This window comes from Kineosporia sp. NBRC 101677, assembly GCF_030269265.1.
In the GTDB taxonomy this organism is placed as follows: domain Bacteria; phylum Actinomycetota; class Actinomycetes; order Actinomycetales; family Kineosporiaceae; genus Kineosporia; species Kineosporia rhizophila.
Genome location: NZ_BSTA01000001.1, coordinates 803,043 through 858,843 on the forward strand (window position 1 = coordinate 803,043; position 55,801 = coordinate 858,843).

Annotated in this window: 54 protein-coding genes (2 of these 54 only partly in view); 29 read left to right on the forward strand and 25 right to left on the reverse strand. The window is 70.6% G+C overall.

Annotated elements, in window-relative coordinates; all coding sequences use genetic code 11:
* The 6 genes in view from QSK18_RS03645 to QSK18_RS03670 are tightly spaced (at most 57 nt apart) and all read right to left on the reverse strand, a layout consistent with a single transcriptional unit that may run on beyond the window.
* On the reverse strand, positions 1-267 hold the 5' end (the start) of the coding sequence (locus QSK18_RS03645; protein ID WP_285616559.1) for a DUF7010 family protein. The gene continues 276 nt to the left of window position 1, outside the view; only the first 267 of its 543 coding nucleotides appear in the window; it begins with the start codon at positions 265-267; its stop codon lies off the left edge, out of view.
* A gap of 57 nt (positions 268-324) precedes the next feature.
* Positions 325-1,308 carry an ABC transporter ATP-binding protein gene (locus QSK18_RS03650; protein WP_232808477.1) on the reverse strand — a complete coding sequence of 328 codons (984 nt, stop codon included), beginning with the start codon at positions 1,306-1,308 and terminating at the stop codon, positions 325-327.
* 2 nt (positions 1,309-1,310) lie between these two features.
* Positions 1,311-2,276 carry an ABC transporter ATP-binding protein gene (locus QSK18_RS03655; protein ID WP_285616560.1) on the reverse strand — a complete coding sequence of 322 codons (966 nt, stop codon included), beginning with the start codon at positions 2,274-2,276 and terminating at the stop codon, positions 1,311-1,313.
* Complete coding sequence (locus QSK18_RS03660) at positions 2,276-3,220, reverse strand: ABC transporter permease (protein WP_232808479.1); 945 nt, start codon at positions 3,218-3,220, stop codon at positions 2,276-2,278. The genes QSK18_RS03655 and QSK18_RS03660 overlap by 1 nt, the downstream gene beginning before the upstream one ends.
* Positions 3,217-4,146 (reverse strand): ABC transporter permease, encoded by a 930-nt coding sequence (locus tag QSK18_RS03665; protein ID WP_232808480.1) that lies wholly within the window; start codon positions 4,144-4,146, stop codon positions 3,217-3,219. The genes QSK18_RS03660 and QSK18_RS03665 overlap by 4 nt, the downstream gene beginning before the upstream one ends.
* A complete protein-coding gene (locus QSK18_RS03670; protein WP_352396432.1) occupies positions 4,143-5,708 on the reverse strand; it encodes an ABC transporter substrate-binding protein in 1,566 nt (521 codons plus the stop codon). Before QSK18_RS03670 ends, QSK18_RS03665 begins: the two co-directional genes overlap by 4 nt.
* Positions 5,709-5,901: 193 nt before the next feature.
* Here QSK18_RS03670 and kdgD point away from each other — a divergent pair, with 193 nt between their 5' ends.
* The 6 genes from kdgD to QSK18_RS03700 are packed head-to-tail and all read left to right on the forward strand — an operon-like array spanning position 5,902 to position 11,803.
* On the forward strand, positions 5,902-6,813 hold the full coding sequence (kdgD, locus tag QSK18_RS03675) for a 5-dehydro-4-deoxyglucarate dehydratase (RefSeq protein WP_232808482.1): 912 nt from the start codon (positions 5,902-5,904) through the stop codon (positions 6,811-6,813).
* 3 nt (positions 6,814-6,816) lie between these two features.
* Entirely contained in the window at positions 6,817-8,409 is a 1,593-nt protein-coding gene (locus tag QSK18_RS03680) for an aldehyde dehydrogenase (NADP(+)) (protein ID WP_232808483.1), read from the forward strand.
* Between the two features lie 13 nt (positions 8,410-8,422).
* Positions 8,423-9,751 (forward strand): enolase C-terminal domain-like protein, encoded by a 1,329-nt coding sequence (locus tag QSK18_RS03685; RefSeq protein WP_232808484.1) that lies wholly within the window; start codon positions 8,423-8,425, stop codon positions 9,749-9,751.
* A gap of 14 nt (positions 9,752-9,765) precedes the next feature.
* A complete protein-coding gene (locus QSK18_RS03690; RefSeq protein WP_232808485.1) occupies positions 9,766-10,701 on the forward strand; it encodes a 2-hydroxyacid dehydrogenase in 936 nt (311 codons plus the stop codon).
* 14 nt (positions 10,702-10,715) lie between these two features.
* Positions 10,716-11,090, forward strand: coding sequence for a universal stress protein (locus QSK18_RS03695; protein WP_232808486.1), 375 nt, complete (start codon positions 10,716-10,718; stop codon positions 11,088-11,090).
* Between the two features lie 44 nt (positions 11,091-11,134).
* Entirely contained in the window at positions 11,135-11,803 is a 669-nt protein-coding gene (locus QSK18_RS03700; RefSeq protein ID WP_285616562.1) for a phosphate-starvation-inducible PsiE family protein, read from the forward strand.
* Here QSK18_RS03700 and QSK18_RS03705 read toward each other — a convergent pair whose 3' ends face one another.
* Complete coding sequence (locus QSK18_RS03705; RefSeq protein ID WP_232808488.1) at positions 11,804-12,292, reverse strand: GNAT family N-acetyltransferase; 489 nt, start codon at positions 12,290-12,292, stop codon at positions 11,804-11,806. It lies immediately after the preceding gene.
* A 76-nt stretch (positions 12,293-12,368) separates the two neighbouring features.
* The gene (locus QSK18_RS03710) at positions 12,369-13,010 is read right to left on the reverse strand and encodes a response regulator (protein ID WP_232808489.1); all 642 of its coding nucleotides are present in this window, start codon (positions 13,008-13,010) and stop codon (positions 12,369-12,371) included.
* Between the two features lie 219 nt (positions 13,011-13,229).
* Here QSK18_RS03710 and QSK18_RS03715 point away from each other — a divergent pair, with 219 nt between their 5' ends.
* Positions 13,230-14,111: a universal stress protein gene (locus tag QSK18_RS03715; protein ID WP_285616563.1), complete on the forward strand. Its 882-nt coding sequence runs from the start codon at positions 13,230-13,232 to the stop codon at positions 14,109-14,111.
* A 51-nt stretch (positions 14,112-14,162) separates the two neighbouring features.
* A complete protein-coding gene (locus QSK18_RS03720; protein ID WP_285616564.1) occupies positions 14,163-16,040 on the forward strand; it encodes a metallophosphoesterase in 1,878 nt (625 codons plus the stop codon).
* A gap of 3 nt (positions 16,041-16,043) precedes the next feature.
* Here QSK18_RS03720 and QSK18_RS03725 read toward each other — a convergent pair whose 3' ends face one another.
* From QSK18_RS03725 to QSK18_RS03735, 3 genes are all read right to left on the reverse strand, one after another.
* Positions 16,044-18,191, reverse strand: a complete 2,148-nt coding sequence (locus QSK18_RS03725) for an acyltransferase family protein (RefSeq protein WP_285616565.1) — start codon at positions 18,189-18,191, stop codon at positions 16,044-16,046.
* A gap of 415 nt (positions 18,192-18,606) precedes the next feature.
* Positions 18,607-18,915, reverse strand: a complete 309-nt coding sequence (locus QSK18_RS03730; RefSeq protein WP_285616566.1) for an AzlD domain-containing protein — start codon at positions 18,913-18,915, stop codon at positions 18,607-18,609.
* On the reverse strand, positions 18,915-20,285 hold the full coding sequence (locus tag QSK18_RS03735; RefSeq protein ID WP_285616567.1) for an AzlC family ABC transporter permease: 1,371 nt from the start codon (positions 20,283-20,285) through the stop codon (positions 18,915-18,917). Before QSK18_RS03735 ends, QSK18_RS03730 begins: the two co-directional genes overlap by 1 nt.
* A 66-nt stretch (positions 20,286-20,351) precedes the next feature.
* On the opposite strand from QSK18_RS03735, the gene QSK18_RS03740 reads away from it, so the two are divergent.
* Positions 20,352-20,921 carry a helix-turn-helix domain-containing protein gene (locus QSK18_RS03740; protein WP_232808495.1) on the forward strand — a complete coding sequence of 190 codons (570 nt, stop codon included), beginning with the start codon at positions 20,352-20,354 and terminating at the stop codon, positions 20,919-20,921.
* 93 nt (positions 20,922-21,014) lie between these two features.
* Complete coding sequence (locus tag QSK18_RS03745) at positions 21,015-21,464, forward strand: DUF1810 domain-containing protein (protein ID WP_232808496.1); 450 nt, start codon at positions 21,015-21,017, stop codon at positions 21,462-21,464.
* Here QSK18_RS03745 and QSK18_RS03750 read toward each other — a convergent pair.
* The 4 genes from QSK18_RS03750 to QSK18_RS03765 form a co-directional block, all read right to left on the reverse strand.
* A complete protein-coding gene (locus QSK18_RS03750; RefSeq protein WP_232808497.1) occupies positions 21,448-22,206 on the reverse strand; it encodes an alpha/beta fold hydrolase in 759 nt (252 codons plus the stop codon). The two genes, QSK18_RS03745 and QSK18_RS03750, sit on opposite strands and share 17 nt — an antisense overlap.
* A 119-nt stretch (positions 22,207-22,325) precedes the next feature.
* Entirely contained in the window at positions 22,326-23,093 is a 768-nt protein-coding gene (locus QSK18_RS03755; RefSeq protein ID WP_232808498.1) for an SDR family oxidoreductase, read from the reverse strand.
* Between the two features lie 84 nt (positions 23,094-23,177).
* A complete protein-coding gene (locus tag QSK18_RS03760) occupies positions 23,178-24,065 on the reverse strand; it encodes an aspartate/glutamate racemase family protein (RefSeq protein WP_232808499.1) in 888 nt (295 codons plus the stop codon).
* Positions 24,066-24,298: 233 nt separating this feature from the next.
* Positions 24,299-25,321: an ABC transporter substrate-binding protein gene (locus QSK18_RS03765; RefSeq protein ID WP_285616568.1), complete on the reverse strand. Its 1,023-nt coding sequence runs from the start codon at positions 25,319-25,321 to the stop codon at positions 24,299-24,301.
* Between the two features lie 274 nt (positions 25,322-25,595).
* On the opposite strand from QSK18_RS03765, the gene QSK18_RS03770 reads away from it, so the two are divergent.
* Entirely contained in the window at positions 25,596-26,963 is a 1,368-nt protein-coding gene (locus QSK18_RS03770) for an FAD-dependent oxidoreductase (protein WP_232808501.1), read from the forward strand.
* Between the two features lie 60 nt (positions 26,964-27,023).
* On the opposite strand, the gene QSK18_RS03775 is transcribed toward QSK18_RS03770, so the two are convergent.
* The gene (locus QSK18_RS03775; protein WP_285616569.1) at positions 27,024-28,187 is read right to left on the reverse strand and encodes an NAD(P)/FAD-dependent oxidoreductase; all 1,164 of its coding nucleotides are present in this window, start codon (positions 28,185-28,187) and stop codon (positions 27,024-27,026) included.
* Positions 28,188-28,302: 115 nt separating this feature from the next.
* On the opposite strand from QSK18_RS03775, the gene QSK18_RS03780 reads away from it, so the two are divergent.
* The 4 genes from QSK18_RS03780 (at position 28,303) to QSK18_RS03795 (ending at position 31,401) form a co-directional block, all read left to right on the forward strand.
* Positions 28,303-28,848 (forward strand): type 1 glutamine amidotransferase domain-containing protein, encoded by a 546-nt coding sequence (locus tag QSK18_RS03780; protein ID WP_232808503.1) that lies wholly within the window; start codon positions 28,303-28,305, stop codon positions 28,846-28,848.
* 291 nt (positions 28,849-29,139) lie between these two features.
* Positions 29,140-29,385: a DUF1272 domain-containing protein gene (locus tag QSK18_RS03785; protein ID WP_232808504.1), complete on the forward strand. Its 246-nt coding sequence runs from the start codon at positions 29,140-29,142 to the stop codon at positions 29,383-29,385.
* A gap of 88 nt (positions 29,386-29,473) precedes the next feature.
* A complete protein-coding gene (locus tag QSK18_RS03790; RefSeq protein WP_232808505.1) occupies positions 29,474-30,646 on the forward strand; it encodes an acyl-CoA dehydrogenase family protein in 1,173 nt (390 codons plus the stop codon).
* A complete protein-coding gene (locus QSK18_RS03795; protein ID WP_285616570.1) occupies positions 30,646-31,401 on the forward strand; it encodes an SDR family oxidoreductase in 756 nt (251 codons plus the stop codon). Before QSK18_RS03790 ends, QSK18_RS03795 begins: the two co-directional genes overlap by 1 nt.
* 66 nt (positions 31,402-31,467) lie before the next feature.
* On the opposite strand, the gene QSK18_RS03800 is transcribed toward QSK18_RS03795, so the two are convergent.
* Positions 31,468-32,076 carry an FMN reductase gene (locus QSK18_RS03800; RefSeq protein WP_232808507.1) on the reverse strand — a complete coding sequence of 203 codons (609 nt, stop codon included), beginning with the start codon at positions 32,074-32,076 and terminating at the stop codon, positions 31,468-31,470.
* Positions 32,077-32,079: 3 nt separating this feature from the next.
* Positions 32,080-33,180, reverse strand: a complete 1,101-nt coding sequence (locus QSK18_RS03805) for an LLM class flavin-dependent oxidoreductase (RefSeq protein ID WP_232808508.1) — start codon at positions 33,178-33,180, stop codon at positions 32,080-32,082.
* Between the two features lie 210 nt (positions 33,181-33,390).
* Between QSK18_RS03805 and QSK18_RS03810 the strand changes: the two genes are divergently transcribed.
* A complete protein-coding gene (locus QSK18_RS03810; protein ID WP_232808509.1) occupies positions 33,391-34,113 on the forward strand; it encodes a hypothetical protein in 723 nt (240 codons plus the stop codon).
* A 25-nt stretch (positions 34,114-34,138) separates the two neighbouring features.
* On the opposite strand, the gene QSK18_RS03815 is transcribed toward QSK18_RS03810, so the two are convergent.
* Both QSK18_RS03815 and QSK18_RS03820 read right to left on the reverse strand, forming a co-directional pair.
* Positions 34,139-34,882 (reverse strand): serine/threonine-protein kinase, encoded by a 744-nt coding sequence (locus QSK18_RS03815; RefSeq protein ID WP_285616571.1) that lies wholly within the window; start codon positions 34,880-34,882, stop codon positions 34,139-34,141.
* A gap of 9 nt (positions 34,883-34,891) precedes the next feature.
* Entirely contained in the window at positions 34,892-35,776 is an 885-nt protein-coding gene (locus tag QSK18_RS03820) for an SDR family oxidoreductase (RefSeq protein ID WP_232808511.1), read from the reverse strand.
* A gap of 80 nt (positions 35,777-35,856) precedes the next feature.
* Here QSK18_RS03820 and QSK18_RS03825 point away from each other — a divergent pair, with 80 nt between their 5' ends.
* Positions 35,857-36,435 carry a TetR/AcrR family transcriptional regulator gene (locus QSK18_RS03825; protein WP_285616572.1) on the forward strand — a complete coding sequence of 193 codons (579 nt, stop codon included), beginning with the start codon at positions 35,857-35,859 and terminating at the stop codon, positions 36,433-36,435.
* Positions 36,436-36,444: 9 nt separating this feature from the next.
* Positions 36,445-36,777, forward strand: a complete 333-nt coding sequence (locus tag QSK18_RS03830) for a YnfA family protein (protein ID WP_232808513.1) — start codon at positions 36,445-36,447, stop codon at positions 36,775-36,777.
* A gap of 3 nt (positions 36,778-36,780) precedes the next feature.
* Here QSK18_RS03830 and QSK18_RS03835 read toward each other — a convergent pair whose 3' ends face one another.
* The 4 genes from QSK18_RS03835 to QSK18_RS03850 all read right to left on the reverse strand — a co-directional run bounded on the left by QSK18_RS03835 (position 36,781) and on the right by QSK18_RS03850 (position 41,496).
* A complete protein-coding gene (locus tag QSK18_RS03835) occupies positions 36,781-37,731 on the reverse strand; it encodes a DMT family transporter (RefSeq protein ID WP_285616573.1) in 951 nt (316 codons plus the stop codon).
* 7 nt (positions 37,732-37,738) lie between these two features.
* Positions 37,739-38,911 (reverse strand): fatty acid desaturase family protein, encoded by a 1,173-nt coding sequence (locus QSK18_RS03840; RefSeq protein WP_232808515.1) that lies wholly within the window; start codon positions 38,909-38,911, stop codon positions 37,739-37,741.
* A gap of 285 nt (positions 38,912-39,196) precedes the next feature.
* Complete coding sequence (gene glpK, locus QSK18_RS03845) at positions 39,197-40,726, reverse strand: glycerol kinase GlpK (protein WP_232808516.1); 1,530 nt, start codon at positions 40,724-40,726, stop codon at positions 39,197-39,199.
* On the reverse strand, positions 40,723-41,496 hold the full coding sequence (locus tag QSK18_RS03850; protein WP_232808517.1) for an IclR family transcriptional regulator: 774 nt from the start codon (positions 41,494-41,496) through the stop codon (positions 40,723-40,725). The genes glpK (QSK18_RS03845) and QSK18_RS03850 overlap by 4 nt, the downstream gene beginning before the upstream one ends.
* A 132-nt stretch (positions 41,497-41,628) precedes the next feature.
* Between QSK18_RS03850 and QSK18_RS03855 the strand changes: the two genes are divergently transcribed.
* From QSK18_RS03855 to QSK18_RS03885, 7 genes are all read left to right on the forward strand, one after another.
* Positions 41,629-42,501, forward strand: coding sequence for an MIP/aquaporin family protein (locus tag QSK18_RS03855; protein ID WP_232808518.1), 873 nt, complete (start codon positions 41,629-41,631; stop codon positions 42,499-42,501).
* Positions 42,502-42,504: 3 nt separating this feature from the next.
* A complete protein-coding gene (gene glpK / locus QSK18_RS03860; protein ID WP_232808519.1) occupies positions 42,505-44,019 on the forward strand; it encodes a glycerol kinase GlpK in 1,515 nt (504 codons plus the stop codon).
* On the forward strand, positions 44,016-45,728 hold the full coding sequence (locus QSK18_RS03865) for a glycerol-3-phosphate dehydrogenase/oxidase (RefSeq protein ID WP_232808520.1): 1,713 nt from the start codon (positions 44,016-44,018) through the stop codon (positions 45,726-45,728). Before glpK (QSK18_RS03860) ends, QSK18_RS03865 begins: the two co-directional genes overlap by 4 nt.
* Positions 45,729-45,890: 162 nt before the next feature.
* Positions 45,891-46,544, forward strand: a complete 654-nt coding sequence (locus tag QSK18_RS03870) for a hypothetical protein (RefSeq protein ID WP_232808521.1) — start codon at positions 45,891-45,893, stop codon at positions 46,542-46,544.
* A gap of 115 nt (positions 46,545-46,659) precedes the next feature.
* Positions 46,660-47,334, forward strand: a complete 675-nt coding sequence (locus QSK18_RS03875) for a hypothetical protein (protein ID WP_232808522.1) — start codon at positions 46,660-46,662, stop codon at positions 47,332-47,334.
* 69 nt (positions 47,335-47,403) lie between these two features.
* Positions 47,404-48,108 carry a hypothetical protein gene (locus QSK18_RS03880; RefSeq protein ID WP_232808523.1) on the forward strand — a complete coding sequence of 235 codons (705 nt, stop codon included), beginning with the start codon at positions 47,404-47,406 and terminating at the stop codon, positions 48,106-48,108.
* 75 nt (positions 48,109-48,183) lie between these two features.
* Entirely contained in the window at positions 48,184-50,238 is a 2,055-nt protein-coding gene (locus tag QSK18_RS03885; RefSeq protein WP_285616574.1) for an amylo-alpha-1,6-glucosidase, read from the forward strand.
* On the opposite strand, the gene QSK18_RS03890 is transcribed toward QSK18_RS03885, so the two are convergent.
* Complete coding sequence (locus tag QSK18_RS03890) at positions 50,213-50,737, reverse strand: PASTA domain-containing protein (protein ID WP_285616575.1); 525 nt, start codon at positions 50,735-50,737, stop codon at positions 50,213-50,215. The genes QSK18_RS03885 and QSK18_RS03890 overlap by 26 nt on opposite strands.
* 208 nt (positions 50,738-50,945) lie before the next feature.
* Between QSK18_RS03890 and QSK18_RS03895 the strand changes: the two genes are divergently transcribed.
* From QSK18_RS03895 to QSK18_RS03910, 4 genes are all read left to right on the forward strand, one after another.
* Positions 50,946-51,926, forward strand: a complete 981-nt coding sequence (locus tag QSK18_RS03895; protein WP_285616576.1) for a hypothetical protein — start codon at positions 50,946-50,948, stop codon at positions 51,924-51,926.
* On the forward strand, positions 51,923-52,165 hold the full coding sequence (locus QSK18_RS03900) for a hypothetical protein (protein ID WP_285616577.1): 243 nt from the start codon (positions 51,923-51,925) through the stop codon (positions 52,163-52,165). The genes QSK18_RS03895 and QSK18_RS03900 overlap by 4 nt, the downstream gene beginning before the upstream one ends.
* Before the next feature lie 58 nt (positions 52,166-52,223).
* Positions 52,224-53,225, forward strand: coding sequence for an NAD-dependent epimerase/dehydratase family protein (locus QSK18_RS03905; protein ID WP_285616578.1), 1,002 nt, complete (start codon positions 52,224-52,226; stop codon positions 53,223-53,225).
* A 134-nt stretch (positions 53,226-53,359) separates the two neighbouring features.
* Positions 53,360-55,801, forward strand: partial view of a carboxylate--amine ligase/circularly permuted type 2 ATP-grasp protein gene (locus QSK18_RS03910; protein ID WP_232808528.1) — the 5' portion only. The gene runs 117 nt beyond the window's last position; the window shows 2,442 of its 2,559 coding nt (coding positions 1-2,442); the start codon lies at positions 53,360-53,362; its stop codon lies beyond the right edge, outside the window.

The window sequence follows — 55,801 nt, forward strand, 5'->3', positions numbered from 1 at the left end:
CAGGCCCAGGAGCTGGCCGGTGGCCAGGACGACGGACAGGTCGTCGAGAACCGGGTGGTCGGGCCGATCAGGGCCAGCCGCAGTGAGGACGAGGGCGGCCGGCAAGGCGACCATCCCCTGGAACAGGGTGGCCAGGGCCGCGGTGCGCGGGTTCGCCCGGGTCCAGACCCAGGCGCAGAGCAGCCAGGTGGCGCCGTAGGCGGCGAGGAAGGCCCAGCCGTGCCCAGTGGCCCGCGCCAGAGCGTCCAGGTGACTACCGACGTCCACCTACCGAACCATAAAGGACGGCGGTGGTGACCACCGCCGTCCTCTGGTCGTTCTGTTCTAGGCGAGCGCCAGTTGCTTGGGCGTCTCCATCGGGTGGTGGCACTCGGCGCCGTGGTCCGGTGATTCCGGGTCCTTCACCAGCGGGGGCGCGGTGGAGGCGCAGATGTCGGTCGCCTTCCAGCAGCGGGTGCGGAAGCGGCAGCCCGAGGGCGGGTTCAGCGGTGAGGGGATCTCGCCCTTGAGCAGGATCCGCTCGCCCCGGTCGGACTCGTGCAGCTTCGGGGCCGCCGACATCAGCGCGGCCGTGTACGGGTGCCGGGGGCGCTCGAAGACCGCCTCGGTCGGGCCCTGTTCGACGATCCGGCCCAGGTACATCACCGCCACCCGGTCGGCCACGTGCCGCACCACCGAGAGGTCGTGCGAGATGAACACGTAGCTGACCCCGAGCTGGCGCTGCAGGTCGTTGAGCAGGTTCAGCACCTGCGCCTGCACCGACAGGTCGAGCGCCGACACCGGCTCGTCACAGATGATCACGTCCGGCTGCAGGGCCAGGGCCCGGGCGATGCCCAGACGCTGCCGCTGACCGCCGGAGAACTCCTGCGGGTAGCGGTCGGCGTCGCTCGGGCGAAGACCCACCAGGTGCAACAGCTCTCGCACCCGGGCGGCCCGGTCGCGGGAGTTGGCGTACATGTGCTTGTGGGTCTTCCACGGCTCGGCGATGATCTGGCCGGCCGTCATCCGGGAGTTCAGCGAACCGTACGGGTCCTGGAACACCATCTGCACCCGGCGCCGCCAGGCCAGCAGTTCCTTGCCGCGCAGGCCGAACGGGTCGGTGCCGTCGAACCGCACGGTGCCGCCGTCCGGCTTCTCCAGCATCAGCAGGGTGCGGGCGAGAGTCGACTTGCCGCAACCGGACTCGCCGACCAGGCCCAGGGTCTCGCCCTTGCCCAGCTTCAGGCTGATCCCGTCGAGCGCCTTCAGCCGCCCGTCCCGCACGTCGAACGTCTTGGTCAGGCCGTTCACCTCGAGCAGGTCGCTCATGATCAGACCTCCTCGGTGAAGTGGCAGGCGGCCTTGCGGCCGTCGGCGACGGGTTTCAATGAAGGACGTTCGTCCCGGCACTTCTGTCGGGCCAGGGGGCAGCGGGCCTGGTAGACGCAGCCGCTCGGGATCGAGGCCAGGTCCGGGGGCGTGCCGCCGATCGAGGACAGCTCCTCCCCCCGGGCCACGTGCACCGGCACCGAGTCCAGAAGGCCCTTGGTGTAGGGGTGTTTCGGCTTACCGAAGACCTCGGACACCGGGCCGGTCTCGACCACGTGCCCGGCGTACATCACCGCCACCTTGTCGGCCTCCTCGGCGACCAGGGCCAGGTCGTGGGTGATCAGCACGACGGCCATCTCCCGCTCGGCCCGTAGGTCCTTCAGCAGCGCCATGATCTGGGCCTGCACGGTGACGTCGAGCGCGGTGGTGGGCTCGTCGGCCAGCAGCACGCTCGGGTTCAGCGCCACCGCCATGGCGATCAGCAGGCGCTGGCGCATGCCGCCGGAGAACTGGTGCGGGTAGGCGTCGACCCGGTTCTCCGGGTGCGGGATGCCGACCCGGCGCATCAGCTCGACGGCCTCGGCCCGGGCCGCCCGGGCCGACATCTTCCGGTGGATCCGGAACGGCTCGGCCAGCTGGGTGCCCACCGTGTAGACCGGGTTCAGCGCGGTCAGCGCGTCCTGGAACACGATCGCCAGCTCCTGGCCGGCCACCGCCCGGCGCTGCCGGCGCGAGGCCTTGACCAGGTCGGTGCCGTTGAGGTTGACCGAGCCCCGGGTGACCGAGGCGACCGGCTCGAGCAGCCCGACGATGGCCTGGGCGGTCATCGACTTGCCGCAGCCGGACTCCCCGAGCAGGGCCAGGGTCTCGCCCTGCTCGGCCTCGAACCCGACCCCGTCGACGGCCCGCAGGGTGCCGTTGGGGGTCTCGATGTCGACGGTCAGATCGGTGACGCTGAGGACGGACATCAGTTGGCCTCCGGGGCGACGGCCTTGCGGCCGCGCTTTCCTCTGGGAAGGGTCAGGCGCCAGCGTTGGGCCGGGTCGGTGGCCAGCCGGGCCCAGGAGGCCAGGACCGTGGCCGACACGGTGGTGATCACGATGGCCAGACCGGGGAAGAACGAGAGCCACCAGGCGGTCTGGAGGTAGGTGCGACCCTGCGAGACCATCAGGCCCCAGCTCACCGAGGGCGGCTGGATGCCGATGCCGAGGAAGCTCAGCGACGACTCCGAGAGCATCACGAAGCAGAAGTCCAGGGTGGCCACGGTGAGCAGGGTGGGCAGGATGATCGGCAGGACGTGCCGGAAGATGATCGCCGACGGCTTCGTGCCGAAGGTCCGGGCGGCGTCGACGAACAGCCGGCTCTGCAGCTCGGCCGACTCGGCCCGGGCGGTGCGCAGGTAGATCGGGATCCGGGTGATCGCCAGCACCAGCACCAGGTTGGCCGAGCTGGGCGAGAAGATGTACAGCACCACCACGGCCATCAGCAGCGAGGGGAAGCTGAGGATGATGTCGGCGATCCGCATCACCACGGTCTCCCGCCAGCCCCGGTGGTAGCCGGCCCACATGCCCACCAGCGAGCCGATGACCAGCGAGAGCAGCACCGCCGGCACGGCCACCGAGAGGGTGGTGCGACTGGCCACGATCAGCCGGGCCAGCACACTGCGCCCCAGCGGGTCGGTGCCCAGGAAGTTCAGCCAGCCGTCGTCGAGACTGAACGGGGCCGCGTTGGCGTTGAGCAGGTTCTGCTCGCGGGCCTCGTCGCCGACCAGCATCGGGCCGAACACGGCGACCAGGACGACGAAGGCCAGGACCAGGGCGGCCAGGGTGGCCACCCGGTCGCGCAGCAGCATGCGCCACAGCTTCGGCGCCTGGGGCCGGGCCTCGACCGGGGCCTCCACAGTGGCGGTCATGCCGAAACCTTCTCTCGCACGCGGGCATCGAGCAGGGCGTAACCGATGTCGATGACGATGTTGAGGACGAAGATCGAGACCGCGGTGAGCAGCACGCAGGCCTGCAGCACGGCGAAGTCCCGGCCGAGGATGGAGTCGATCATCAGCTTGCCGATCCCCGGCCAGCCGAAGATGGTCTCGACCACCACGGCGCCGTTGATCAGGCCGACCATCAGGTCACCGGCCACGGTCAGGGCCGGGGCGGCGGCGTTGCGCAGGGCGTGGTGGGTGACCACCCGCAGGTCGCCGGCGCCCTTGCTGCGAGCCAGCCGCACGTAGGGGGCGCTCAGGGCGCTCACCATCGCCCCTCGCACCACCTGGGTCAGCACCCCCAGGGGCCGGATCACCAGGGTGGCCACCGGCAGCACCCAGGAGGCCATGCCCCCGGTCACACCCGAGGTAGGCAGCCAGCCCAGGCTCACGGCGAAGATCCAGACCCCGACGATGGCGAACCAGAAGTCCGGCACGCTGGCCGCGGTCATCGACAGGAAGCTGGAGATCCGGTCGGCCACCGAGTTCGGCCGGTAGGCCGCCCAGCTGCCGATCACGATCGCTCCCACGACCGCGATCAGCATGGTCGAGAAGGCCAGCTGCAGGGTGGCCGGGAAGGCGCGCAGGGCCATCGTGGCCGCCGACTCCCCGGTGCGCAGCGACTCCCCGAAGTCCAGGGTCAGGATGCCGCCCAGGTAGTCCCACATCTGGGCCCACACCGAGTCGTCCAGGCCGTTGGCCTCGATGAAGTTCTGCCGCTGCTCGGGGGTGGCCGACTCGGGCAGGTAGAGGTTGGCCGGGTCGCCGGTCAGCCGGGCGAGGAAGAAGACGCCCAGCAGAACGGCGATCAGCGGCAGCAGGCTGGTGACCGCGCGGCGGCGGAGGAATCCGGTCATGACACAGGACTCATCTCTGCCAGGCGCATCTCGTCACCGCTGGCCGAGTTCGGCTCGTAGGAGACGCTCGCGGACTTGGCCAGGATCGCGCTCATGTGCGCGATGTAGGCGTACTGGGTGATCTCGTCCTGCTCGTACTGCCAGAGCTTCTCCAGCGCACTCTGCCGCTCGGCCCCGACCAGGGCCTCGGCGTCGCGGATCTTCTGGTCGAACTCCGGCGTGCCCCAGGAACTCTGGTAGCCCTCGGCGAGCATGTACTGGTCCAGTGTGAACGCCGCGTCACCGGCCTGGTTACCGTGCATGATCATCAGCAGGTACGGTCCGGTGTCCTCGGGGAAGGGCCGGATCTGGTACTCCAGCTGGGCGTTCGTGTCCATCATCTCGATCTTCACGTTCAGCCCGGCCTTCTCCAGCTCGCCCTGGATCACCTCGATCGTCTCGGTGATCCGCGGGAACTGGGCGTTGCGGCCGATCAGCCGGATCTCGGTGTCCACCGGCACGCCGTCGGCGCGGGCCTCGTCGACCAGGGCCTTGGCCTTGGCCGCGTCGTAGGGCCAGACCTTCTCGTCCGGGTTGTAGCCGACGATGCCCTCGGGAATGAGCTCACCGGCAGGGGTGGCCAGATTCTCGAACAGCGTCTGGCTGAGCAGGTTCCGGTCGATCACGTAGTTCACCGCCTGCCGGATCCGCTGGTCGTCCAGCGGGGGCTGGTCGGCCTGCATGCGCAGCGCGGTGGTCTCGTTGTTGCGGTAGGCCACGGCCAGTTCGCCGGCGCCGTCCTCGGGCGCCAGGCTGGTGGCGATGTCGGCCTCGCCGTTGGCCACCATCGCGGCCCGCACGCTGCCCTCGGCCCGCCAGACGTAGTTCACGTTGTTGTAGGCCGGTGCCTCACCCCAGTAGTCCGGGTTGGCCTCCAGCGAAAGTCTCTGTCCGGCCTGCCAGTCGGCCACCTGGTAGGGGCCGGTCCCGATCGGCTCGCGCACCTTCTCGGTCGTGCTGGTCCGGGTGGAGACCATCTCGATGAACGAAAGGCGCAGCGGAAGGATCGGGTCGGGCTCGGGCGAGGTGACGGTCAGCGTGGTGTCGTCCACGGCCTCCACCTCCAGGTCGGTGTCGCCGAACACGTAACCCTCCACCTCGCAGGCGAGGTCGGAGTTCACCGCGCGGTCGATGGTGAAGGCCGCGGCCTCGGCGTCGAAGGGGGTGCCGTCGGTGAACGTCACGCCCTCGCGGAGGGTGAAGGTCCAGGTCTCGTCGGTGGTCTGCTCCCACTCGGTGGCCAGCAGCGGCTGCAGCTCACCGGAGTCGGGGTCGCGCTCCACCAGCGGTTCGGTGATGTTCGAGCGCACCACCACGCCGGTGGCGGTGAGCGAGCTCTGGCACGCCTCCAGGGTCGGTGGCTCCTGCGGCAGAACGATTCTCAGACCGTCGGCGCCGCCGCCGGTGACGTACTCGGAGTTGGCGACCGTGCAGCCGCCGACCGCGCTGGTGGCCAGCGCCAGACCGAGCAGGCCGGCCACGGGCCGCCATCTACGCAGCCTCGAAATGGGTGGGCTCAACATTGAGTTCCTTTCGGCTGTCCACGGATGTGAACGCGATCCGAATTCGTAGACGTACCGTAGGTCTGCTCCTTTGTGACGTCAACCACGAGGTAGCCATGCTCTTCGGGTATCGCCCCATGCCCAAGTTAGCTTGGACAGGTATCGAGCTGGCTGCCTAGCGTGGAGGAGAACCCACGACTTTCTGGAGCCGTCGATGTCTCGTTTCTCGCCCACCGAACTGCGCGATGCCCTGGGCTCGGGTCTGCTGTCGTTCCCGGTCACGCACACCGACGCCGAGCTGAACCTGGACGAGGAAGGGCTGCGCTCGCACCTGCGGTACCTGCGCGAGTTCGACGCGACCGGGCTGTTCGCGGCCGGCGGCACGGGCGAGTTCTTCTGCCTGACCCCGGCCGAGGTCGAGCGGGTCGTGCGGATCAGCGCCGAAGAGGTCACCGAGGTGCCGGTGGTCGGCCCGGCCGGGTACGGCACCGCGATCGCGGTGGAGATGGCCCAGGCCGCCGAGGGGGCCGGCGCCGACGGGGTCTTCCTGCTGCCGCCCTACCTCACCGAGATGGACCAGGAGGGCCTGTACTCCCACGTGGCCCGGGTCTGCGCCAACACGAGCCTGGGCGTGGTGGTCTACCACCGGGCCAACGCCCGCTTCCACCACAGCACGGTCGACCGGCTGGTCGCCGAGTTCGACAACTTCGTCGGCTTCAAGGACGGCATCGGCGACATCGACCTGATGGCCCGCCTGTACGCCACCCACGGCGACCGCCTGGTCTACGTCGGCGGCCTGCCCACCGCCGAGACCTACGCGCTGCCCTACCTCGAGCTGGGCGCCACCACCTACTCCAGCGCCATCTACAACTTCGCCCCGCGCTGGGCCGGCGACTTCTACCAGTCGGTGCGCAACCGCGACCGGGAGGACGTGTACCGCCGGCTGCGCGAGTTCGTCCTGCCCTACCTGGAGATCCGCAACCGCCGCTCCGGCTACGCGGTCTCCATCGTCAAGGCCGGGCTGCAGGCCGTCGGCCGCCCGGCCGGATCGGTGCGCCCGCCCCTGGTGGACCTCACCGCCGAAGAGCTGTCCGACCTCACCGACCTGGTCAAGAAGGTGGTCTGAGCGATGCCGACCGTTGAACTCACCGGCGAGATGCTGATCGGCGCCTCCGCCGTGCTCGGCTCCGCGGGCACCGTGACCGGCCGCGACCCGCGCACCGGCGAGGAGCTCAAGCCCACCTACGGCCTGGGCGGCAGCGCCGAGGTCGACCGCGCCGCCGAGCTGGCCTGGGCCGCGTTCGGCACCTACCGCCAGACCGACGGCGAGCAGCGGGCCGCCTTCCTCGACCGGATCGCCGCCAACCTCGAGGCGGTGGCCGAACCACTGGTCGCCCGGGTGATCGCCGAGACCGGGATCGCCGAGCCCCGGGTGCGCGGCGAACTCGCCCGCACGGTGAACCAGCTGAGGCTGTTCGGCCGGGTGCTGCGCGAAGGAAGCTGGATCGGCGCCCGGATCGAGCCCCCGCTGCCCGACCGCAAGCCCCTGCCCCGCCCCGACCTGCGTCAGCGCAAGATCCCGCTGGGGCCGGTGGCCGTGTTCGGTGCCTCGAACTTCCCCCTGGCGTTCTCGGTGGCCGGGGGTGACACCGCTTCGGCCCTGGCCGCCGGCTGCCCGGTGATCGTGAAGGCGCACAGCTCGCACCCCGGTACGTCGGAGATCGTCGGGCGCGCAATTCAGTCGGCGGTTGCCGAATCCGGCCTTCCGGAGGGCGTCTTCTCCCTGTTGTACGGCGGCGGTTCCTCTCTGGGCACCGCACTGGTGGCCCATCCCCGAGTGCGCGCGGTGGGTTTCACCGGCTCCCGCTCGGGCGGTCTGGCGCTGGCCGCCACGGCTGCCGCTCGCCCGGTGCCGATCCCGGTCTACGCCGAGATGTCCAGCGTGAACCCGGTCTTCCTGCTCCCCTCCGCACTGGAGGCAGCCCCGGAGGCACTGGGGGCGTCCTTTGTTACTTCCCTGACCACAGGGGTCGGGCAGCTGTGCACCAATCCCGGTCTGGTCTTCGCCGTCGACTCCCCCGCGCTCGACGCGTTCCTGAGTGCGGCGTCTGCTGCCGTGAGCTCCTCGGCCGCTGCCCCCATGCTCAGTCGGGGTATCTGCGCCGCCTACGGGGAAGGTGCTCAGCGCTACGCCGGTCACCCGCAGGTGAAGGCCGTGGCCGACGGGCTCACCGACGACTCGATCGACGCGCCCGGGGTCGCACACCTCTACACCACCTCCGGTTCGGCCTTCCTGAGCGATCACACGCTGCACGAAGAGGTTTTCGGGGCTACCTCGCTGGTGGTCCGGCTTGAGGACGTCTCTCAGCTGCCTTCGGTGGTGGAGGCGTTGGAAGGGCAGCTCACCGCGTCGGTGCACGCGAACGACGACGACCTGGAAGTGGCCGGCGAACTGCTGCCCGAGCTCGAGCTGAAGGTCGGCCGGGTGATCTTCAACGGCTGGCCGACCGGCGTGGACGTGGGGCAGGCGATGGTGCACGGCGGGCCGTTCCCGAGCACCTACGACGGCCGCAGCACCTCGGTCGGCACCCTGGCGATCGAGCGGTTCCTGCGGCCGGTGGCCTACCAGGACCTGCCCGCGGCGCTGCGGCCGGCCGGGCTGGACGACGCGAACGAGCTGGGCATCTTCCGGCAGCTCGACGGACAGTTCGGCCGGGACTAGAGGGGGATCGGCGATGACCGTTGCAGTGCCCGTGGTCACCGACCTGCGCGTGGTGCCGGTGGCCGGGCAGGACAGCATGCTGCTGAACCTGAGCGGCGCCCACGGCCCGTACTTCACCCGCAACGTGGTGATCCTGACCGACTCGGCCGGCAACACCGGCCTGGGCGAGGTGCCCGGCGGCGAGGCGATCCGCGCCACCCTCGCCGACAGCACGCCGTTCGTGGTCGGACAGCCGATCAGCCGGTACAACGCCGTGCTGCGCCAGGTGCGGGCCGCTTTCGCCGACCGGGACTCCGGCGGCCGGGGTAGGCAGACCTTCGACCTGCGCACCACCGTGCACGTGCTCACTGCACTGGAGTCGGCGCTGCTCGACCTTTTCGGGCAACACCTCGGGGTGTCGGTGGCGGATCTGCTCGGCGAGGGGCAACAGCGCGACTCGGTACGCATGCTCGGGTACCTGTTCTTCGTCGGCGACTCCGCCAAGACCGATCTGCCGTACCGACGTCAGACCGACGGCGACGCCTGGGACGTGCTGCGCGACCAGGAGGCCCTGACCCCCGAAGCAGTGGTGGCGCTGGCCGAGGCGGCCCAGGCTCGTTACGGGTTCGCCGATTTCAAGCTCAAGGGCGGTGTCCTGCCCGGGCCCGACGAGGTCGCGGCCGTGACCGCGCTGCACGAGCGATTCCCGGACGCCCGGATCACCCTGGATCCCAACGGCGCCTGGCCGTTGCGGCAGGCGATCGAGTACGGACGCTCGATGCGGGGTGTGGTGGCCTACGCGGAGGATCCGTGTGGTGCGGAGGGCGACTACTCCGGGCGTGAGGTGATGGCCGAGTTCCGCCGGGCCACCGGGCTTCCCACCGCCACCAACATGATTGCTACCGACTGGCGTCAGCTCGGGCACGCGGTGCAGGCGCAGGCGGTGGACATCCCGCTGGCCGACCCGCACTTCTGGACGATGGCCGGCTCGGTGCGGGTCGCCCAGCTCTGCGAGGCCTGGGGGCTGACCTGGGGCTCGCACTCCAACAACCACTTCGACATCTCCCTGGCCATGTTCACGCACGTGGCCGCGGCCGCCCCGGGCGAGATCACGGCGATCGACACGCACTGGATCTGGCAGGACGGGCAACGGCTGACCGAGAAGCCGCCGCTGATCGAGGACGGCTGTGTGCGGGTACCGGAGGCGGCCGGGCTGGGGCTGCGGCTGGACGAGGAGAAGCTCGCCGAGGCGCACGAGGTGTACCTGCGCAACGGCCTCGGCGCGCGGGACGACGCGGTCGCCATGCAGTATCTGATCCCCGGCTGGTCGTTCGATCCCAAGCGCCCGGCCCTGGACCGCTGACAAGGAGTTCCGAGATGACAGTGCTACAGGTCGGGCCGCTCATGCCCACCCTCGCCGAGACCCTCGAACGACGCCACCAGGCCCTGGTGCTGCCCGACGAGGGGGAACAGCGCACCGCCTTCCTGACCCAGCAGGCCGCGGACGTGACCGCGGTGGTCACCTCCGGCGGCGTCGGGGTGTCGGCCGACCTGATGGCGCAACTGCCTGCATTGAAGGCGATCATCAACTTCGGGGTCGGCTACGACACCACCGACGTCGAGGCCGCCCGACAGCGCAGCATCCTGGTCAGCAACACCCCCGACGTGCTCACCGACTGCGTGGCCGACACCGCGGTCGGGCTGATGCTCGACGTGATGCGCGGTTTCAGTGCCTCGGACCGGTTCGTCCGGGCCGGGCAGTGGGCTCAGGGCCGGTTCCCCCTCAGGCGCCAGGCCAGCAATCGTGAGGTCGGCATCCTGGGCCTGGGCCGGATCGGCGGCGCCATCGCCCACCGGCTGGTCGCTTTCGGCTGCACGATCAGCTACCACAACCGCAATCAGGTGGCCGACAGCCCGTACACCTACTCCGCCGACCTCACCGAGATGGCCCGGGACGTGGACGTTCTCGTGGTGGCGGCGGCCGGGGGCAGCAGCACCCGGGGACTGGTGAGCCGAGAGGTGCTCACCGCTCTCGGGCCGGAGGGCTACCTGGTCAACATCGCCCGCGGCAGCGTGGTCGACGAGGACGCCCTGGTGGATCTGCTCACCAGCGGCGGCCTGGCCGGAGCCGGGCTGGACGTGTTCGCCCACGAGCCGAAGGTGCCCCAGGGGCTGCTCGACCTCGACAACGTGGTGCTGCTGCCGCATCTGGGCAGCGGCACGGTCGAGACCCGGGCCGCGATGGCCGACCTCACCCTGGCCAACCTCGACAGCTTCCTGCACACCGGCAGTGTGCTGAATCCGGTCTACTGAGAAGGGATGCCGCGATGAGCATCGTGGTCGGTTACTGGCCCACCCCCGAGGGCCGCGCCGCGCTCCGGCACGGCCTCGACGAGGCCCTGCACCACCAGAGCGATCTGCTGGTGATCAGCGACGCGGCCGACGCCGAGGCCTGCGCCCTCGACGTCAAGGCGGCCTCCGCATCGGGCGTGCGGATCACCACCAAGCAGGCCTCGGACGCCGGGATGGCGGCCGAACTGATCGACGCCTCGTACGTCGAGGGGGTGACCCTGCTGGTGATCGGCCTGCGGCGGCGCTCGCCGGTGGGCAAGCTGCTGCTCGGCAGCATCTCGCAGCAGGTCCTGCTCGACGCCCAGTGCCCCGTGGTGGCAGTCAAGCCGCAGGTCAGCACGGTCGGCTAGCCGTTGCGGTAGCGAAGATCGACATCTACCCGGACACTGCATGCATGCCCAGCTCAGGACAGCGCACCCACGGCGCCGTTAAGGCCGTCGACGGCGCCGTGGACGACACCATGGACGGTGTGGACGGCACCAGCCACCGCATCGCGAACATCGGCGAGCGCACGCTGCGCCTGGCCGAGGACGCGGTCTACGTGTGCGTGGCGGCCCTGCTCGTGGTGGGCGCGGTGGTCCTGCTGGGTGACGCGGCGCTGGAGCTGAGGCACGTCGGCGACAAGCCCGACCAGGCGGTGCTCAAGCTGCTGGACCGGCTGCTGCTGGTGTTCATCCTGGTCGAGCTCATCTTCGCGGTGCGCACCACGCTGGCCCGCCGGGAGATCGTGGCCGAGCCGTTCCTGATCGTCGGGATCATCGTCTCGATCAAGGAGATCATCCTGCTGTCGGTCGAGGTGGCCAACGTGCTGGAGGGCAACCCCACCACCGAGGGCACGAAGGACCCGACGGCCTTCGCCGTGCAGATCGGCCTGCTCGGCCTGCTGGTGATCGTGCTGTCGGTCAGCGTGCTGCTGCTGCGGATGAAGGAGCGCGAGCCGGTCGAGGGCCAGCGCAACCAGGAGCACGACCAGAAGCCGCAGTCGGACGTCGGCCCGGTGCCGGAGGGCGCCCGGGACAAGAAGGACACCGAGCGGCACCAGGCCGGCGAGAACGACCGCTGATCAGAACTTCTGGTACATCACGTGCAGCCCGACCAGACCGTGGGCCCGGCTGTCGAAGGCCTCGGGCACGATCCCGATCGTCTCGAAACCCAGTGAGTGCCACAGCTTCACGGCCACCGTGTTGCTCTCCACCACGGCGTTGAACTGCATGCTGTGATAGCCGGCCGAGCGGGCCCAGGCCAGCACGTACTCGCCCAGGGCCCGCCCCACGCCCTTGCCCCGGGCCTGACCGGAGACCATGAAACTCGCGGTGGAGACGTGTGATCCGCGCCCGGGCCGGTTAGGGCCGGAGTGCGCGGTGCCGAGGATCGTGCCGTCGTCGTCGACCGCGACCACGGTGATCGTGTGCGCCGGCCCGGCCCACACCTCGCGGCACTCGTCCTCCGACCACTGCGGGTCGTAGGCGTACGTCTCGCCGCCCTCGATCACCTCCTGGATGATCGCGTACACAGCCGGCCAGTCGGCGTCCTCGAAAGCTCTGATCTTCACTGCGACAGCCAACCACACACCTGAAGACGTCTGTGGGCACCATCGGTGCCCACGAACGTCCTCAATCGGAGACTTTTCAGCGGCCCTGGATCAGCTTGGTGGCCAGGATCGCGGCCTGGGTGCGGCGCTCCACCCCCAGCTTGGCCAGCAGCGAGGACACGTAGTTCTTGACCGTCTTCTCGGCCAGGAACAACGTCTCGCCGATCTGCCGGTTGGTCATGCCCTGGGCGATCAGCTCCAGGATGCGGCGTTCCTGGGCGGTGAGGGCGGCCAGCTGGTCCGGCTCCGCGGGCTTGTCGCCGTTGCGGATGCGTTCCAGCACCTTCTGGGTGACCGCCGGGTCGAGCAGGCTCTGCCCCTGCGCCACCGTGCGCACCGCGTCGAGCAGGTCGGTGCCGCGCACCTGCTTCAGCACGTAGCCGGCCGCCCCGGCCATGATCGCGCTGAACAGCGCCTCGTCGTCCTGGTAGGAGGTGAGGATCAGCGCCTTGATCTCCGGATCGGCCGAGCGCACCTCGCGGCAGACGTCGATACCGCTGCCGTCGGGCAGCCGGGCGTCGAGGATGGCGACATCGGGACGCAGCGCGGGGATGCGGCGCTGGGCCTCCTGGGCGGAGCCGGACTCGCCGATCACCTCGATGTCCCCGGCCGCCTCGAGCAGGGCGACCAGCCCACGCCGGACCACCTCGTGGTCGTCGAGCAGGAAGACCCGGATCACAGTCCGTTCCTCGCCTTCGTCCGTCTGCGGAAAGACCTTCGTCTCCACCGTATCCAGCGGGCCGGGCCGGGTCGAAAGTCCTTGGACCCCGGTCGGGCCCCTGATCGCAGGACCTTGGTCCCGAACCCCCGATGCCGCCCGCCTCTGACCGCCGGGCGGTAGCGCCCCGCAGGCTGGGGGTGCGGTTCACGAGGCCGCCCTAGACGACGGGAGCGGGCCATGCAGGGTGAGCACACGCCGCGGATCGTGGCCGGGTTCGACGGTCGTTGGCAGCACACCCGGCTGCTCGACCGGGCCGCCCAGGAGGCCGAGCGCCGGCACCTGCCGCTCACGCTGATCACCGATCTGCGCCGACGCACCGGCGCCGGGCACCAGCCGCGCGATCAGCACACCGACGACGCCCCCGGGGTGGTGGCGGCCTGGCGGGGGCTGACCGATGCGGTGGAGGCCCTGCGGCTGCGCTACCCCCTGCCCAGCATCAGTGGGTACTGCCTGGACGATGCCGACATTCAGCCCGGCGCGTTCCCGATCAGCGCGGCCCGCCTGCTGGTGATCGGTTCCTCCGGCCGCTACAACGCCCCCGCCTGTGAGCCCGGCTCGGTGAGCGCCGCCCTGCTGCGAGCGGCCCGGTGTCCGGTGCTGGTGGTGCCGGAGGACCAGCCCCGCCGACCGCTGGGTGCCCACCCGTTCGTCCTGGCGGCGGTGGGCTCGCACCCCTCCGACGCCGAGGTGGTCAAGGCCGCGGCCCAGGAGGCCCGGCGCCGGGGCTTCGACCTGCAGGTGCTGCACGTCGAGCCGAGCCACGGCAATTCCGGCTGGGGCGTGCACGAGGCCGTCCGGAGTGTTCCCGACGTCCAGTTCAGCGTGGTGCGCACTACCGGCGACCCGGCCGACGCCCTGGCCGAGCTGGGGCAGGACGCCGAACTCCTGGTGGTCGGGAGCCGCCCGGGTGAGCTCTACCGCCCGGTGCGCGAGTCGATCAGCCGTGGGGTGCTGCTGGCCCCGCCGTGCCCGGTTCTGGCGATCCCCCGGGAACTGCCGGTGATCATCGATCCACACACCGCAGCCGAAGCCGGCGCAGTGCATCGCCAGGACTCCTGACCTCGGGTTTCAGCGCGCCGTTCGGCGCCCGCCTGAGTAGCCTCGATCCCGATGTCCGAGTCTGATCAGCGCTCCGAAGAACCGGCCGCCCCGAGCCCGGCGGGCACCTTCCGCCGCAGGCTGTCCTCCGTGCGCCGTTACACCGTCCAGCAGATGTTCCGTCGGCCCGAGCACCCGTGGCGGGCCGCGGTCCGGTTCGTCGTGTCTCTGCTGGCGGCGCTGGCCATGGCCGGCATCGCCGTCTCGATCTACCCCTACCGGACGACAGTCGCGAATGTGGACATCGTTGTCTCCGGTTCGGTGACCCCGGCCCACAAGGGCATCACGGTCGACTCCAGCCTCGGCTCGCTGCAGTTCCGCGACGTCACCGCCGTCCCACTGGGCCTGCACGTGACCCCACGGATCGACCTCGATGCGGTGCGCGAGGCCACCAACGGGGGCGCGACCTTCACCACCGACTTCCGGTCCCAGCTGGAAGACCGGATCCCCTCGATGGTCCTGCACTTCGCCGGGGCCGCGATCATCGGTCTGGCCGTGGGCGCCCTGATCGGCGACCTGCTGGTCGACGGGGCGGTGTCGGTCCTGGCCAACCGCGACCCGGTGCGCTCCGGCAGCCGGCGGCACCGGCTGGCCGCCACCGGCACCCTGGTGGCCACCTCGACCGTGCTGGCCATGGTCGGCCTGGCCGCCACGGCCGGCCTCACCTACCGCTCGGACTGGTGGCAGAGGTACGCCGTCACCGGGCTGCTGGCCGACATCGCCGCCACCCCGGACAAGCTGGCCGCGCTCGACGCGCGGGACGCCGGAGCGGCCGACAAGGTGCGCGCGGTGCTGCGCCTGCAGGACGCCCTCACCCGGCCCCCCACGTCCACCGACACCCCGCCCACGGCCTACAACGTCATGCTGATCTCCGACGTGCACCGTCGCGACATCTACAACTACCTGCAGGAGTACATCGACGCGAACGACGTGCGGCTGATCATCAACACCGGTGACGAGACGCTGGTGGGCAACACCGCCGAACTCACCGGCAGCTACGTCGACTCGATCCGGCGGATCACCGAGACCACCCCGATGATCTGGATCAAGGGCAACCACGACTCCGGCAGCGTGGCCCGGCGGATGGCCGACATCCCCGGGGTGACCGTGCTGGACCAGGAAGTCGTGGCCGCGATGGGCCTGCAGATCTACGGTGTGGGCGATCCCCGCACCTACGGCGCCCCCGGGGACGCGGGCTCGGACGACGTCGAGGTGGTCACCCGGGTACAGACCGAGGCGGCCGTCTCAGCCGTGGAGAACCTGAACCGCGAAACCTATTTCGACCTGCTCCTGGCCCACGAACCGATCATGGCCGACGCCATGGCCACCACCCTGGGCCCCTCGGTCCGTGCGGTCGGCGCCGGGCACGTGCACAACCAGAACGACACCGCCGACCTGCAGTCCGGCGACCGCGACTACATCCGGCTGATCGAGGGCACCACCGGCCTGGGCGGCCTGCTGGCCCAGGGCAGCACCCCGATGGAGTTCTCCATCCTCTCGGTGGGCACCAACTGTCAGTACACCCGGATCATCCGCTACGCCCTGGCCGACCCCGCCCTGCCCGATCTCACCCGGGGCGAGACCTACGGCAACAACTCGGCTTTCGACGTGCACTACTTCCAGCCCCAGCCGATCGACGCCGAGCGCACCTGCTCGGTCGACGACGGGCTGGGCGAGCCGGTCCCGGCCAGCGCCACCAACCTGACCACCGTTCAGGAGTGGTCCAGCGTGGAACTGTCCGACGACGCGCTGGCCACGCCCGACGAGATCACACCGGAACCGGTGAGCACGGCCGACGAGGCGGGCGACGCCTCGATCGCCGCCACCGCCGGCGACTCCACCCCGACCCAGGCGACCGACCCCTCCCCCAGTTCCATCGGCACGCCCTAGGTTCTAGGCCTGCGAGGTGGCGGGGCGGGCGACCGGGAGCTTCCAGGTCACCCAGCCCGCGTCCTTGAAGGTCAGGGCGGGCTTCTCAACCAGCTTCCAGGAGAGCAGGGCCACCACCGCCGACAGGGCCATGCCGACCGGGACGAACACCCAGAGGCTGAACGCGGCCAGACCGACGATGTTGAGGATCTGCAGCAGGGGCCAGTGGTACACGTACAGCCCGTACGAGATGTCGGTGCGCGGCTCCCACAGCTTCACCCGGGAGACCGCCAGGGCCATCAGGACGTAGCCGAAGGCCGGCCCGGCGATCACCCGGTAGTCGTCGAAGAACAGCACCCCGACCACCATCACCCCGCCGGCGGCCAGCGTGAGCAGCCGGTTGACCGGCACCTGGTGGGCGTAGAGGTAGAGCACCGAGCCGATCAGGAACATGAAAGACAGCCGCAGGATGCGCTCCTGGCCGATGTACATGATCTGGTAGTCGTTCAGCACCGTGACCACCCAGAGCGCGCCGACCGCCCCCAGCGTCATCACCGGACGCCGCCGCAGACCGCCGCACACGCCCAGCGCGATGATCGAGGCGTAGCAGGCCGCTTCGTAGAACAGCGTCCAGAGCGAGCCGTTCAGCACCCCGGCCATCTCCACGTCGGTGGGCAGGCCGCTGATCCCCCACTGCCGCATCAGCAGCGAGGCGTTGCGGATCACGTAGTCGACCGCCGAGTCCTCGCCGGTGAGAAGGGTGTTCATCGGCTGGTCCTGCAGCCAGGCGATCAGCGGGGCCAGCAGGGTGGCGCTGACCACCAGGCACACCCAGAAGCCGGGCATGATGCGCAGGAACCGGTGCCAGGCGTAGCGCCGCACCGAGTCCAGCCGCAGGTAGCTGCCGACCAGCAGGAACCCGCTGAGCACGAAGAACGCATCGACACAGAGCTCACCGATCTCGGCGTGCCCGATCATCGGCTGCCAGCCGTACCCGATCACCGCCGCGTGGGTGAAGCCGACCACCAGGGCCAGCGAAAGCCGCATCAGGCCGAGATGGTTCGCCCGCGGACTGAACCGGGTGCCCAGGGTGTTCGGATCGGCACCCCGCCGGTGGGGACGCGTCTCCCGCCGCCCCAGAGCCTTTTTCAGCACACCGAGCGCGGTGCTGAGGCGGGATCGACGCGGCGCCGGCTCGCTGTGCTGCTCGCGGACCTCACGCCGCAGCGGGAGGGCGGTGGTGGGTGCGGTGGGTGGGCCATCCACCGTTGTGTTCACGGCATTCGAAACAATGGACGGGTTCTGGTCACCACCGCTGCGGATCTCACCGGCCGGGGTGGCTGGGGTGACGGGGATGAGTGGCACTGGCGCGGTGATCGGGGTGGCCGCGCTGGGGGCTTGGGTGGGGGCTGCCCAGGTGGACGGCTGAGCCGAGGCCGCCTGGGTGCGCGACTGAGCCAGGTTCGTATCGGTGCGCGACTGAATCCGGGACGCCTCAACGCGCGACCGAACCGGGGTCGCCTCAATGTGTGACGGAGCCAGGACCGCATCGGTGCGCGACTGACCCCGGGCCGCCTCAGCGCGCGACCGGACCGGGACCGCATCGGTGCGCGACTGGCCCCGGGCCCCCTCAGCGTCTGACCGACCCGGCGCCGCCTCAGCACGCGACCGGCCCCGGGCCCCCTCAGCGTCCGACCGACCCGGCGCCGCCTCAGCACGCGACCGGCCCCGAACCCCCTCAGCGCGCGACCGAACCGGCGCCGCCTCGGTGCGCGGCTGACCCCAGGCCGCTGAGGCTGGGGTCTGGCCCTTGGCCGCCGGATCGGGCGACTGGCGGTGGACCTCGTCGGCGAACGCCGGGGACGGCTCGTCGAAGATCTGCGGATAGTTCCAGCCCGCCTCGCGGGGGGCCTGCGCCCAGGCCTCGTCGGCGCTGGGGAGCCGCAGACTCGCCGTCCAGGCGGCGTCGTCGTCCTGCCGCGGGACGGGCCTGCGTTTCTCGGGTTCCTCTTCGGCCTCGAACGACTCGACCGGCTGGGCGGCGACCGTCTGGCCGGGCTGCGGGTCGATCACCGGGATCTGGCCGGTGGCCAGCGTCGCACCGGTGACCGGACCGGCCTCGAAGTCCAGCCGCGGGCGGACGGGGAGCGGCGCCGGCTCCTGGGGGACCAAGGTCTCTCTCCCTCCGGCCCCTTCGAGCAGGCCGATCACGTTTCAGTTGTGGTCACCGGGCGGAACACCGTCATTACGCACCGACTGCACAACACATCTCGAAAATGCTGCTGGTCGCGATGTCAGGGGAAGATCAAGAAGCCATGAATCTGCCGTCAATCCGCAAAATCCGGACCCGGCCCGCAAGCGACCCTGACGCGACGTGCGATTTGGGTCGCAGACTGGATTGACCGCAGGTCAGAGGCAGTTGCGCAGATCGGGGAGGCGGTCGGCAGCAAAAGGTTGCCGCGACAAGGCTCACATCCGAGCGTTAAACAATATTCAGCAATGAATGGGTGCCGCACTCTACGGAATGGGCATCACACCGAGCGTTCGCATTCGACCGCGGATTCAGCTGCCTACCCATTAAGCCACTTCAGGCCACACCCACCAGCCGAAGCCCCGCGGCGGTACCCGCCGCCGCGATCACCACCACCGGAAAAGGCGCCTTCAGAAGCACCAGCAGCACAGCCACACCCACCCCGGCGGTGCGCGCCCAGCCCGCGAAGGCGCCGTCCTGAATCAGGGTGGAGGTGGCGATCAGCCCGGCCAGGAGGACGGTGGCGGCCGAGGTCATCCAGGCCTGGGCGGCCGGGGAGAAGTCGTAGCGGCCGGCCAGCAGGGGACCGGCGATGCGGAAGGCGAAAGTGCCTGCAGCGAGAACGAGAATGGCCAGGAGAGACATCAGAGGCAGCCTTCGTGGGAAGGGGAGTTGTCGGGCGAGCAGTCACCCGGCAGGCCCGAGCCTTCCGGGGAGAAATCACCGGGCGTGCTGCAACCCTGCGGACCCGAGCCCTCCGGGAGAGAGGAATTTCCGGGCGAGCGGCGACCCGGCAGGCCCGAACCTTCCAGGGAGGAGGAATCACCGGCCGAGCCGCGCCCCAGCAACCCCGAACCCTCCGAAGACGAGGAACCCCCAGGCGCGCTGCGACCCAGCAGACCTGAGCCCTCGGGAGAAGGGGAAGCCCCGGGCGAGCGGCGACCCGCCAGACCCACGCCTTCCGGGGAGGAGGAATCACCGGACGAGCCGCGACCTAGCAGCCCCGAGCCTTCCGGGAGAAAGGAATGCCCAGGCGAGCCGCGACCCGCCAGACCCACGCCTTCCGGGGAGGAGGAATCACCGGACGAGCCGCGACCCGGCAGCCCCGAACCCTCCGAAGACAAGGAACCCCCAGGTGCGCTGCGACCCAGCAGGCCCGAACCCTCGGGAGAAGAGGAAGCCCCGGGCGAGCGGCGACCCGCCAGACTCGACCCCTTAGAGGGAGAAGAGATCTCGGGTGAGCGGTGTCCCGGGAGACTCGAGACTTCCGCTGAGCGTTGCGTCTCCCGTGAACCCGAAACCTCGGGCGAACGCGGTCCTTCAGCAGGGCTTTTGCTCTTCTTGGCACGTCGCCTGGCCAGGGCGGCCAGGCCGGTCAGCGAGGCAAGCACCGGCAGGCCGGCCGCCAGCACCGGGGCACTGGCAACTGCTGCGGCGCTGCCGATTCCGGCTGCCAGCCGGAGGCGGCGGGTGTTCAGGGCGGGGAGCACGATGGCCACCAGTACGGCCGGGAACGCTGCGTCCAGGCCAAGTGCGTCGGTGTCGCCGATCTGCGCGCCGAGCCCGGCGCCGATGAGTACCCCGAGATTCCAGCAGACGAACAGGCACAGCCCGCAGACCCAGAAGGCGGCCGCCCGGCGCTCGGGATCGCGCTCGGCGATCGCCATGGCCACGGTTTCGTCGGTGACGATCTGGGCACCCACCGCCTGCTTCAGGGGGCTGCGCCCGCGGATGACGTCGGAGACGCTGAAGCTGAAGGGCAGGAGGCGGGCGTTGAGCAGGAGGCCGGTGACCACTGCGGCGGTGGCGGAGCCGCCCGAGAGCACCGTGCCGACCGCGGCGAACTGGGCCCCACCGGCGAAGACGAGGATCGAGAGGGCGATGGGGATCCAGGGGGCGAGCCCGCCGCCGACCGCCACCGCGCCGAAGGACACGGCCACCAATCCGTCCGCAACGCACAAAAGGGCGATGACCCGGGTGCGCTCCCTATCCACCGTTCGCCATACTGAACGCATGACCGTAAGGATGAACGTAACCTCATGCGTTCGTCAAACAGAACGAGTGATCGGTACAGCGAACTGATGCTTCCCGACGAAGAGGCCCCGCTCGATCCCAAGGCCGTCCTGGCCACGGCCCTGCGCACCGAGCGCGAGCGCAGCGGCCTGTCCCTGAGCGAGCTGGCCAAGCAGGCCAAGCTGGCCAAGTCCACGCTGTCGCAACTGGAGTCGGGGTCGGGCAACCCGAACGTGGAGACGCTGTGGGCCCTGGCCACCGCGCTCGACCTGCCGGTGAGCCGGCTGATCGACCCCCCGCGGCCGAAGATCGACGTGGTCCGCAACGGCGAGGGCACGGCGCTGATGAACGAGCAGGGCGACTACGCGGCCTACCTGATGTCGGCCGGTCCGGCCGGGGTCACCCGGGACGTGTACCGGCTGAACGTGGAGATCGGCCCCGGCCGGATCTCCGACCCGCACAAGGTGGGCACGATCGAGCACGTGGTGATGGGCGCCGGGCGGGCCCTGGTCGGGCCGACCAGCAACCCGGTCGAGCTCGGCCCGGGCGACTACATGGTCTATCCCGGCGACGTCGAGCACATGTTCCAGGCCCTCACCCCCGGGGTCCTGGCCACGATGATCAGCGAGAGCCGCTGACCGGACCACCCGCGAAGGCGAGATCCTGGACGGATCGTGCCCGAGAGCGTCCGTACGCTCGTCTGCGTCGGGTGGCCACTAGTGTCTCAGGGCATGAGTGACGACCCCTTCGACCTGACCCGCTTCGTCGAGGCGCAGGACGCCGACGGCACCTACCAGCGGGCGCTGGGCGAACTGCGGGCCGGGAACAAGACCAGCCACTGGATGTGGTTCGTGTTCCCCCAGGTGGCCGGGCTCGGCCTGAGCGCCACGTCGGTGCGCTACGCGATCAGCGGCCTGCCCGAGGCGCAGGCCTACCTGCAGCACCCGGTGCTCGGGCCGCGTCTGCTGGAGTGCACCACGACCCTGATGGACCTGCAGGACCTCAGCGCCGAGCGCGTCCTCGGCCCGGTGGACGCGGCCAAACTGCGTTCTTCGATGACGCTTTTCGCCTACGCCGATCCCGAGCGCACGGTGTTCCGCTCGGTGCTGAAGAAGTATTTCGGCGGGCAGGAGGACAGCGCCACCACCTCGCGGCTGGGCGAGGTCACCGACGAGGAGTGAGCAGCTCCCGCACGGCCTGGAGCACGGCGGCGGGCTGCTCGACGTTGGCCAGGTGCGCGGCGCCGGGCAGGACCACCAGGTCGGCGCCCGGGATGCCCTGCGCCAGCTGCTGGGCCATGGCGACCGGGGTGGCCACGTCCTCGGCGCCGGCGATCACCCGGGTGGGCACGCGGATCCGGCCCAGCTCGGCGCGGGTGTCGAAGGCGGCCAGGGCCTCGCAGCAGGCCGCGTAGCCCTCCGGGTCGATCAGTTTCTGGGCCTCGAGCAGCTCCCGGCCCAGTGGCGGCACCGGCTGCTCGAGCGCGAACCAGCGCCCCCGGGACAGCTCGACCAGGAAGCCCGGGCCCTCGGCGCGCACCCGGGCCGCCCGATCCAGCCAGGGCTGCGGGCTGTCGCCGAAGGTGGCCGAGGTGCAGACCAGCACCAGCCCGGTCAGCCGGGTGGGGTTCTCGAGCGCGAGCTGCTGGCCGATCGCCCCGCCCATCGAGAGCCCGCAGTAGGCGAAGGACCCGATGCCCAGGCTGTCGACGACCTCGATCACCTGGGCGGCCAGCCCGGCCGCGGTGTAGGGACCGGCCGGGGCGGGCCGGCCGTCGTGGCCGGGCAGGTCGAAGCGCAGCACCCGGAAGTTCTGGACCAGGCCGGGCAGCTGCGGGTCCCACATCCGGTGCGAGGTGCCGATCGAGGACCCGAGCACCAGGACCGGGGCCTGCGGGTCGCCGTCCACCACGAAGTTGATCATCGCCACCCTGCTCGTCCGGTCACCGAACCTGCCCGTGCACCCGACACCCTACGCAGCAACCCGGCCGGATCGTGCGCCGACGGGTGGGTCCGGATCACCGCCGAATCCCCGGGACCGGCTCAGATCCCGGTCATCAGCCCGCCGTCGACCTGCAGGCTGACTCCAGTGACGTAGGAGGCGGCCGGGGAGAGCAGGAACACTGCGGCGGCGGCGAACTCGTCCGGGTCTCCGTAGCGGCCGGCCGGGATCTTCGCGTCCCACTCCTGCTGGATCTGCGACACCGGGAGGCCGGTGCGCTCGGAGCGCCCCTGGTCCAGCTGCTCCACCCGGGCGGTGGCGATCCGGCCGGGGATCAGCTGGTTGACCCGTACCTCGGGGGCCCAGCTACGACTCAGCGACTTGGCCAGTGCGGCCACGCCGGAGCGGAACACGCTGGACAGGATCAGGTCGTCGGACGGTTCCCGGACCTGGCTGGAGGTGCAGAACAGCACGCTGCTCCCGCCCTTCACCAGGTGCGGCCGGGCCGCCTTGGCCAGCCTCACGGCGGGCCGCAGCAGCAGGTCGAAACCGAGCTGCCAGTCCTCGTCCTCGGTGGCGTCGAACCCCTTGGCGGGCGGGCCCCCGGTGTTCACCACCACACCGTTCAGGCCGCCGAACCGGCCGGCGGCGTCCTGCACCCAGGCCTCCAGCGCCGCACCGTCGGTCAGGTCGACCGGCCGCCCGGTGGCGGTGCCGTTGACCGCCCCCTCGTTCAGCGCCGTCACTGCGGTCTCGACCCGTTCCGCGGTGCGCCCGCAGATCGACACGTCGTGCCCGGCCAGCACCAACTGCCGCGCGATCGCGTGCCCGAGGCCCGACGTCGCCGCCGCCACCAGGTATCCACCCATCGTTCTTCTCCTCCAGCGCCGATCCCGGCCCAGCCGTCCGCCGGCCGGACCGACGGTACCGATCAAAGGCGCCGAGCGGGACAGCTACTGGTAGACCTCGGACGAGCGGCGCTGCGCGGAGTAGTGCCCACGGTCCGAACTGCCGTAGCGCTCGGAGCCGTAGCGCGATCCGTAACCGGAGTCGTAACGGGGTTCGTAGGAAGGCTCGTACGAAGGTTCGCGGGACGGCTCGGAACGGTAGGAGGGCTCGGGCCGGTAGGGCGCCTCGTAGTCCGGCTCGGGGCGGTAGGCCGCCGGTTCCGGGGCGGGCACGGTCCGCGGCGCCGAAGGCGCGTCGGCCAGGGCCTGCACCGCCATCGCGACCCCGGCCGCGCACGGCTCGATCACCGGCACGCCCAGCTCGTCGGCCAGCGGCCCACGCAGGCGCTCCATCCCGACGCTGCCCAGAATCACCGCCTCGGCCCCCCGGCGGCCGACCAGCTCCCGCGAGGCCGACAGCACCGCGTTCGCCGCCTCCCGCGTACCCAGCTCCAGCACGCCGCGCCCGATCGCCAGGTCGGCCACCACCCGGCCGCTCACCCCGAGCCGCGCCCAGTACAGCTCGTGCCGGAAGGTGGCCATGGGCAGCGTGCTCACCACGCCGATCCGCCGGCTGTGCGCCATCGCCGAGATCAGCGCCGCCTCCGCGATCCCGACCACCGGCACCGGTGCGGCGGCCCGCAGCTCGTCCAGACCGGTGTCCGAGAAGCAGCCCACCACGTACGCGTCGGCCCGGTGCTGCCCGGCCGTGGCCAGCAGGGGGCCGACCGCCGCGCGGGCGTCGTCGTCGGTCTCGATCGCTCGGGGCCCGCCGTAGGAGGTGACCGCGGTCGCGCCGACTCCCCAGCGGCGGGCGGCCCGGTCCAGCGACTCCTGGATCCCCGCGGTGATCTCCGCCGAGCTGGTCGGGTTGATGACGACGACATGAGGCATGCGGTAGTCCGTTTCACAGCGTTGGTCGGGCACCGGCCCGTGCCCGGTCCCACAAGGTACGACCGGGTAGCCACGAGACGCACAAAAGTCTCAGACGGCGCTCATGCACCACGAGGGCAGCAATGCGACCAAAGCCTCACGCCCAGCGCCCGCCCGAGCCGGTCCCGGGGTTTCCCGGGCCACGGCAGAATCCGACCAGAACCGCATTTCGTTATCGGTCAGCACGACCAAGATCACGGAAGATAGGGCTTTTCCGGCAGGAACTCCTTGGTGTACACCTCGGCCAGTTCCGGCTTCTCGTTCAGCCGGCCGGCCCGGGTCAGCGCCTCGACGGTGCCGCGCCAGGCGCGGTCATCGATGGCCAGGTAGCCGTTCTTCTGCTGTCGGCCGGCTCCCCAGTGGTAGCCCAGCTCCTCCAGCTCCTTGGCCGTGACCGCCTCGTCGATCTGCGGGTAGGTCTTCTTCATCAGCGCCACCGCGGCGGCCGGATTCTGCACGGCCCACTGCATGCCCCGGGCGTAGACGTCGACGAACCCGGAGACCGCCTGCGGGTTCTTCTCGGCGAAGTCGGTGTTGACGTCGAGCACCTGGCCGATCACCCCGACCTGCTCGGCGAACGGGAACACCACCGGCTTGGCCCCGAACTCCTGCTCGGCCTGGAGCGGGGCCAGGGTGAGGAACTCGGGGTAGCAGTCGACCACGCCCTGGAACAGCAGGGGCAGCCCGGCGTCGGGGGCCACCTCGTTCACCCGGCCACGCAGGCCCTCCCGGTCGCGCCAGATCTGCCAGACCGCGTCGTCGGCGTCGTTGCCGGCCGTGGCCAGCTTCCGGTCGAGCAGGCTCTCCGGGTTGTCGGCGGTGATGCTGGAGCCCGGGCGGCAGATCAGCCCCTCCAGCGCCTGCGGCTGGACCAGCCCGACCGCCTTCACCGGCAGGCCCTCGGCCTGCGCGAGCAGCAGTTCGACCCCGCCGCCCAGGGTCAGGTCGTGCCGACCGTCGGCCACCGAGCGGAGCTGATCGACCTTGCCCCCGGGGGTGGTCGTCACCTTGAGCCCAGCCTCGGAGAACCAGCCCTCGCGCAGCCCGACCAGCACGGGAAGGTCGGCCGAGGTGGGCGTGTGGTCGTAGATCCAGCGCACCGGGGTGGGGCCGTCGGCCACCGCCGCGTTCTGATCCTCGTCGGAGCCGCAGGCGGCCAGCACGCTCAGCGCCACGGCGGCCAGGGCGGCGGTACGGACGCGGCGGTTCCTGGTCATCTGTCCGGTCTCCGGCTGCTTCATCGGGGCGGGAGTGAGGGCAATCACCAGAACCGACTGAAGACGTCCGTGGTCCCGGGAGGCGTGAGCGTAGCGGACATTCCACGCACGTTGTCAGCTGACCGCTTGTGCCCGATCACTTTTCGTCAACTGTCGGACAGATTCCGGAACCCTCGGAACATCCCTGGTCACAGCCCGTAGCAATACGGACGGACGGGTGTGGCCATTTTCATGTTGCCACTTCCTATAGGATCAAGGTTAGGCTGACCTAACCATGACTGAAGAGACTTCATCCCCCCGTCCGCTGCGCATCGGGGTGATCGGTGCGGGCCCGGCGGGCATCTACGCTGCCGACATCCTGACCAAGTCCGAGGTCCCGGTCGAGATCGACGTCCTCGAGCGGCTGCCCGCCCCGTACGGCCTGGTCCGATACGGCGTGGCCCCCGACCACCCGCGGATCAAGGAGATCATCAAGGCCCTGCGCCGGGTGCTCGACCACGAGAACATCCGCTTCATCGGGAACGTGAACTACGGCACCGACCTCAAGCTCGAGGACCTGAGGGCGCACTACGACGCCGTCATCTTCGCCACCGGCGCCTTCGCCGACCGCGACCTCGACGTCCCCGGCACCGACCTGCCCGGCAGCTTCGGCGCCGCCGACTTCGTCAACTGGTACGACGGTCACCCCGACGTGCCCCGCGAGTGGCCGCTGACCGCGCAGAGCGTGGCCGTGCTGGGTGCCGGCAACGTGGCCCTGGACGTGGCCCGGGTGCTGTCCAAGACGGCCGACGAGATGCTCGTGACCGAGATCCCGGACAACGTCTACCAGGGCCTGAAGGCCAACCAGGCCACCGACGTCCACGTGTTCGCCCGTCGCGGCCCGGTGCAGGTGAAGTTCTCCCCGCTGGAGCTGCGCGAGCTGGCCCACTCCCCCAACGTGGACGTCGTCGTGCACCCGGAGGGTTTCGAGTTCGACGAGGCGAGCATGCGCCTGGCGAACGAGGACAAGCACGTCAAGCAGGTCATGAAGACGCTCAACGCCTGGGTGGGCAAGGAGCCGACCGGCAAGATCCACCGGCTGCACCTGCACTTCCTCGAGGCGCCGGTGGAGATCTCCGGCGACGGCAAGGTCGAGAACCTGCGCACCGAGCGCATGGAGCTCACCGGTGACGGGAACGTGCGCGGCACCGGGCAGTTCACCGACTGGCCGGTCCAGGCGGTCTACCGCGCCGTGGGTTACCGCAGCTCGGCCCTGCCGGACATCCCGTTCGACCACTCCCGCCACGTGATCAGCAACGACGGCGGCCGGGTGCTGGACGTGAACGGTAACCAGGTGCCCGGCGTCTACTGCACCGGCTGGATCAAGCGCGGCCCGATCGGCCTGATCGGGCACACCAAGTCCGACGCCAACGAGACCGTGCAGCACATCCTCAAGGAGGTCTCCCCGGACGACCCCGCCCCGCACGGCGTGGACATCCTGGCCCACCTGGAGCTGGTCGGCGTCGACTACACCACCTGGGACGGCTGGAACTCGCTGGACGCGCACGAGGTCAGCCTCGGCGAGCCGCACAGCCGCGAGCGCATCAAGGTGGTCGAGCGTGAGGACATGATCCGGATCAGCAAGGCCTCGCCGACCGACTGAGCACCTCCCGGCACGACAGAAGGTCCGGCACCCCCTCGGGTGCCGGACCTTCTTCGCGTCTCAGCCCAGCAGGCTGAAGGCCTTGTCGTAGTTCGCGTCCGCCTTGTAGGTGAGAACGCCCACACAGGTGCCGTTCTCGTCCTGGTACCAGACGGTGAAGGCGTCTCCCTCACCCTCCTCGTACAGCGCCTCGACGTATCCGTCGCCCCAGGCGGCGTATTTCAGCCAACGGTCGCCGATCTGGCTCCAGAATCCCGGCGGGGAGGACCATTCCGCACCCTCGACCCCGGCCGCCGATCGGCCCGCGATCTTGCCCATCGTCTCGGCGTCGAACCAGTGCTCGACCGAGATCCCGCGCCCGGCCGCGGTGTTGAAGGCGTGCACCACGTCGCCGGCCGCCAGCACCCCGTCGGCCGAGGTGCGCATCTGCGCGTCGACCAGGATCCGGCCCTCGTGCAGCCGCAGCCCCGCCTCTGCGGCCAGGTCGGAGGCCGGGCGCACGCCGACCGCCAGGAGAACCTCGTCGGCCCGCACCGGTTCCCGGCCGGCCAGCTGCACGGTGGCGCCCTGGGCGTCACGCTCGATCGCGGTGACCGTGACCCCGGTGACCAGGTGCACCCCGTCCTCGGTGAGCCAGCGGGCGATCCGGGCAGCTGCCTCGTCGCCCAGCCGGTTCTCCTGCGGCGCATACTCGTTCGTCACCTGCACCACCTCGACCCCCAGCCGGCGCAGTGACGAGGCGGCCTCGCAGCCGATGAAGCCGGAGCCGATCACCGCCACCGTCTTCGCCCCGGCCACCGCCTGCCGGAGCCGGCGGCCGTCTTCCAGGGTGCGCAGCCGGAGCAGCGAGCTGTCTTCACCGCCCGGCACCGGCAGGTCGGCCGGGTTCGCACCGGTGGCGAAAATGCACTTCCGGTAGGCGAAGTCAGCGCCCTCCCGGGTACTCACCCGACGGGCCTCGACGTCGACCGAGACCACCCGGTCGCGGGCCCAGGTGACCTCGAGCCGGGCCAGTTCCCCCTCGTCCAGCAACCCGAAGTCACCCTCCGCCTGCTCTCCGCGCAGGAAGTCCTTCGACAGCGGGGGACGCTCGTAGGGCGAGTCCGGATCGGCCGCGACCAGCACCACCCGGCCGAGGCCGCCCGCCTCCCGGTAGGCCCGCACGGCCGAGAGCCCGGCCGGGCCGCCACCGATCACGAGCAGTTCCACCACCTGGTCAGTCATGACCGTCATCCTTGCGCGCATCTCGGCCTGCGCAACCGTCCCCCCAGGGCGAGAGTCGGATTCGTGACCTCCGGCCCCACCCGGGCCGGACCTGATCAGCCTTGAGGAGTTTCACGTGTCGCTCAGCGGTAAGAAGATCGCCTTCCTGGTCGCCGACGAGGGCATCGAGCAGGTCGAACTGACCGAACCGTGGGAAGCGGTGAAGCAGGACGGCGGGCAGCCGGTCCTGATCGTCGGCAGTGACAGCAAGACCGTGCAGGGCTTCAACCACCTGGACAAGGCCGACACCTTCGACGCCGACCTGCCGGTCTCGCAGGCCGGGGTGGAGGACTACGACGGCCTGGTGCTGCCGGGCGGCGTGGCCAACCCGGACGCGCTGCGCACCAACCCCGAGGCCGTGGCCTTCGTGAAGGCCTTCGTCGACGCCGGCAAGCCGGTCGCGGCGATCTGCCACGCCCCGTGGACGCTGGTCGAGGCGGACGTGGTCCGCGGCCGCACGGTGACCAGCTGGCCGAGCCTGCAGACCGATCTGCGTAACGCCGGTGCGCAGTGGGTGGACCAGGAGGTGGTGGTCGACTCCAGCGGCCCGGGCCCGCTGATCACCAGCCGCAACCCCGGCGACATCCCGGCCTTCAACCGGGCGCTGGCCAGCGCCTTCTGACCGGGACGAGGAGGGATCAGGGGTCTCCCGGGGAACCGGGGAACCCCTGATTCCGACAAGCGTCGCTTAATGGGCGTACGATCACCCTCCGACACCGTTATTACTTTAAGTGAGTTGAAAATTCTTTCAGTTTCGTCCGCGACGGCCCGCGCCGAACCCTTCACGTAGAGTGCTGAGAAAGCGTCGATCTGACCTTATCGTCCCGAAACTCCGGCGTGATCACGAGACTACGTAAAGCCAGCGTCATCGAGGCCGAAAATTGCTGTCCCGGAGCGTGTTAGCGTCCGGATCATGCTTGAGCTGCGACCTAACTGCGAAGCCTGCGACACCGACCTGGCGGCCGACTCGCCGGACGTGTGGATCTGCTCCTTCGAGTGCACCTGGTGCACCGACTGCGCCGCCACCTTCGCTGACAATGCGTGCCCGAACGACAAGGGCAACCTGGTCTCCCGCCCGATCCGCACCCCGGAGATGCTGGAGAAGTTCCCGGCCTCCACCGAGCGCAAGCACAACCCCGAGCTCGTCCCGGCCGGCTGAGGTCACGGCCGGGTCCGCTCAAGCAGTGACCTGACCCGATCGAGACGGCATACTGACAGGTCTGCTGTCTCGACGGGGAGGTCTGCCGGTGCCTGCGGAACGCGTTGTGCCGAATGCCGAGGCCGCCGACCTCGTCGCCCTCACCCGGCAGATCGCCGCGAGACACCTGGCCCCCCTGGTCGACGCCCACGAGGCCGAAGAGACCTTCCCGCGCGAGGTCTTCCGCGTCCTGGGCCGGGCCGGCCTGCTCGGCCTGCCCTACCCGGCCGAGTACGGCGGCGGCGAACAGCCCTACCAGGTCTACCTCCAGGTGCTGGAGGAGATCGCCACGGTCTGGGCCAGCGTCGGGGTGGGCGTCAGCGTGCACGCCCTTTCCTGCTTCGGCCTGGCCGAGTTCGGCACGCCCCAGCAGAAGAAGGACTGGCTGCCCGACCTGCTCGGTGGTGAGCAGCTCGGCGCCTACTGTCTGTCCGAACCGCACGCCGGCTCCGACCCGGCCGCCCTGCGCGCCACTGCCGTGCGCAGGGGCGACGACTACGTGCTGAACGGCGTGAAGGCCTGGACCACGCACGGCGGGCAGGCCGACTTCTACAAGATCATGGCCCGCACCTCGGACGAGAAGAACGGCATCTCCTGCTTTCTCGTCCCGGCCGGCACTCCCGGCCTGGAGGCCGATCCGCCCGAGCGCAAGATGGGCCTGACCGCCTCGCACACCACCGCGATCCGGCTCACCGACGTCCGGATCCCGGCCGAGCGCCGTCTCGGGGCCGAGGGCGACGGGCTGAAAATTGCTCTGAAGGGCCTGGACTCGGGCCGTCTGGGGATCGCCGCGGTGGCCACCGGCCTGGCCCAGGCCGCCCTCGACGCCGCGGTCGAGTACGCCGGGCAGCGCGAGACCTTCGGCCGGGCCATCATCGAGCACCAGGGCCTGAGCTTCCTGCTCGCCGACATGGCGGCCGCGGTGGAGGTCTCCCGGGCCGCCTACCTGGCCGCCGCCCGACGCCGCGACCTGGGCCTTCCGTTCACCCGCCAGGCCTCGATCGCCAAGCTGGTCGCCACCGACAACGCCATGCGGGTCACCACCGACGCGGTGCAGGTCCTCGGCGGTTACGGCTACACCCGCGACTTCCCGCTGGAGCGCTACATGCGCGAGGCCAAGGTGATGCAGATCTTCGAGGGCACCAACCAGATCCAGCGGATGGTGATCGGGCGGGCCCTCGCCGACACCAAGGGAAAGATCCACATCGCGGAAGGATCCTGATGCAGATCACCGGCACCGCCGCCGTCGTCACCGGCGCCGCCTCCGGCCTGGGCAACGCCACCGCTGCGGCACTGGCCGCCAACGGCGCCCGGGTCTACGGTCTCGACCTGCCCTCGGCGGTGGAGAAGGCACCCGAGATCGACGGGGTCACCTACCTGGAGGTGGACGTCACCGCCCCGGACGAGGTGGAGGCGGCCGTTGCCCGGGCCGCGGCCGGAGAACCCCTGCGCACCGTCGTGAACTGCGCCGGAATTGGTTCTGCGGCACGGATTCTGGGTAAGAAGGGTCGTCACGACATTGCCCTCTACACCAAGGTGGTGCAGGTCAATCTGATCGGCACGTTCACCGTGCTCACCTACGCGGCCGAGCAGATCGCCCGGACCGAACCGGACGCCGGTGGCCAGCGTGGGGTCATCATCAACACCGCCTCGGTGGCCGCGTTCGAGGGCCAGGTCGGTCAGGCGGCGTACTCGTCCTCGAAGGGCGGCGTGGTCGGCCTGTGCCTGCCTGCGGCCCGCGACCTCGCGCAGTACGGGATCCGGGTGAACACCATCGCCCCGGGCACGATCGAGACCCCGATGCTGGCCGGGGTCACCGAGGAGTACCTCGAAGGTCTTTCCGCCGCGGTGCCTTTCCCGAATCGGCTGGGCCGGCCCGACGAGTACGCCAAGCTGGCCCTGATGCTCGTCGACCACGACTACATCAACGGCGAGACGGTGCGCATGGACGGCGCGATCCGGATGCCACCCCGCTGAGGTGACCGGCAGAACAACGGTGCCCACAAACGTCTTCAATTTATGACGTTTGTGGGCACCAATGTTTCACTGCCCCTGGGCCTTCAGCATCTCGGCGAACGGGATCACTTCGGCGAAGGGATCTTTCGCTCCACCGGACGAGGTGGAGGCGCCACTCATCAGGGCCGCCAGCTGACGTCCGGCCCGCTCCACCCGGCCACCCAGCTCACCCTCACCTTCGGAGGCCCAGTCCTCGCTGGCCGCGTACACCGCCGTGGGCACCACCACCGCCCGCAGGTAGCTGAACAGCGGCCGCAGAGCGTGTTCCAGCGCCAGCGAGTGCCGGGACGAGCCACCGGTCGCGCCGATCAGCACCGGCTTGCCCTCCAGCGCCTCGGGGTCGAGCACGTCGAAGAACGACTTGAACAACCCGCTGTAGGAGGCGCTGAAGATCGGGGTCACCGCGATCACCGCATCCGCCGCGGTGACCGCGTCCACCGCGGCCCGCAGCGCCGGCGCGGGGAAGCCGGTGAGCAGGTTGTTGGTGATGTCGTGGGCCAGGTCGCGCAGTTCCAGCACGGTGACCTCGGGCACCTCGGCCAGCTCGCGCACCACGGCCGAGGACAGCTTGTCGGCCAGGAGGCGGGTGGACGAGGGCTGACTCAGCCCGGCGCTGATGACGACCAGCGAGGTCATGACTTACTCCCCAACGGTTGCGAGCGACTGCTCGCGCTGCAGCGCAGCGAGGCGGTTGGCGTGGGTGGGCGCGTCCGGGGTGCCCGGGGCGCGACGGGCGGCGAACTCGGCCCGCAGGGTGGGCAGGATCTCTCCCAGCAGATCGAGCTGCTCGAGCACGGTCTTGAGCGGCAGGCCGGCGTGGTCGATCAGGAACAGCTGACGCTGGTAGTCGCCGACGTACTCGCGGAAGCTCAGCGTCCGCTCGATCACCTGCTGCGGGCTGCCGACGGTCAGCGGGGTCTGCGAGGTGAACTCCTCCATCGAGGGCCCGTGCCCGTAGACCGGCGCGTTGTCGAAGTAGGGACGGAACTCCTTCACCGCGTCCTGCGAGTTCCGGCGCATGAAGAACTGCCCGCCCAGGCCGACGATCGCCTGCTCGGCGGTGCCGTGGCCGTAGTGCGCGAACCGCTGACGGTAGAACTGCACCATCCGGGTGGTGTGCTCCTTGGGCCAGAAGATGTGGTTGTGCAGGAAACCGTCACCGTAGTAGGCGGCCTGCTCGGCGATCTCCGGGCTGCGGATCGAGCCGTGCCAGACGAACGGCGGCAGGCCGTCGAGCGGGCGCGGGGTGGCGGTGAACCCCTTGAGCGGGCTGCGGAACTTGCCCTCCCAGTCCACCACCTCTTCGCGCCACAGCTTGTGCAGCAGCGAGTAGTTCTCCACCGCCAGCGGGATGCCCTGCCGGATGTCCTGGCCGAACCAGGGGTAGACCGGGCCGGTGTTGCCGCGCCCCATCACCAGGTCGACCCGGCCGTCGGCCAGGTGCTGCAGCATCGCGTAGTCCTCGGCGATCTTCACCGGGTCGTTCGTGGTGATCAGCGTGGTCGAGGTGCTCAGGATCAGCTTCTCGGTGGTGGCCGCGACGAAGCCGAGCATGGTGGTCGGTGACGAGGGCACGAACGGCGGGTTGTGGTGCTCGCCGGTGGCGAAGACGTCCAGCCCGACCTCTTCGGCCTTCTGGGCGATCCGCACCATGGCCTTGATCCGCTCGCGTTCGGTCGGCTCCTGGCCGGTGGTCGGGTCCGGCGTCACGTCGCCGACCGTGAAAACTCCGAACTGCATCACGAACTCCCTGCTCAGCTGGATGTCACCGGTGCTGGGGACATCCTCTCGAATAGATCGTTGCTTGAGCAACTACTTGCCCCCTCGGGTCATTCCCGCGGCACGCCCGGCGCGGGCCGGGCGCGTCGCGACGCCGGTGGGCTAGCGTCTTGCGCCGTGCCCGAAGCCGGTCCAGTCCGGACCCGGCAGATGGAACGGACGGAAGTACAGATGGTGAACGAACGCGAAGTGCGGAACCCCGGCGCAGGCCGCAGCAGTTACCAGGACATGACCCAGTCAGGATCGGCTCCGGCAGTGCGGCCCGAGCTGCGGCCCGAACGCACCTGGACCGTCCGCCGCGCCCAGCTCGTGGACATTCCGGCCGTCTCCCGCATGCTGCGTTCCCCCTCGCTGGCCGACTGGCCGCTGCCGGGGGGCGTGTCCGACGACGACCTGACCACGGCCACCCGGCTGATGCTCACGCACGTCGGGCTGGAGCACGGTGAGTTCTGGGTGGCCGACGACGACGGCGAGGTCCGGGCCGCTGTGGTGATCTTCCCGCCCACCGTCCCGGCCGGGGGCTTCGGCACCCAGCACCGTCTGGAGGGTGCCCTGCGGCTGGAGCTGGGCCTGCTGCCGGGCCTGCCCGACCACACCGACATCACCGAGCTCGCGGCCCTGGCCGGTGCCCCGGACATGCACTGGCTGCTGATGCCGCTGCACGCCCCGGGCGACGAGGAGGTGCTGGGCGACCTGCTCGCCGCAGCGCTGCCGGTGGTCGACGAGACCGGCATGCCGGTGATGTGCCTGGAGCAGGGGGCGCCCGCCGGGCCGATCCGCGCGGCCGGGTTCGAGCCGCTGACCGTGCCGGTCGAGCTCGCGCTCACCGCTTCTCTGCGCTCGGGGGCCAGCGCCCCCGACGACGCCGGGTCGCTGCTCGCCGTCAGTCTCTGACTGCTTCTCGATTTGAGGACGCGCTTCAGTCACCGATGACGCGGCGCCAGTCGGCGACCAGTTCCGGCACGCCCGGATAGCGCTGGTCGGGGTCGGGCTGGGTGGCCCGGGTGACGACGGCCCGTTGGGCCGGGCTGCCGCGCCAGCCCTGCGGCCCGTCCAGCAGGTGCTGGGCCACCCGGCCCAGCGCGTGCACGCTGGTGCGCTGGTCGATGAGCGAGCCGCGGGTGAACTCCTCCGGGGCCATGTAGCGGGTCGACCCGGGTAACCGGTCGGAGTCCAGCACGAACGGGCCCGGACGGTACTCGTCGAGATCGATCAGGCTGAGCCGGCCGTCGGTCTCGTCGTACAGCAGGCACCCGTCGTACAGGTCGCAGGTGACCCACCCGGCGGCGGCCACCGCGAGGTGGGCCTCCAGCACCTGCTCGACCGCCCGTTGAGCTCGCTCCGGCGGCCCCTGCTGCAGGCGGAGCAGGGCACGGCGATCGGAACCGGCGGTGGTGGCCCGGTTCAGCACCTCACCCTCACGCCACGGATAGACCAGGGTGCTGCCGTCCGTGCCGTCGAGGACAAGCTCTGGTCGCACGACGACCTCGTGCCGGACCACGGCGTGCAGTGCCGCCACCCGGGCGAGCCCGGCCTGGGCCCGCGGTTCGCGTGCGGTCTTGACGAACCAGCGCTGCCCCTCGTGCTCCACTCCCCACGACAGGCACCCGGAGTCCTGGGCGTCGAAGACCACGAAGGCCTCGGCGATGTCCCAGGGACTCATCGGATCAACCTAGTGCCCGAAGTAGTGACCCTGCTCCAGATCGGCCAGCAGGCCCGGGTGCGCGGGGTTCCAGCCGAGCAGCTCACGGGTGGCCCCGTTGGGCATGGTGAAGTCGATCCCGACGAACGGGAAGCCGGCGAAGTGCTCGGCCACCTGCTCCGACGGGATGCTGCGGACCGGCAGGCCGAGCTGTCGGCCGATCACCTCGGCGATGTCGCGCAGCCGCACACCGGCCTCGGTGGCCGCGTACAACTGGGTGCCTGCGGGTACCTCCTTCTCCAGGGCCAGCCGGTACAACGTGGCCACATCCCGGGTGTGCGCGGCCGGCCAGGTGTTCTCGCCCTCACCCGGATAACCGGAGACCCCGGTGCGACGGGCGATGCCGATCAGCAGGGGGACGAACCCGGCCCGGTCGGCCTCGCTGTGGGTGACCGGGGGGATGGCGAAGGTCGCGGTGCGGATGTCCTGCCGGGCCAGGTCCGCGATCAGCTGGGTGACCTCGTTGCGGGGGTTGGCCGCGATCGTGGCGTCGGCCTTCGGATCGCCGGTGCGCTGCATGCCGATCCCGAGCAGCGCCTTGCCGGTGCCGGCCAGGGCCTGCCCCAGCGCCTGCACCCGGGCCCGGTCGTTGGACACGGCCCCGGCGAAGTCGCCGGCCATCATCAGGTCGTTGTCGAAGGCCAGGTGGATCACCGCATCGGCGTCGGCCGCGGCCCCGGAGAGCCGGCCGAAGTCGTCGAGCGAACCGCGCCAGGCCAGGGCCCCCAGCTCACGAATCTTCTTCTCGGCCGCGCCGGAACGGGCCGAGCCCACCACCTCGTGCCCCGCCCCGACGAGTTCGGAGACAACTGCGGAGCCGATGTGCCCACTGGCCCCGGTGACGAAAACGCGCATTGCTGTCCTCCTTGATGTGACTGAGTAACATCAAAGTAGCACCGGCAACGTGACCGAGTCACATCACCTAGGCTGTCGGCATGGGCCGCTGGGAACCGAACACGCGTCTGAAGCTGATCGACGCCGCGGTGGAGCTCTTCGCCGCCAACGGCTACGAGGCCACCACCGTCCTGCAGATCGCCGCACAGGCCGGGGTCTCCAAAATGACGTTCTTCCGGCACTTCGCCGACAAGCGCGAGGTGCTGTTCGCCGGTCAGGCCGAGTTCGTGGAACTGTTGCGCGACAGCGTGTCCCGGGGCCCGAAGGGGGCCGGCGCGTTGGCGGTCGCTGCCGCGGCGGTCACTGAACTCGCGGCCGTCTTCCCGGTGGAGCGACAGGCACCGACAGCTCGACTGAACGCCGTCGTCGCCTCCCACCCGGATCTGCGTGAGCGCTCCGCCTACAAGCGGGCTCTTCTGACCGCGGCTCTGGAAGGTGCCCTGCTGGAGCGACAGGTGCCGGCGGCGACGGCGGGAGTGGCCGCTGATGTCGCAGTTCGTGCCCTGCACGATGCTTTCGACCGCTGGGCCGAGCCGGGGCAGAAGCGCTCTCTGCCCGAGCTCATCGGTCAGGCACTCGGGGAGCTGACCCAGGCCGCGACCGAACTCGTCGGCCACTAGGTTCACCCCGTGACCGTCACTCGCTCCCTCCTGCTCTTCGCCCTGGCCGCCGTCGCCGAGATCGGCGGGGCCTGGCTGGTCTGGCAGGGGCTGCGGGAGAACCGGGGCGTGCTCTGGGTGGGCGCCGGGGTGGTGGCGCTGGGCCTCTACGGCGTGGTCGCCACCCTGCAGCCGGACGCCGAGTTCGGCCGGATCCTGGCTGCCTACGGCGGGGTGTTCATCGCCGGTTCGCTGGCCTGGGGTGCCCTGGTGGACGGTTACCGCCCCGACCGGTTCGACCTGGTCGGGGCGGCGATCTGCCTGGTCGGGGTCGCGGTGATCATGTACGCCCCGCGAGCCTGAGGTCTAGCTCAGCAGGGGGTCGGCGGCGGTCCGGGGTTCACCCAGAGGGGCCGGCGGGGGCAGAACCGGCTCGGTGGGCGGGGCGTCGGCCGGGCCGTCGCCGGTCGTGTCCTCGTGCTCCTCGCGGGCCAGGAAGGCCACCCCGGTGAGCACCATGACCAGGCCGACCAGCTCCAGGGTGAGCAGGGCCGGGTCGGAGCTGGGGGCCTCGTCGAACACCACGATGCCGAAGGTGACCGCGACCACCGGGTTGATCACGTTGAGCACCGGCAGCGAGTGCGACAGCGGGGCCCGGTTGTAGGCGTACTGGTTGCTCAGGAAGGCCGCCGCCCCCAGACCCGCCAGCGCGTAGATCGGCCAGGTGGTGAGCGCGTCCCAGACCCCGTCGGACGAGGTGACCACCTTGATCATCGAGGCGATCATGCCGAACAGCAGGCCGCCGGCGATGCCCATCAGCAGCCCGGCCCGCTGCACCTCCACCCGGGTGGCCAGCCACCAGGTGAGCGCCGCGACCGTGCCGGCCACCGCGACGAACCACAGCGCCGAGCTCGCCGTGAAGTGCCCCGAGCTCTCGCTGCTGTGCGCCCCGACCAGGAACACCGCGATGCCCGCAGCCACCAGCACGACCCACGACATCATCCGCGGCTCGGGCCAGCGGCGGTCCAGCACCGCGCGGAACACGAAGGCGAACACCAGCCCGGTGACCACGATCGGCTGGACCACGGCCAGCGACCCCAGGGCCAGGGCGACCGAGTGCAGCACCAGCCCGGTCAGGCTGGCGACGATCCCGGCCAGCCACGTCGGCTGGCCGGCCAGGTGCCGCAGCAGCTGGAGGAGCCCGGAGAGACCGCCCGGCCCCTGCGGCGCCCGGGATGCGCTGTGGTGCATCAGGGCGGTCGACAACCCGAACGCCACGGCGTCCAGGAAGGCGACCCCGATGGCCAGCGTGTTCACCGTTCGATCACGTGCTTCTCACTGCTCTCTCACTACTGGCCGCCGACCGGGGCCGGGGCACCGAGGCCGGACGGCCGGGCGTCGGGCCGGTCACCACGGGCGGGCCGCCGTCGGTCCGGCCCAGTTCTCTCAGTCTGCGGTAGTGGCTGATCGTGGCCGACGTCAGGGTCGGGTACTCGACCAGCGGCAGACCCGAGTCCCGCACCACCTTGGCCACCACGGTGGTGTGCAGCTCGGGCAGCTGGTGCCGCGGGGCCACCGGCTTGAGGTGGTGCGCCAGGTGGTGGGTCATGCCCCCGGTGAGCCAGCGCATCGGCAGGCTGCGGGTGCTGAACGAGGCGGTGGTGGCCACCAGGTGCCGCGACCAGTCGCGCGGGGCGGGCTGCTCGCTGGGCGCGTACAGACCCTCGTTGATGTGGCCGACCACCAGCACGATCGCGGCCTGCACCGCGCTCAGGCTCATCGCCACCAGGAAGTACAGGGTGAACCGGCCCAGGCCCAGCAGGACCGCGTAGGGGCTGACCACCAACGCCCAGAAGGACTTCTCGAAGAGCCACTGCCCCAGCCGCACCCGGAACGGTGGCACCTCGACGCCCGGGACGTTGCCCTTACGGACGTAGGTGAGCTGGCTGTGCAGCTCGCCCACCCAGACCAGCGCGTAGAGGAACCAGGCGTAGAGGTGCTGGTAGCGGTGGTGGGGCCGGCGCTCGACGCCCGGGTGCATCCGGATCGTGGTGTTCCGGGTGGCCTCGTCGAGCGGGTACACCTGCGAGGAGCGGTGGTGCACGCGGTGCTTCAGCGTCCAGTGCTGCACGAAGAAGCCCAGCGGGATCGCGGTCTGCACGGCCCAGACGTTCGGCCAGGTCCGGCGGGAGAACCGGCGGTGGCCGGCGTCGTGCAGGATGGTCAGGGTGCCGGTGGCGAAGGTCAGGCTCAGCGGCAGGGCGGCCAGCAGGAGCCAGGGCCAGCCCGGGTCCAGCACGGCCACGGTGAGCATCTGGGCGTGGATCAGCAGCCCGATCGCCGCCCAGTCCCGCCACGGTTCGCCTCGGTGCCGCTCGCTGCGCCGGGCGGTGAGCCGCCGGGTGACCCCCCGCAGGCGGTCGTCTCCCCCGGCCTCGCCCGGCCCCGGTTTCCCGCGGCCCGGGCGCAGCTCGAATCGCCACGTGTTGCTGGTCATGATCGCCTCACCGCCGGTCCGGCCTTCCGTCGTCGCTGCTCGCGAGTCCCCGGAGTTCCCCCACCCGGACCGCACGAACGCTGGGCTGACGCTGCCAGCCCGACACCATGGATCGGCCTCCGGTCAGGCTGACCTAACCCTAACCGGCCCCGATCGGGCCCCGGACTGCTTCGGATCGCCGGAACAGTACCAATTCCCGGAGCCCGGACCGCTCAGGGCCGCGCCCGGAGATGTCCTCGAGAATGCCGCTACGGGCGTAATGTTCACGCTCCCGGACGCTGCTCTTCATCCCGGCTTCACGTCGGTCCGCGGGCCCGGCCGGGCGGTCTTGCTGGTCCAGTCCAGGGTGAGTTCGACGGCGTGGGTCCAGTTCCGGTACTCCGACTCGCGGCGCCGCGGGTCCATCGCCGGCGACCACTGCGCGGCCAGGTGCCAGTTGCGCCTCAGCCCCTCCAGGTCCGACCAGTAGCCGACAGCCAGCCCGGCGGCGTAACCGGCTCCGAGCGAGACGGTCTCGGCCACCATCGGGCGCACCACCGGCACGTCGAGGACGTCGGCGACGAACTGCATGAGCAGGTTGTCCGAGGTCATCCCACCGTCCACCTTCAGCGCCTGCAGCCGCAGCGAGGAGTCGGCGTTCATCGCGTCCAGCACCTCGCGAGTCTGCCAGCCGGTCGACTCCAGCACCGCCCGGGCCAGGTGCCCGCGGGTGATGTAACTGGTCAGGCCCGCGATCACGCCCCGGGCCTCGGGCCGCCAGTGCGGGGCGAACAGACCGTAGAACGCCGGCACGATGTAGCAGCCCCCGTTGTCGTCCACCGTGCGGGCCAGGGTCTCGATCTCGGCCGCGCTGGAGATCAGCCCGAGGCCGTCGCGGAACCACTGCACCAGCGAACCGGTGATCGCGATCGAGCCCTCCAGCGCGTAGTGCGCCGGCTCCCCGGCCACCTGGTAGGCCACCGTGGTGAGCAGCCCGTGGGTGGAGGCGACCAGTTCGGTACCGGTGTTCAGCAGCAGGAAACTGCCGGTGCCGTAGGTGCACTTTCCCTCGCCCGCACCGAAACAGGTCTGCCCGAACAGGGCCGCCTGCTGGTCGCCCAGCGCAGCCGCGATCGGTACTCCCTCCAGGGCGCCGTGCCCGGTGCCGTACGTCTCCAGCGAGCCGCGGATCTCCGGCAGGACCGCCTCGGGGATGCCGAAGAACTCCAGCAACTCCGGATCCCACTGCAGCGAGCGGATGTTCATCAGCAGGGTGCGGCTGGCGTTGGTCACGTCGGTGACGTGGACACCGGAGGTGAGGTTCCAGATCAGCCAGGACTCCATCGTCCCGAAGAGCACCTCGCCGCGTTCGGCCCGCTCCCGCAGCCCGGGCGTCTGGTCGAGGATCCAGCGCATCTTCGGGGCGCTGAAGTACGAGGCCAGCGGCAGGCCGGTGAGCGCGGGGATCCGCTCGGCGCCGGGCCGGTGCACCATCTCGTCGACCATGGCGTCGGTGCGGGTGTCCTGCCAGACGATCGCCCGGCGCACCGGCCGGCCGCTCTCGCGCTCCCAGACCACGATCGTCTCGCGCTGATTGGCGATCCCGACCGCGGCGATGTCGTGGGCGCTGGCCCCCACGTCGGCCAGCACCCGCTTCACCACCTTCTCCACGTTGCGCCAGATCTCCAGCGGATCGTGTTCCAGCCAGCCCGGTTTCGGGAAGTACTGGTGGTGCTCGAGCTGGTGCACGGCGACCAGCTGGCCGCCGTGGTCGAACAGGATCGCCCGGGTGCTGGTCGTGCCCTGGTCGATCGCCATCACGAAACGTGGCTTCACGCCTGTGTCCTCGGGGTTGTGAGTTCGCGCCCGACGGCCCGGGAACATTCCTGGACCAGGGCGAGCAGCCGGGGGCGGGGCGCCCCCGCGGAGTCGCAGAGCCGGTCCAGAGCACCGTGGATGCCGATCGCGCCGACCACCAGCCCGCCCACCCCGGTCAGCGGGGCCGCCAGGCCGGCCGTGTCCATCGCGTACTCACCGGCCGACACCGCCCAGCCCTGGCGCCGGATCTGCGTCAGCTCGGCCGCCAGCCGGGCCCGGGTGGCGATGGTGCGGCTGGTGTACGGGGTCAGGGCGTCGTCGGTCAGGGTCTGGGCGGCGGTCGGGTGGAAGGCCAGCAGCACCTTGCCCAGCGCGGTGGCGTGCCCGGGCAGCAGCGCCCCGACGTCGGCCTTCTGGCTGGAGTGGTCCGGGCGGAAGACGTAGTGGACCACCCGCGCGTCGGCCCCCTCGGGCACCACCACCCGCACCGCCTCACCGCTGCGCGCGGCCAGCGGGTCGGCCCAGTTCATGCTGCGGGCCCGCAGCTCGTTCGGGTCGACCGGGCGGCCGCCCAGCGCGAACAGGCCGTCGCCGATCAGGTAGCGGCCGGTGATCCGGTCCTGCTCGACGAAGCCCACGTCGCCCAGGGTGCGCAGGATGCCGTGCGCCGTGCCGCGGGAGAGCTGAACGGCTGAACTGATCTCACTCAGGCGCAGCGGAGCCGGCGCCGCGGCGAGCAGCTTCAGGATCGCGGCGGCACGCTCGATGGACTGGATCGAGCCCGGCATCCGGCCAACGTAGACCGGTCAACACATGTTCGACAATGTCGACGGGCGAGCGTTGTTGCCGTGGCCTGGGTCTTCATAGCTTCGAGGGACCCGGAAACATCAGGGCAACATTCATCGGACAAGGGTGACGCCATGCCAAAGACGGCACGCGCAGCCGGTCGCACGACCGCAGCGGACAAGAATCCGCCCAACCTTCCCTCCCCGGCCCCCAGGGTCCCCGGTCTCACCGGTGAACTGGCCGCCGAGTTCTTCGGAACCTTCATCCTGATCCTCTTCGGGGTCGGCGTGGTCGCCCAGGTGGTCGCCGGCGGGATCGGTGACCACGACAGCATCACCTGGGCCTGGGGCTTCGGCGTCATGCTGGGCATCTTCGCCGCCGGCAAGATCAGCGGCGCCCACCTGAACCCCGCGGTCACCATCGCCCTGGCCGCCTACCAGGGCTTCTCCTGGGCCAAGGTCGCGCCCTACATCGCGGCCCAGACCGTCGGTGCCTTCCTGGCCGCGCTGATCGTGCGCTGGAACTACACCGACGTGATTGCCGCCGTGGACCCCGGCCACACCATTGCCACCCAGGGCATCTTCTCGACCCTTCCGGGCAACGGGACCCTGCCGGTCGGCCAGGGCGGCGCCCTGCGCGACCAGATCATCGGTACCGCGATCCTGGTCTTCCTGGTCTTCGCGATCACCGACTCCCGCAACTCCCCGCCGCTGGCCAACCTCACCCCGCTGTTCGTCGGCCTGCTGGTGGTCGCGATCGGGATGGCCTGGGGCACGCTCGACGGCTACGCGATCAACCCGGCCCGCGACTTCGGCCCGCGTCTGGCCTCGTTCTTCACCGGTTACGGCACCGCGATGCGAGATCAGAACGGAGACCTGTTCTTCTGGGTCCCGATCGTCGGCCCGATCATCGGCGGTCTCGTCGGCGGCGCCCTGTACAAGTACGGCCTGCAGATCTTCCTGCCCAAGGCCGACGAAACCACCCCTGCCCAGGCAAAGGAGCTGTAAGTCATGGCAGACCTCATCGGTGCGATCGACCAGGGCACCACGTCGACCCGGTTCATGCTCTTCGACCACGCGGGCAACGAGCGCGGCAAGAGCCAGCTCGAGCACGAGCAGATCCTGCCCCAGGCCGGCTGGGTGGAGCACAGCCCGGTGGAGATCTGGGAGCGCACCCGGTCGGTGATGACCAACACGCTCAACGGCCTGGGCCTGCAGCCTTCGGACCTGGCCGCGCTGGGTATCACCAACCAGCGTGAGACCACGGTGGTCTGGAACAAGAAGACCGGCCGCCCGTACTACAACGCGATCGTCTGGCAGGACACCCGCACCGACCGGATCGCCTCGGCCCTGGACCGTGAGGGCAAGGGCGACGTGATCCGGCAGAAGGCGGGCATCCCGCCGGCCACCTACTTCTCGGCCGGCAAGATCCAGTGGATCCTGGAGAACGTCCCGGGCGCCCGTGAGGACGCCGAGAAGGGCGACGCGATCTTCGGCAACACCGACAGCTGGCTGGTCTGGAACCTGACCGGCGGGGTGAACGGCGGCAAGCACGTCACCGACGTGACCAACGCCAGCCGCACCATGCTGATGAACCTCGAGACGCTGGACTGGGACGACGAACTGCTGTCGTTCTTCAACATCCCCCGGCAGATGCTCCCGGAGATCAAGCCGTCGTCCGAGCCGTCCTGGTACGGCGAGGTGGTCAGCCCCAGCGGCTTCCACGGCATCCCGATCTCCGGCATCCTCGGCGACCAGCAGGCCGCCATGGTGGGCCAGGTGTGCTTCGCCGCGGGCGAGGCCAAGAACACCTACGGCACCGGCAACTTCCTGCTGCTGAACACCGGCAACGAGCTCGTCCGCTCGAAGAACGGCCTGCTCACCACGGTCTGCTACAAGTTCGGCGACGAGGCCCCGGTCTACGCGCTGGAGGGCTCGATCGCGGTCACCGGCTCGGCCGTGCAGTGGCTGCGCGACCAGCTCGGCATCATCTCGGGCGCCTCCGAGATCGAGACCCTGGCCCGCAGCGTCAAGGACTCCGGCGGCATGTACTTCGTGCCGGCCTTCTCCGGCCTGTTCGCTCCCTACTGGCGCAGTGACGCCCGCGGGGCCATCGTCGGTATGTCGCGGTACAACACCAACGCGCACCTGGCCCGGGCCACGCTGGAGTCGATCTGCTACCAGAGCAAGGACGTGTCGGACGCGATGGAGGCGGACTCGGGTGTGAAGCTCGAGGTGCTCAAGGTGGACGGCGGGGTGACCGCTAACGAGCTGTGCATGCAGCTCCAGGCGGACATCCTGGACGTGCCCGTGAGCCGCCCGGTGGTCGCCGAGACCACGGCGCTCGGGGCGGCCTACGCGGCCGGCCTGGCCGTCGGGTTCTGGCAGAACACCGACGAGCTGCGGCAGAACTGGAACGAGTCGAAGCGCTGGAGCCCGGAGTGGTCCGAGGAGCAGCGCACCAGCGGTTACGCGGGCTGGAAGAAGGCCGTGGACCGGACGACAGGATGGGTGGAAGTGGAATGAGCACCGCGCAGGAACCGTTCAGCCCGGCCGGACGCGAAGCCGCACTGGCCAGGCTGGCGGAGGAGGAACTCGACGTCCTGGTGATCGGGGGTGGGGTGGTCGGCGCCGGTGCGGCGCTGGACGCCGTCACCCGCGGTCTGAGCACCGGTCTGGTCGAGATGCGGGACTACGCGGCGGGCACCTCCAGCCGGTCGACCAAACTGTTCCACGGTGGTCTGCGCTACCTGGAGCAGCTCAACTTCGCGCTGGTGTTCGAGGCGCTGAAGGAACGGTCGCTGAACCTGGAGACCCTCGCCCCGCACCTCGTCCACCCGGTGGAGTTCATCTACCCGCTGACCAAGCCGTTCGACCACGCCTACGTGTCCCTGGGCATGGGTGTGTACGACGTCATGGGCTCGGGCCGGGGCGTGCCGCACCACATGCGGTACATGCGCCGGGCCAAGGCGGCCGAGTCGTTCCCCTCCGGCAAGCGTGCGGAGATCACCGGGGCGATCTCGTTCTACGAGGGCCAGGTGGACGACGCTCGGCACACCATGATGATCGCCCGTACGGCGGCCTCCTACGGTGCGGCGATCGCCAACAGCACCCGGGTGGAACGGTTCCTGCGTGAGGACGACCGCGTGATCGGCGTGGTCGCCCGGGATCTGGAGTCCGGCAAGGAGTTCGAGATCCGCGCCCAGCACGTGATCAACGCGGCCGGGGTGTGGACCGACGAGATCCAGGAGATGGTCGGCGGCCGCGGGTCGTTCCGGGTGCGCGCCTCCAAGGGCGTGCACCTGGTGGTCCCGCGCAACCGGATCAACAGCCGTACCGGCATCATCCACCGGACCGAGAAGAGCCTGCTCTTCATCATCCCGCGGGGCAGCCACTGGGTGATCGGCACGACCGACACGGACTGGAACCTGGACAAGGCCCACCCGGCCGCCAGCCAGACCGACATCGACTACCTCCTCGACCACGCCAACGCGCTGCTGGCCGACCCACTCACCCGGGAGGACGTCGTCGGCGTCTACGCCGGGCTCCGGCCGCTGCTGGCCGGGGAGGACGAGTCGACCAGCACGCTCTCCCGGGAGCACGCGGTGGCCAGCCCGGTCCGCGGTCTGACCGTGATCGCCGGCGGGAAGTACACCACCTACCGGGTGATGGCCAAGGACGCGGTCGACAACGCGGTGCACGGCCTGGAGCGCAAGGTTGCCGGGTCGATCACCGAGAAGGTGCCGCTGATCGGGGCCGACGGCTACTTCGCGGCCTGGAACAACCGGGCCCAGATCGCGAAGCGGGCCGGGCTGCGGGTGCATGTGCTCGAGCACCTGCTCAACCGCTACGGCAGCCTCTACACCCAGCTGCTCGACCTGATCCAGGAACGGCCGGAACTGGCCGAGCCGCTGGCCGGCGGGCCGGAGTACCTGAAGGCCGAGATCGTCTACGCGGCCTCGCACGAGGGCGCCCAGCACCTGGACGACATCCTGGCCCGGCGCACCCGGCTCTCGATCGAGGTGCCGGACCGTGGGCACCAGGCCGCCTCCGAGGTCGCCGAACTGGTGGCCCCGGTGCTGGGCTGGGGTCCGGAGCAGGTCGCCCGCGAGGTGGAGCACTACCAGAAGCGGGTGGCGGCCGAGATCGAGTCGCAGAAGCAGCCCGACGACCAGACCGCCGACGCCGCCCGGCTCGGTGCTCCGGACGTGCGGGTCGGTATCCCGAAGGACTGAGCCGATCAGGCACAGACCTGATCAGCAGCAGTTCTGCACCAGACTTCGCGGTCGGCCCGGAGAACCCCCGGGCCGGCCGCGATCTCCAAGCCCGTTGTGTTCTGGGTCATGTTCACCGGAAACGGCCGCGTCCGAGGGCTTTCGAACCTATCTTCGGCGATCATGAAGAACATCCGCCGGGCCACCGCCGGTCTGGTCACTGCGGCCGTGGTCACCTCGCTGGTCGTGCTGGCCCCCGCCTCCCCGGCCGGTGCGGCCGACGCCCCCTGCTCGATCACCCCGAACTCGGTCACGGTCTACGACCGGCCGAAGACGGTGAAGCTCGACGTGAAGTCCGACTTCCCCTACTGGGCCGCCGACGTCACCCGTGACCTGCGTTTCGACGCCGACGACGAGAACCCCCGGGCGACGATCTCACCCCAGGCGCTGTACCCGCAGAACGCCGGGAAGCGCACCGCGACGATCGCCCTGCTGGACGAGACCGGTGACTCCACCGTCTGCGAGCCCGCGTTCAGCCTGATGCAGGGCTCGGCGGTCACCGTCGCGGTGAAGAAGACCGGCACCAAGCGTCAGGTCTCGGGCACGCTCAGGCAGATCGTCTTCGGCGCGGTCGAGCCGTGGCAGCCCGCCGTGGGCCAGAAGGTCGCCGTGCAGTACAAGGCCAAGAGCGGCAAGTGGGTCACCACCGCCACGGTGAAGACCACGGCCGGCGGCAAGTTCAAGGTCACGAAGAAGCTGGGCAAGCGGACGTGGCGGGTCACCTACGCCGGTACCGCCACCGTTGCCCCCCGCACCTCCAAGTCGATCACTCGCTGACCCGGTGGGGTACGGGCCCTCCCGCACCCCACCACCAAACCGCTCACCGACGTCCTCTGTTCGGTCGAGACCCGAACCACCGCCGGAGCGGTACCCGGGCGCCTACTCTCGGAGGATGATCTCGCTGCGCAAGCCCGCGGCCGGCATCGTGGCCGCAGCCGTCCTCGTCCCGCTGACCCTGATCGGGTCGGCCGGGACCGCCTCTGCCCAGACCACCACCTGCGACCTGCGCCCCCGCGGCACCATCGTCGGGGCCAAGACCAAGACGGTCGACTTCAACGTCCCCTCCGCCACCGAGTTCACCTACGAGCTGCCCGAACTGGGCCTGTACGTCTACGACACCGAGGTGGACGGCGACGGCAGCTTCGCCGAGATCGGCCCCGAGCTGTACAAGAACTCCGACGCCGGGGCCCACCAGGGCGAGGTGCAGCGGGTGCGCCGCAGCGACGGCGAGCAGGACACCTGCACCGCCACCTGGAGGATCAAGCGGGCCACCCGGCTGCAGGACGTGAAGGTCAGCAGGATCGAGCACGGCCGCAAGCTCACCGGCCGGCTGGAACGCGTGGTCTGGGGCAAGAAACCGGACGACCGCTGGACCAGCTACTCGAAGGGGTCGGTCAGCATCTACTTCGAGAACGCCCGGGGCAAGTGGCAGAACGCCGGTTCCGCCGAGCTCACCAAGGGCGGCCGGTTCACGTTCACCAAGCAGATCGGGGAACGCCGGTGGCGCCTGTACTTCCAGGGTGACAACCTCTCCGGCTCCTCGCCCGAGATCGAGGTCAAGGGCTGATCCGGTAGCCAAGGTCACGATTGCCTGAATTGCACCCCGGCGGAGCGGAATCCGCGTAGGTTTCCGGCCATGACTTCGCTTCGCCGGGCTGCTGTTGCCCTGGCCTCCGCCGTAACCCTCACGTCGCTGGCCCTTCTCGCCCCCGCCACGTCCGCCTCCGCCGCGCCCGTGGCCCCCGGCATCTCCTCTTCGCAGTGCCCGCTCCAGCCCACCCTGGTCACCCTCGCCGACAAGCCGGAGAACGTGAAGTTCGACGTGAAGTCGGCGTACCCGTACTGGTCGATGCGCTTCACCACCGACGACCTGGGCGTGCAGGGGCCCTACCTGCTGCCCGACAAGAGCGACCTGACCTTCAAGCTCAGCCCGGCCAAGCTCTACAACAGCACCGCCGGCCTGGTGCCGGTCAAGCTCGACCTGTACGAGGAGGACCTCGACCTGGTCGGCACCTGCAACACCTCATTCCGGCTGCTGCGGGCCTCCAAGACCACGGTGGCGGTGAAGAAGGTGAAGAACGGGCGGCAGATCTCCGGCACGGTGCGCCGGGTGTCGTTCGGGCAGCCGGCCGACCGGACCTGGATCAAGGTCAAGGGCCAGGGCGTCTCGATCGAGGTCAAGAAGAAGGGCCAGTGGGTCTCCGTCGACTGGGTGAAGACCGCCGCCGACGGCACCTTCAGCAGCAAGGTGAAGGCGAGCAAGAAGAAGAGCCAGTGGCGGGCCGTTTTCGGCGGCATGGGCAGCACCACCACCAGCACCTCGAAGACCGTCACCAAGTGACGGATTGACCCGCCTGCGGGTGCTCTGGTCGGCTGGTGCTCGATCCAGCCGACCGGACCACCTGCGGGAGTGACGATGCCGTCGTCCGAGCAAGAACTCCAGCCCTGGCTGCACGACCTGGTCACCACCCTGTGCGCCCCGACCACCGTGCTCGCCGAGCCCTCCGGGCAGATCCGCGGCACCGGGGCCCAGGGGGTGCTGCACAGCGACGTGAGAGTGCTCCGGCGCGCGCTGTTGCGGGTGAACGGCGAAGAGCCCGAACCGGTCGGCGGAGGTGCGGTCTCGGCCGGGATCGCCCGGTTCGTCTCGGTACCCCGGGCCCTGGCCTCGGGGGCCGTGCGCATCGACCGCACCCGCACGGTGACCGCGGGCGAGGTCTCGGAGCGCATCGTGCTGACTTCGGTCTCGTCCCAACCGGTCTCGCTACGGGTCGAACTGGAGCTGGGCACCGACCTGGCCCGGGTCGAGACCTTCCGGGCCGGCCGGGCCACCGAGGACGCCCCGGCATCCGGCGGGCACCCGGTCCGATGGGGGGACGGGGGTGCCCGGGTCATGGTCTCGGCCCCCGGAGCGCAGCGGGTCGACTCGACCGACCCGCCCCACCTGCAGTTGTGCTGGTCGGTGGAGCTGCCGCCACGCGGCACGAAGAGCCTGGGCTGGAACCTGACCGCGAGCACCGAGGCCACCCCGGTGATCGCCCCCGGGCTCACCTCCGTGCTCGGGCACAGCCCCACCGTTCAGGCCGACGACCACCGGATAGCGGCCCTGCTCAGTACCTCGTGGTCCGACCTACGCGCTCTGCGGATGGCTCCGGCCGACGATCCCTCGGCGGTTTTCCTGGCCGCCGGATCACCCTGGTACTTCACTCTTTTCGGCCGGGACAGCATCTGGGCCGCCCGCTTCCTGCTGCCCTTCGGCACCGACCTGGCCGAGGGCACCCTCCGGGCCCTGGCGGCCCGGCAGGGCACTGAGGTGAACCCCGCCACGGCCGAGGAACCCGGTAAGATCCCGCACGAGATCCGTTCCGGCACAACCCGGATCGGCAGCATGACCCTCCCGCCGCTGTACTACGGCACGGTCGACGCGACGCCGCTGTGGATCTGCCTGCTGCACGACGCCTGGCGCTGGGGGCTGGCCGAGGAGTCCGTGCAGGCCCTGCTGCCGGCTCTGGAGGCGACCCTGGGCTGGATGCAGAACCACGGCGACCCCGACGGCGACGGCTTCCTCGAATACCTCGACCGCTCCGGGCACGGCCTGGCCAACCAGGGCTGGAAGGACTCCCCCGACTCGGTCCGCTTCGCCGACGGCACGATCGCCGAGGGCCCGGTGGCGCTGTGCGAGGTGCAGGGTTACGCCTACGAGGCGGCCGTGCACGGGGCCGCCCTGCTCGAGCACTTCGGCCGGCCCGACGCCCTGTTCTGGCGGGACTGGGCGCAGGGCCTCGCCGAGCGGTTCCGCGCCCGGTTCTGGGTCACCCGGGACGACGGGATGCACTTCCCGGCGCTCGCCCGGGACGGCGCCCAGCGCCCGGTCGACTCGCTGACCAGCAACATCGGCCATCTGCTGGGCACCGGCCTGCTCACCGCGGCCGAGTCCGAGCACGTCGCCGCCCTGCTGGCCCGGCCCGAACTGTCCAGCGGTCACGGCCTGCGCACGATGGCCACCTCCGACGGCGGCTACGACCCGCTCAGCTACCACTGCGGTTCGGTCTGGGCCCACGACACCGCGATCGCGATCCACGGGCTGACCCGTGCCGGTCTCGGCACCGCCACGTTCGGCCTGGTCGAAGGGCTGCTCGCGGCCGGGGCGGGCTTCGGCTACCGGCTGCCCGAGCTGTACGGCGGCGACCCGGCCGGTTACACCGCCGGCCCCCTGCCCTACCCCACCGCCTGCCGCCCGCAGGCCTGGTCGGCGGCCGCGATCGGCCCGATCGTGCAGGCCCTGGCCGGTCTCTCGGCCGAGAACGGCACGCTGGAGTGCCTGCCGCCCGAGGGGTCACCGTTCGGGGCGCTGGAGGTCAGCGGCCTGAGGTTCGGCCGGGAAGAGCTGACGGTGAGCGTGGAGCGGGACGGGCACGGAAGGCTCCATCCCCCGGCCGAGGGGCTCAGGGGCAGTTCTCCGACAGCTTGACCGCCTCCAGGCGCACCAGCTTGGTCTTCAGCACCTGCTTGCCCGCGACCGGCGACTGGCGGCAGACCTTCCAGCCGGAGTCGAGCAGCTGGAAGCGGTCCTGGTCGGTGGCGTCCACCTGGTCGAGCAGGTAGCTGCCGCGGGCCTGCAGGTCGTCCTGCGCCTGCTGCAGATTGCGGCCGACGAGGTCGGGCATGGTGAAGCGGGGCTCGGTGACGCCCTTCTTCACGTCGGACGCCACCTCCTTGAACCGGTCGGCGGCCTTCCGGGCCTCGTCGCGGCGCTCCTCCTCGGCCGTGCGTGGGTCGTTCTCGCGGTCTTCGGCGCGCTCCCGCTCGATCTCCTCGCGGCTCTGGGTGGAGGCCGGGGCCGCCTCGGCGGGCGGGTTCTCGCCCGCGTCGATCGAGCCCACCTGGGCACCGCCGCCTCCGCAGGCGGCCAGCGAGAGCGCCAGCAACCCGGCCCCGACGGCCGCGAGCGTGCTCCGAACAGCCCTCATGCCGCGTCCCCCTTTCGGCTCTGATGTGACCGTACGTCATGCACTCGGGCGGGGGCACGGTGTGCGTGGACCACCACCGGCGAACCCGCACGATCGGGTCGATCTTCTGCCTTCCACGGTAACCCGGACGACACCTCAAGCTTTTGGAGCAGCGAGCCGAATCGTCGAGCACTGGTGGTGAAGGACGGCCGAGAAGGAGCACCCCCCGATGTCCCCCATGCCGCACCTGGCTCGCAAGAGCAAGAGCGATCCGCACACCGAACTGGACCGGGCTGCCCACGAGTTCGCCGACCAACTGGGCACCGAGCGCCTGCAGGCCGAGATCGTGCGCCGGCTGGAGGAGCACTGCCAGGCCCACGAGCCGCACGACGGGTTCCACGCGGTGCACGTGGTGGACTCGACCGGCGGCCTGCCCGACGTGGCCGAGGTGCAGCTGGCCGTGCTGCACCCGCGGCACCTGCACGACCCGGCCGAGGTGCACGGTTCGCTGGCCGACCCGGTGCCCACCTCACCCGCGGCCGAGCACACCCTGAGGCTGACCGCCGCGCACGGCCGCCGGCCCCGCACCCATCGCAACGCCGTGGTCGTCCTGGCTCCGGACGCACACCACTACCCCATGCTGGAGTCGTCCGTCCGGGAGTACCTGGCCTGGTCCCACGTGGCTGCGATGGCCCATCCGCTGGGGCTGCCCAGCGGCTCGGCCGAGCAGGCCCGGGCCTGGATGAGCGCGGCCGACGACAACGTCCGGGCGCAGCTGCTGGAGACCTACTTCTGGGTGCTGGTCCCGGTGCAGGCCGACGAGGAGGCGCCGGTGGGCGTGCGGGTGCTGACCGCCGAGGGCGCCACCAGCAGCCTGGCCGAGCGGGCCGGGCTGACCCTGCGCGCCGAGGGTGAACTGGTCACCGCCCGCGACGACCACGCGATCCGGCGCGACCTGGACGGCCCGCTGACCACCAGCTGGCGCGCCGGGCACATCAGCCTGGGCGAGCTCTGGGAGCTCTACACATCGCTGACCTACCTGCCCCGGCTGAGCGACCGCTCGGTGCTGGAGGCCGCCCTGGCCTCCGCGATCGGTGACGAGCTGGACTGGCAGTACCAGGTTTCGCCCTGGCCGACGGGTACGACCAGCGCAAGTCCTCCTACCTGGGCCTGCGTCTGCCGGGCGACGACCAGCCGCCCGAGCGGGTGAAGGACAGCACCCTGGTGGTGCGCCCCGACCGGGCGGTCGAGCAGCGCCACAGCGACCTGGCCGAGGAGAACCTGAGCCGGCTGAAGACGATCGACCACCTCGACCACGAGGACCCGATCCCGCCGCTGCCCCGGCTCTCGCCGGACGGCCAGCTGACCCCGGCCGCCATCCTGCAGGCCGGTCAGGGCCGCGACGACCAGGGCCGGCCGACCGGCGACCGGGAGCGCTCGGCGAACTGACCTTCTCCTGCCCGCAGAAAAGCTGGCCCAGCCGCCGTCCGGGCACCAGGGTGGCGACATGAGGATCCTGGTGCTGGGCGGAACCGAGTTCGTCGGACGGGCGCTGGTCGACGCGGCCGTGCAGCGCGGTCACGAGGTGACCACGCTGAACCGGGGCCGCAACGCCGATGTGGACGCGAAAGTGGTCTCGCTGCGCGGTGACCGGACCACGCCCGAGGGGCTGCAGGCCCTCCAGGGGCGCACCTGGGACGTGGTCCTGGACACCTGGAGCTGGGACTCCTACGCAGTCAATGACAGTGCCCGCGCTCTGCGGGACCAGGTCGGGCGCTACGTCTTCGTGTCCACCCGCTCGGTGTACCGCTACCCGAGCCCGGCCGGCGCCGACGAGAGCGCGCCGCTGCTGGACGGCGATCCGGAGGCCGGGCGGGACGGCACACCCGTGCCCTACGGCGAGGCCAAGCGCGGTGCCGAGATCGCCGTGGAGCAGGCCTTCGGCGATCGTCACCTGCACGTGCGCGCCGGTCTGATCCTCGGCCCGCACGAGGACATCGGCCGGCTGCCCTGGTGGCTGGGACGGCTGGCCCGGGGCGGCGACGTCCTGGCGCCCGGCCCCGAGAACCTGCCGCTGCAGTACGTGGACGCCCGTGACCTCGCCGAATGGACGATCGACGCGGCCGAGCAGGGCCTTTCCGGGCCGTACGACATGGTCAGCCGTTCCGGCCACACCACCATGGGCGAGTTCCTGCGCACCTGTGCCACGGTCACCGGATCCGATGCCCGATTGCGCTGGGCCGACCCGGAGGCGGTGGTGGCGGCGGGGATCGAACCGTGGACGCAACTGCCGGTCTGGATCCCGCCCGGTCCCGACCACGCCGGCCTGCACCTGAGCGACACGTCGAAGGTGCTCGCCGCCGGCCTGCGCTGCCGCCCGCCGGCCGAGACGGTCGAGGACACGTGGAGCTGGCTGCAGTCGATCGGTGGGCAGGCCCCCCAGCGTCCCGACCGGCCCGTGGTGGGGCTCGACCCGCAGCGCGAGGCGGCCTTCCTGAAGGCCCTGTGACCAGCACCGACGGTGATCCGACGCTGACCGGCAGTCGGCGCAATCGGTTCGAAATGTGCAGGTCATGCATGTGATCTAGCCTCGAGTGGCGGTGATCATCCGCGTCCGGCGATCAGTGCGAGGTACCACCAGTCGTGAGCGGTTCCGGCGAACTCACCAGCCTCGGCGTGGAAGAAGAGTTCCACGTCGTCGACCTGCTCTCCCGCGAGCTCGTGGCCCAGGCCCCGAAGCTGCTCGAGCACCTGCCCGCCGACACGTACTCCGACGAGCTGATGCGCAGCGTGGTCGAGAGCAACACCCCGGTCTGCGACACCCTCGCCGACCTGCGGCAGGCTCTGGTGAACACCCGCCGGGCGCTGGTCGAGGTGGCCACCCCGATGGGTCTGGGCGTGGTCGCCGCGGGCACCGTCCCGCTGGTCGACCCGCTGCAGCTGTCGGTGACCCCGAGCAAGCGATACGAGCACATGCTCGACGAGTACCAGGCCCTGGTGCGCGAGCAGCTGATCTGCGGCGCCCAGGTGCACGTGCAGGTCTCCGACCGCGACCTGGCCGTGCAGATCGCCCAGCGGGTCACGCCGCGTCTGCCGGCGCTGCTCGCCCTCTCGGCGTCCTCCCCGTTCTGGATGGGTGAGGACTCGGGCTACGCCAGCAACCGCTCGCTGCTGTGGTCGCGCTGGCCCACGGCCGGCCTCAGCGGTGAGGTCAGCTCCGCCGCCGAGCACGACCAGCTGATCGCCGACCTGGTCGCCTCCGGCACGATCAGCGACGCCGGGATGATCTACTTCGACGTCCGCCCCTCCTCGCACCTGCCCACCCTCGAGCTGCGCCTCACCGACGCCTGCCCCGACCTCGACACCGTGGTGCTGCTGGCCGGGCTGTTCCGGGCGATGGTGCGCCAGGAGCACGCGGCGATCACCGCGGGCGAGCCGGCCCGCCGCTGGCCCGCCCCGCTGCTGCGCGCCGCGCTCTGGCGGGCCGCCCGCTCCGGGCTCGAGGGCGACCTGCTCGACCTGCCGCGTTCCTCCCGGCCGGTCCCGGCCGCCGAGGCCGTGCACAACCTGCTGGACGACCTGCGCCCGCAGCTCGAGGCGGCCGGAGACTGGACCGAGGTCGGCGAGCTGGCCGAGAGGGCGCTGGTGCGGGGCAGTTCCGCGGCCGAGCAGCGCGCGGTCTACGAACGCCGTGAGCGCTTCGCCGACGTGGTCGACATGCTGGTCAGCCGCACCGACCCGGACCGCCCGGCGCCCACCGTGCCGGGCGAGCCCGGGCACCCGGCCGCGCTGCCGCTCTACCAGAAGTCCGGCGACGAGGCCCTGGCCGCCGACGGCCCGACCCCGCCCTACGCCGAGATGATGCGTGTGCTCGAGGATCTCGGCCCGGGCGGGATGCGTCAGCGCGAGCGCCGGCGCGACGAGGAACAGCGCTCGCACGGCGTCACCTTCGGGGTGCCGGGCCGGGCCAGCGCCCGCCTGTTCCCGGTCGACCTGCTGCCGCGGGTGGTGCAGGCCGACGAGTGGAGCAGGCTCAGCCTCGGTCTGCGCCAGCGCGCAGCCGCCCTCGATGCGTTCCTGCACGACGTCTACGGTGAGCGCACGATCGTCAAGGAGGGCGTGGTGCCGGCCTGGGTGGTCGACTCGGCCCCCGGTCTGCGCGGCACCGGTGCCCTGGTGCACCGGCAGAAGGTGCGCGCCCACATCAGCGGCATGGACCTGGTGAAGGACTCGGTCACCGGCGACTGGCTGATCCTGGAGGACAACCTGCGGGTGCCCTCGGGCCTGGGCTACTCGGTGCAGAACCGGCGCCTGACCGACGCCGTCATGGGCGACCTGCCCCGGCCCCAGGGCCTGCTCGATCCCGAGGCGGTGCCCGGCCTGCTGCTGCAGACGCTGCAGAACGCGGCCCTGCCCAGCGCCCCCGACAACCCGCAGGTGGTGCTGCTCAGCGAGGGCCCCGAGGGCTCGGCCTGGTTCGAGCACCGGATGCTGGCCAACGAGATGGGCGTACCGGTCGCCGAGATCGGCGACCTGCTGGTCGAGAACGACACGGTGTACCTGCTGCGCGAGGGCGGCCGGGTCCGGGTCGACGTGCTCTATCTACGGGTCGACGAGGAGGCGCTGCTGCACGCCTCCGGTGCCGACGGACGTCCATTGGGCCCCTCTCTGCTCTCCGCGGTGGGGGCGGCCCGGGTGGCCCTGTGCAACACGCCGGGCAACGGGGTGGGCGACGACAAGGCGATCTACGCGTTCGTGCCCCAGATGGTCGAGTACTACCTGGGCGAGAAGCCGCTGCTGAAGAGCGTTCCCACCTATCTGTGCGGGCTCCCCGACCAGGCCGCGCAGGTGCTCGACCGGCTCGGGGAACTGGTGCTCAAGCCGGTCGACGGCTACGGCGGCGAGGGCGTGATGATCGGCCCGATGGCCTCCGAGCAGGAGCTGCAGGCCCACCGCAAGCAGCTGACGGCCGCCCCGCACCGCTGGATCGCCCAGGACGTGGTGTCGTTGTCGACCATGCCCTGCCTCACCGACGACCGGCTCACCGCCCACCACGTCGACCTGCGGGCCTTCGTGCTGAACCCG

Excerpts from the sequence above, each read along its gene's own strand:
- QSK18_RS03650 (WP_232808477.1), bottom strand. The coding sequence starts at position 1,308 with ATGAGCGACCTGCTCGAGGTGAACGGCCTGACCAAGACGTTCGACGTG.
- QSK18_RS03655 (WP_285616560.1), bottom strand. The coding sequence starts at position 2,276 with ATGTCCGTCCTCAGCGTCACCGATCTGACCGTCGACATCGAGACCCCC.
- QSK18_RS03660 (WP_232808479.1), bottom strand. The coding sequence starts at position 3,220 with ATGACCGCCACTGTGGAGGCCCCGGTCGAGGCCCGGCCCCAGGCGCCG.
- QSK18_RS03665 (WP_232808480.1), bottom strand. The coding sequence starts at position 4,146 with ATGACCGGATTCCTCCGCCGCCGCGCGGTCACCAGCCTGCTGCCGCTG.
- QSK18_RS03670 (WP_352396432.1), bottom strand. The coding sequence starts at position 5,708 with ATGTTGAGCCCACCCATTTCGAGGCTGCGTAGATGGCGGCCCGTGGCC.
- kdgD (WP_232808482.1), top strand. The coding sequence starts at position 5,902 with ATGTCTCGTTTCTCGCCCACCGAACTGCGCGATGCCCTGGGCTCGGGT.
- QSK18_RS03680 (WP_232808483.1), top strand. The coding sequence starts at position 6,817 with ATGCCGACCGTTGAACTCACCGGCGAGATGCTGATCGGCGCCTCCGCC.
- QSK18_RS03685 (WP_232808484.1), top strand. The coding sequence starts at position 8,423 with ATGACCGTTGCAGTGCCCGTGGTCACCGACCTGCGCGTGGTGCCGGTG.
- QSK18_RS03690 (WP_232808485.1), top strand. The coding sequence starts at position 9,766 with ATGACAGTGCTACAGGTCGGGCCGCTCATGCCCACCCTCGCCGAGACC.
- QSK18_RS03695 (WP_232808486.1), top strand. The coding sequence starts at position 10,716 with ATGAGCATCGTGGTCGGTTACTGGCCCACCCCCGAGGGCCGCGCCGCG.
- QSK18_RS03700 (WP_285616562.1), top strand. The coding sequence starts at position 11,135 with ATGCCCAGCTCAGGACAGCGCACCCACGGCGCCGTTAAGGCCGTCGAC.
- QSK18_RS03715 (WP_285616563.1), top strand. The coding sequence starts at position 13,230 with ATGCAGGGTGAGCACACGCCGCGGATCGTGGCCGGGTTCGACGGTCGT.
- QSK18_RS03720 (WP_285616564.1), top strand. The coding sequence starts at position 14,163 with ATGTCCGAGTCTGATCAGCGCTCCGAAGAACCGGCCGCCCCGAGCCCG.
- QSK18_RS03730 (WP_285616566.1), bottom strand. The coding sequence starts at position 18,915 with ATGTCTCTCCTGGCCATTCTCGTTCTCGCTGCAGGCACTTTCGCCTTC.
- QSK18_RS03735 (WP_285616567.1), bottom strand. The coding sequence starts at position 20,285 with ATGCGTTCAGTATGGCGAACGGTGGATAGGGAGCGCACCCGGGTCATC.
- QSK18_RS03740 (WP_232808495.1), top strand. The coding sequence starts at position 20,352 with ATGCTTCCCGACGAAGAGGCCCCGCTCGATCCCAAGGCCGTCCTGGCC.
- QSK18_RS03745 (WP_232808496.1), top strand. The coding sequence starts at position 21,015 with ATGAGTGACGACCCCTTCGACCTGACCCGCTTCGTCGAGGCGCAGGAC.
- QSK18_RS03750 (WP_232808497.1), bottom strand. The coding sequence starts at position 22,206 with ATGATCAACTTCGTGGTGGACGGCGACCCGCAGGCCCCGGTCCTGGTG.
- QSK18_RS03755 (WP_232808498.1), bottom strand. The coding sequence starts at position 23,093 with ATGGGTGGATACCTGGTGGCGGCGGCGACGTCGGGCCTCGGGCACGCG.
- QSK18_RS03760 (WP_232808499.1), bottom strand. The coding sequence starts at position 24,065 with ATGCCTCATGTCGTCGTCATCAACCCGACCAGCTCGGCGGAGATCACC.
- QSK18_RS03765 (WP_285616568.1), bottom strand. The coding sequence starts at position 25,321 with ATGACCAGGAACCGCCGCGTCCGTACCGCCGCCCTGGCCGCCGTGGCG.
- QSK18_RS03770 (WP_232808501.1), top strand. The coding sequence starts at position 25,596 with ATGACTGAAGAGACTTCATCCCCCCGTCCGCTGCGCATCGGGGTGATC.
- QSK18_RS03775 (WP_285616569.1), bottom strand. The coding sequence starts at position 28,187 with ATGACTGACCAGGTGGTGGAACTGCTCGTGATCGGTGGCGGCCCGGCC.
- QSK18_RS03785 (WP_232808504.1), top strand. The coding sequence starts at position 29,140 with ATGCTTGAGCTGCGACCTAACTGCGAAGCCTGCGACACCGACCTGGCG.
- QSK18_RS03795 (WP_285616570.1), top strand. The coding sequence starts at position 30,646 with ATGCAGATCACCGGCACCGCCGCCGTCGTCACCGGCGCCGCCTCCGGC.
- QSK18_RS03800 (WP_232808507.1), bottom strand. The coding sequence starts at position 32,076 with ATGACCTCGCTGGTCGTCATCAGCGCCGGGCTGAGTCAGCCCTCGTCC.
- QSK18_RS03805 (WP_232808508.1), bottom strand. The coding sequence starts at position 33,180 with ATGCAGTTCGGAGTTTTCACGGTCGGCGACGTGACGCCGGACCCGACC.
- QSK18_RS03810 (WP_232808509.1), top strand. The coding sequence starts at position 33,391 with ATGGTGAACGAACGCGAAGTGCGGAACCCCGGCGCAGGCCGCAGCAGT.
- QSK18_RS03815 (WP_285616571.1), bottom strand. The coding sequence starts at position 34,882 with ATGAGTCCCTGGGACATCGCCGAGGCCTTCGTGGTCTTCGACGCCCAG.
- QSK18_RS03820 (WP_232808511.1), bottom strand. The coding sequence starts at position 35,776 with ATGCGCGTTTTCGTCACCGGGGCCAGTGGGCACATCGGCTCCGCAGTT.
- QSK18_RS03825 (WP_285616572.1), top strand. The coding sequence starts at position 35,857 with ATGGGCCGCTGGGAACCGAACACGCGTCTGAAGCTGATCGACGCCGCG.
- QSK18_RS03840 (WP_232808515.1), bottom strand. The coding sequence starts at position 38,911 with ATGACCAGCAACACGTGGCGATTCGAGCTGCGCCCGGGCCGCGGGAAA.
- QSK18_RS03850 (WP_232808517.1), bottom strand. The coding sequence starts at position 41,496 with ATGCCGGGCTCGATCCAGTCCATCGAGCGTGCCGCCGCGATCCTGAAG.
- QSK18_RS03855 (WP_232808518.1), top strand. The coding sequence starts at position 41,629 with ATGCCAAAGACGGCACGCGCAGCCGGTCGCACGACCGCAGCGGACAAG.
- glpK (WP_232808519.1), top strand. The coding sequence starts at position 42,505 with ATGGCAGACCTCATCGGTGCGATCGACCAGGGCACCACGTCGACCCGG.
- QSK18_RS03865 (WP_232808520.1), top strand. The coding sequence starts at position 44,016 with ATGAGCACCGCGCAGGAACCGTTCAGCCCGGCCGGACGCGAAGCCGCA.
- QSK18_RS03870 (WP_232808521.1), top strand. The coding sequence starts at position 45,891 with ATGAAGAACATCCGCCGGGCCACCGCCGGTCTGGTCACTGCGGCCGTG.
- QSK18_RS03875 (WP_232808522.1), top strand. The coding sequence starts at position 46,660 with ATGATCTCGCTGCGCAAGCCCGCGGCCGGCATCGTGGCCGCAGCCGTC.
- QSK18_RS03880 (WP_232808523.1), top strand. The coding sequence starts at position 47,404 with ATGACTTCGCTTCGCCGGGCTGCTGTTGCCCTGGCCTCCGCCGTAACC.
- QSK18_RS03885 (WP_285616574.1), top strand. The coding sequence starts at position 48,184 with ATGCCGTCGTCCGAGCAAGAACTCCAGCCCTGGCTGCACGACCTGGTC.
- QSK18_RS03890 (WP_285616575.1), bottom strand. The coding sequence starts at position 50,737 with ATGAGGGCTGTTCGGAGCACGCTCGCGGCCGTCGGGGCCGGGTTGCTG.
- QSK18_RS03895 (WP_285616576.1), top strand. The coding sequence starts at position 50,946 with ATGTCCCCCATGCCGCACCTGGCTCGCAAGAGCAAGAGCGATCCGCAC.
- QSK18_RS03905 (WP_285616578.1), top strand. The coding sequence starts at position 52,224 with ATGAGGATCCTGGTGCTGGGCGGAACCGAGTTCGTCGGACGGGCGCTG.